Source organism: Myxococcus hansupus (assembly GCF_000280925.3).
GTDB classification, from domain to species: domain Bacteria; phylum Myxococcota; class Myxococcia; order Myxococcales; family Myxococcaceae; genus Myxococcus; species Myxococcus hansupus.
Genome location: NZ_CP012109.1, coordinates 6,092,390 through 6,150,060 on the forward strand (window position 1 = coordinate 6,092,390; position 57,671 = coordinate 6,150,060).

The window sequence follows — 57,671 nt, forward strand, 5'->3', positions numbered from 1 at the left end:
GGTGACGATGACGACGTCCGCCAGCGGCGTCTCCGCGGTGGCCTCCCGCTCGCGGTTGACCACCGCCACCCGCAGGGGCCGCCGGCCCACGATTTCCTCCGCGATGGGCCGGATGGCGAGCGTCTTGCCAGTGCCCGTGCCCGCGACGATGCCGAACCCCTGCCCGCTCCGGGCCAGCTCGCGGAGGCGCTCGCCGTGGTGTTCTTCCAGGTAGGTGCGCAGCTCCAGCCCCACCGCCAGCTCGATGGTTTCACACGCGGCGCGCGTGGGCGCGATGACCACCACCCGCCCCCGAGGAGGCGTGACGGAGGAGGAATCGCCGGGGCGCGGCGGCAGGTATCGGTCGGTGGGCGTACGCACGGAGGCCAGTGATACGCACGGACGGTGTCCAGGGGAAGCGATTCGCCCGCGCGAGCCCCGCCGTGGGGAGCCAGGCCTCCGTACGAGGCCTGGCCCGGGAGGTGGCTTCCGGTTGAACCGCTGTCCTGCCCCCTGCGCGCCGTGGCGCACGGTCCATGTCATTCCCGGAGGTTGAGCACCCCCGCGCCCCTGACTTCGCGCAGGTCCACCCGAGCCACCTCGCCGGTGTCGACGTTGTATGCCAGGAACAACTGGCCGGCGCGCACGAGGAGCGTGCCCCCATCCTCGCTGATGTCGAGCACATCGCTGACGGCTTCGATCTCGAGTTCGCGAACCTCGTCGCTGTCGAGTGAGTACTCGTACATGCGAGCGGTGCCGGCGACGGTGTTTCCCTCGATGAAATACAGCGTGCGTCGCTTCGAGTTCAACCCCTCGAACTCGCCCGTGCTGCACCAGGTGTCATGCGTCCGCCAGACGCGCTCCTCACCGGTGCGGAGATTGAGGCGACGATACGTTCCGGGCTTCGACTCATCGCACGCGCGGTTCTCGTCGAAGAAGCCCTCACGGTAGTAGTACACCGTGTCGCCGACCAGGAACGGCACCAGCATGCCCTTGCGCGGCACGTTCTTCAGCGGTGGGCCAATCTTCCAAGGCTTGGTGCCCGTGGGCTCCAGCGTGGCGATGCGCACGCTCCCGTTCTTCTGACGCAGCACCGCGCGTGATTCCCCCTTCACCGGAAAGACGCCCGCGGAGTCCTGGAGGTTGCGGTCGAGCACGCGGATGCCTTGGGACCGCGGGCCGAAGCTCCAGCTCCACCATTCGAGATAGCTGTGGTCACCGGTATGGACGAGCACGCGAGCGCCGTCCTGGGTGAACTGCTGGGGGCTCTGGGTGCGGAAGATGCCGTTGTCGGTCCACGCTTCCGGCCTTCCCGTGGTGACGCCGATGATGCCGTCGAGGTCCCCCATGATGATGAAGTCGCCGCTCTTGTTCACCCCTCCCGGCGTGATTCTGGGTGTGGGAATGTCCCGGCCCGACAACCTCACGTGGGTCATCTTGTTCCCGAACTGACTGCTACTGATGTGAGCCGTCATCGCCCAACGCCCCGTGGAGGGATGAACCACGAGGTTCCACAGCGTACAGGGCTTGGCCTCCCGCTTGAGGACGCCCTTCTCGGGGCCACCGAGCATGCGGAACTCGCGGAACTGCTCGCACTCCACGATGGCGCGAGCACCTTCCGGGTCGACGTACATGAGCTTCCCCTCGGACAGCGCCAAGAGGGGGACAGGGGAAACAACGGGGTCGGTTGACGGAACGGGGTCGGCCCACGCCGTCGCGGACGCGGCCAGCAGCGCGGTCAGCGCCGCGCGCCTCAAGGTGTCGTGCATGCACGTGAAGACGGAGACCTGGTTTTTGTATTCACACTCCGTGCGTCCGGGTGAACTCCATCACCCAATTCGTCTCCCAGGTCTCGCCATCCAGAGAAAAGGCCTGCTCCCACCGTGCGCGGTCCGTCCCTTGCCGCGTCCACCGGAACTGGACCTGAACCGGGCGGCCGTCGTCGGTGTCCTCCCCGTAGAAGACGCCCTGGTCTCCCGTGAAGCCTCCGTGTACGGGAGGCTGCAAGGTGGCCCCGCGACTGTCGACCCAGTAGATGGACCAGCGGCGCTGCTGCAAGTCGAACAGCCGCAGCGCCACGCCGGAGAAGCCGCGCTCGAACTCAGCTTCTTCGACATTGGCCACGCCGCCCAGAAGCCGCCGGCAATTCGCCTTCGAGGAAAAGCGGTCCCACTCGTCACTGCCAGCCAGGCGCTTCTTGAGACGTCGGTTGTGGCAGGTCCATTCGCCCAGGAAGAAGTCGAAGTCGTGCACATCGCCAGTGGGCGCCGGAGGAAGAGGCTTCATGGGGAAGAGTCCTTTCAGGTGATGGCTCAGCGGAGCTGCGAGCGGAGGGTGGGAACCAGCGTCAAATGTTCGAGCGGAGCGCACAACGCGGGGGCGAGCCCGGGCAGCACTTGCTCCGTCCAGGCGGTCGACCGGGCCCGTTGCTCGCGGTGCGACTGGTGGCGTTCCGCGGAGGGGAACACGGTGAGCCACGCCAGGACGTGCTCCCCCGTTCGCACGGGCAGGGCCGGGAAGGTGTTCTCCGCGGGCTCGGTCTGGAACAGACCTTGAGGCGCTGCGCCCAGGTCCCTGAGGACAGGCCGCAGACGCTGTTCAAAGAACCCGTGGAGACGAGCATCGGCGGGGGCCTTCAGGAAAGCGAGCGTCACCTCCACCCGTGAGGTGGGAAGGATGGCCGCGTCTCCATGTGGCCTGGGCGAGCCCGGATGTTCGAGCCCTGTGTCCGCACGCACCGGGCGCAACAGCAGGACATTGTCGGAGTCCTGCATCGTCGCGTTCGCCGCCTCACGGTGCGCCTTCCACACGGGCCCTCCGTAAAAGGCGCCCAGCGCCGCACGCCGGGATGACATGTCCGGGAACCCGCGCAGCCACACGAACCTGTCTGTCCGGTCCTCATCGCGGAACTGCCCGACGATGTGCATCCCCGCCGCTTCCTGAGACTCCACGAAGTGCTGGTCGAAGAGCGCGATGAGGGCGTCTCGCTGGCCAGGCCGCAGGGTGTACTGGCGAAGCTCGAGGACCGAACAACATGGGGTCGGCACGGATGACATGGGGGGCTTCCGGGGTTCGGGGCGGAAGCCATCCTTGCCAGCAAACTGGTAGGGTCATGAAGACCACTTCGGTTCGAATGGGCCCTACCAGTTGAAGACTTCTTCCGGCGTCGTCACCTCGCTGCTGCTCCGGCTGGACCCGCGAATCTCCACGCCGCTCCACGAGCAGATTTTCGAGGGCGTCCGCCTGCGCATCCTCCGCGGAGAGCTGGCGCCCGGATGGCGACTCCCCTCGTCTCGCCAGCTCGCCACGGAGCTGGATGTGGCCCGAAGCACCGTCCTCCAGGCGCTGGATGCGCTCGCCGCCGAGGGCTACATCGTGACCCGAGCCGGCGCCTCGACCCGCGTCGCGCCCGAGCTGCCCATCGCGCCCGAGGACCGGCCTCGGAGTCACGCTGCACACAAGTCCCGAGGCCCCCGGCTTGCCCGTTCGGCTCGGGCCCGGAAGGCCGCGCCAGTGGGTGCGCCCCGGTTGGGCGCGGCGCCCCGTGCCTTTCGCCCGGGCGTCCCCGCGCTCGATTTGTTTCCGGCCGCGTTGTGGGGTCGCACGGTGATGCGCGTCCACACGCGCGCGAGTACCGGGCTGCTGGATGGGGGCGACCCACTGGGACATGCGCCCTTGCGCGAAGCCATCGCCAACCACGTGTCCGCGTCGCGTGGGGTCCGGTGTACCGCCGAGCAGGTCTTCGTGACCTCGGGGACGCAGCAGGCGTTCGACGAAATCCTCGGGCTCTCGCTCGACCCGGGAGACGCGGTCTGGGTGGAAGACCCGGGCTACCCCGGGGTCCGTCGCGCGGTGCTTGCCGCGGGGGGCCTTCCGGTGCCCGTGCCCGTGGATGCGGACGGGCTCGACGTGGGCGCGGGCGTCGCTCGGGCACCCCGTGCACGCGGAGCGGTGGTCGCACCCTCGCATCAGTATCCGCTGGGTGCCACGTTGAGCCTGGCCCGGCGAATGGCGCTGCTGAAGTGGGCGGAGCGCACGCGGTCGGTCATCATTGAAGACGACTACGACAGCGAGTTCCGTCACCGGGGTCGTCCCCTCACCGCGTTGCAGGGGCTGGATGAAACGGGCTGCGTCGTCTACGTCGGCACGTTCAGCAAGTCGATGTTCCCTGGCCTGCGGCTGGGCTTCTTCGTCGCGCCTCCGCCCCTGGTGGATGCCTTCGCCGCGGCCCGAGCGGCCTTTCCCGCACCTGCCTCCGCCCTGGAGCAGGCGGCATTGGCGGTGTTCATCGAGGAGGGCCACTTCGCGCGGCACTTGCGCAGGATGCGGGTGGCCTACAGGGAGCGCGGCGAAGCCTTGCTCGAAGCCCTTCGAGCGGATTGCGCTGGAGCGCTGACGCCCCGCGCCTGTGACACCGGCATGCAGCTCACCGCGTCACTCGCAGCGCCCCTGTCCGACCAGCGGGTCCGCGACGAAGCAGCCCGCCGAGGGGTCGAGGTGGCCGCGCTGTCCGACTACGCCTCCGGCCGACACCGTGAGGGAGGCCTTGTCTTTGGATTCGGGTGCGTGCGGCCAGAGGCGCTCCGTGAAGGGACGCGGACACTGGCCCGCGCGCTGGAGGCGGCACGAGAATTCGGCACGATACGCCCCATGGCAAGACGCCCTTAAGCCTAACGCGGTCCACGCTGTTTTCTGGTGTTCCGTCCCCCAACACGCTTCGGTGCACCTCCCTCCGTGAAACGGCGCCCCAGTGGTCTCGTGCGTCAGAAGACCCGCACGCCATGCACTGGTGGTCGTGCCTGGACGTCGCCCACCTTGCACGCTGCCTGTCTCGCCGCGTTTGCATCCATGCCGCAGCGGCCGGGTTCTGGAGAAGGACCGGAGCGGTCCTTTGCCTCGCACACGCGGCCGACAGTCGCGACGGACACAGAGGGGGACGCCATGAGTCATCATGACGATGGCGAAGGGAGAAGCACCGAAGCGCTCAACCAAGCTTCCCTGGAAGGCGATGAGGAAGATGAGCGCGCCTGGGACGCAATCTGGGCGCTGCGTCGCCGGGGGACTCGCGACGTGCTGAACGCCGCAATCCATCTGCTTGGTAGTTCGTCCGCGAAGGAGCGATGAGTGAATTCTGAGACCGGTGGGCGGCCCAAGCCGATTCACGGAGAAGCTGTCCGTCGCGCACGCGGCGGCGAAATCAGGGCGATAGCAATAACCCCACGAAGGACGCGCTGACACCCGTTGTCACACTGCCCCCACGTTCATTCGTCGTGCCCCTGCGTGCCCCGTTTTCATCTCCCTGCGAGTCGGCCAGGCGCCCGCCGTGGTGTTTCACGGCGAATTCGCAGCCACCGTCTGAATTCATACACGCCGCACGGCCGTGGACTCCCGACGCAACAACAAGTGTGCGATACACTGGAAAGGAGTCCCGATGTCGACGGTCGGAATCTACATGCTGCCCGAATACGGCGGCCTCAACGCGACCTTCTCTCTGGCGGGGGCGATGGTGCGCCGGGGCCATCGTGTCCGCTACTTCGTGCCGGAGTCCTTCGCGGAACATGTGTCGCGGCAGGGCTTCGAGTTCAGCCGATACACGCAATCCCTCCGTGTCACCGCGAGCTGGGCAACTCGCGTGCCGGGTGTTCGTTTCCTGCACCTGCGCGCGCGATACCACGAGCACCTCGCGGCGGCATTCAACGCCTGGGTGGACACGGATGGGATCGATGGCGTCCTCGTCGATCCCGTGGTGTGGGACATCGCCGCGGGAGCGCACGAGCGCGGGCTGCCATACCTCAGCCTCAACCCAACCTACGCGGCCCCATTCTCGCTTGATTATCCCTCCGTCCACTCGTCGGCCATCCCCAGTTCCAGTGGCCCACTCGCCCGCGCACGCAACCTCGTGACGTGGTCGCTCCATGCGAAAATCCCCGTGCGCCGGGGACTGTACGACCACGGAATCCGTTGGGCGGGGCACTCCGCGTTCCGAAGCATGCGGCGCGCAGGACGCCGTGTGCGATGGGGAGACTTCGGTTATCGGCCCGACGTGGAGGAGCTGGTGATTGGCCCCAGCGCGCTGGACTTCGAGCCGCTGCGAGCACTTCCCGGCAGGCACTACCTGGGCACCTGTGTGGAGCCCGCACGCGACGACGGCGCATTCGATTGGACCGGCCATGACGCCTCGAAGCCGCTGGCGTACTGCTCGCTGGGGACGTTCGCTGAGTTCCTGCCGGACTCACACCGCTTCTACACCGCTGTCATCGAGTCCTTCCGACGACGTCAGGGATGGCAGCTCATCGTGAGCTGCGGCCCGTTGGCTCAGCAACTCCGTGGCGAGGCGCTACCCCCGACCATTCGCGTGGAGGCCTCGGTGCCTCAACTGGAGGTCCTCTCCCGGGCGAGCCTGTTCCTGAATCACGCCGGCATCGGCTCTGTCCGGGAGGCGCTGTACTTCGGCGTCCCGCTGCTCCTGTTCCCCGATGAATCAGACCAGCCCGGGCTGACGGCGAGGCTGGTGCACCACAAGCTTGGCCTCCGTGGCGACATCCGCACGAAGGATGCCCGCGTCATCACCGAGCGGGTGGATGCACTGCTGGGACGCGCCGACATCCGCGCCTCCGTGGAGGCGATGAGACACGCATGCCGTGGCTCGAACGAGCTGGAACAGGGCGTGGATGTCATCGAACGGGCTCTTGGGTGAGTAACTCACCGCTCGTGGCGAATGGCGCGGCCTTTGGGGTCCCCACGCTGGAACCCGCCCGCCAAGAAATACCCTGAAATTCACGAACCGAAGACTTTTCTGGGTGACCGTTCAACTGGGCGCGGAATGACCTCGCCTCACGTGCCTCGCATTCCGCGCAGTGTCGCGAGAGCTGGCTCATGGAGAGTCACCTCGATGTGCTTTCAGCAAGGGAATGAGACATGCGGAGCGGAATGAAGTGGCTCGCGATGGGAAGCCTTGGAGTGGCGCTGTTCACGGGGTGCGCTGGAGCAGAGACGGAGTCAGCCGGCCCTGGTGAATCGGAGACGCCCGTCAACACGACGACCGAGGCCAGCGCCCTGCTGCGCATCGAACTCGAGCCGGGACACACCGTCACGTTCTACGAGCCCGCGCCGGGCGCATTGTACCTGGCCGAGCACAAGCGGCCGGACCAGTCGTTCGTGCTCGGCGACAAGGAGGCCTCGGATGCGCTGCTCGCGTTCAACCGGCTGCGCCCCGGCGCCCCGGTCCCCGCGGAGCTCCAGGCCGCGTATGACCGCGCGCTGAGCCTTCCGAACGACGTGAGTGCGCAAGAGTTTCACGTGGGCGGGGGCCAGAGGGAGGACGCGTCCGCGCGGGCGCCGCGCCCTGGCGTCAGCGAGCAGGGACTGACGTCCTCGAGCAACGCGGCCACGTTCGTCAACAACGGCGGCTGCAACTGGGGACCGCGGTGGAGCACCTGCACGGTGAACTGGGCCAACGGCTTCTATGCCTATACGACCTCGACGTCCGGCCTGTGTGGCGTGGACCACTACTCTGGCAACGGCGTGATCATCCAAATCACCGTCGGGAGCACCATCACGTCGGTGTTCCAGGGTGCGGGAACGCACGCCCAGTACAGCCTGGGCTCCGCTGGCGTTTCGACCACGCGCCGGCTCGACATCACGAACGCCTCCGGTGACAGCTTCCACGTGGGCTGCCGCTGGGGCATCTGAGGTCATGAGCAGGTAACCGGGGACGTGCCGGAGGCCCTACTCCATGAGCCCTGCCGGTCGTCCCCACCTCTCGTCACGCGCTCCGTCTCCGCCGTCCATAGGCGGAGTGCGCGACCTGGTCCGTCGTCAAGGACTCCACCCACCTTCGTGGCCAAGCCATCTCCGGCCCCGCTCGCGCTAGACTCCCGCGAATGTCCCTCGCGAGAACCTCCTGGCTCTGGGCCCTCCTGCTGGCCCTTTCCGCCTGCACCTCCGACTCGCCCCCTTCTTCGACGCCCGACTCCGGAACACCGGCACAGCGCGGCCGAGTGACGGGACAGGCCCTCCTCGAAGGGGTCGCCTCCGAAGGCATCCTCCTCACGCTCCAGGGCACCGAGCACCGCGCCCTCACCAACACGGAGGGCCGCTTCACGATGGAAGACGTCCCCGTGGGGACACACACGCTGGTGGCGCAGCAACTGGGCTACCGCGATGCCACGCAGAGCGTGCAGGTCCAGGCCGGCGAGACGGCCACCGTCACGCTCCACCTCACGGCGGAGCTCGGGGCGTTGCAAGGACTCGTCATCCGCGAGGACGAAGCCCCTGTGCCCGATGCCCGCGTGACGCTGGTCGAGACAGGCACCACCCGGACCACCGACGAACTCGGCCACGTCAACCTGGGCTCACTCGTCCCGGGCACCTACACCGTGGTGGCCGAAAAGGCAGGCCACGTCCGCGCCCAGCAGACGGTCCGCGTCACGAACGTCGAATTCTCCCTGGTCACCCTCATCCTCCGGAGAGAGCGAGGCAGCCTGAACGGCACCGCGCTGCTCGAAGGGGCCACCGCGCATGACGGCATCACCCTCACCTTGCTGGAGAGCGGCGCCACCACGACCACGGATGCGCAGGGCCACTTCACCTTCGCCAGCGTCCCCACGGGCACGTACACGGTGCAGGCCCGGAAGGGCCTCTACGCCGACGCCCGTCAGCCCGTGGAGATCCGCGCGAACCTGCCGAGCCAGGTCAGCCTGACGCTGAATCGACTCCAGGCCCCGGAGCTCACGGCGCCCGCGCTGGCCGTCCAACGCGGCCACCTGCGGCTGACAGGCGCCCACTTCGGCGCGGAGCAAGGAAGCCACGGCATCACCCTGGGCGGCGTGGAGGTCGACGAATACCTCGCCTGGTCCGATGCGGAAGTGGTGGTTCGCGTGCCCGAGAGCCTCGCGCCCGGCGTGCACGAGCTGGTCATGACATCCGGCGTGAGCTGGCGGCCCGATGCGACCGCCTCGCTGCGCGTGCTCCGGCAACGGACCCTGTCGTACGCGGCCAACTGGGGCATGGGCGTGCTGCCCGACAACACCGTCACCATCTGGGGCTCGGCCGATGCGTCGACCGGCCTCACGCCGGTTCCCTCCGCGCTCTCCGATGTCGTGAGCGTGGCCTCCGGAATGTCCTTCGCGGTGGCATTGCAGGCCGATGGCAGCGTCATCAAATGGGGAGGGCCCGATCCCCTCCCGGTGCCCGACGGCCTGTCGGACGTGGTGGCCATCAGCGCGAGCGGCGCCCGTGCCCTCGCGCTCAAGCGGGATGGAAGCGTCGTCACCATCGCCACGAGCAACGCCGAGGAGACGCCCGTCCCCGAGGGACTGCGGAACGTGGTCGCGGTCTCCGCGGGGCCGTTCCACGGCATGGCGCTCAAGGCGGACGGCACTCTTTCCGTCTGGGGACAAGATGTCTTCGACCTCCAGGATGTCCCAGCGGACCTGCAGGACGTGGTGGTCATCGCCAGCACGAGCAACAGCGCACTGGCGCTGCGGTCGGATGGAACCGCGGCCGTCTGGGGCTTCGGCGCGGCGTACTACGACCTCGCGAGCACCCCGGACCTCAGCGATGTCGTGGAGGTCGCGGGCGGCGAACACCACTACATGGCGCTCCGCTCCAACGGCAGCCTCCTCGCATGGGGAAACAGCGCCTATGGGCAAACGACGCTCCCTTCGGGATTGACAGACGTCGCCGCCGTCGCGGGGCAGGCCTTCAACAAAAGCCTGGCACTGCGATGGAACGGAACTCTCGCGAATTGGGGGACTCGACGCCTTTGTACCTGCCACCTCCGGGCCTCGTCCTTCGCGTCCCTGCTCGGTAGCACAAGCACACACGAAGAAGGTGATGCACCAGGCGCTGCGGCTCCGGCCAGTGCATTCGTCCGCCTTGGACAGCCAGGATTGACCGTTCGTTGCGTATCTCCCCGGATAGGGCTTGTCGCCTTTTCCATGGGTGGGGGATTGAATGAACTGGCTGAAGTGGTCCGTCCTCGTTGGGTCGACGTGTGCGATGACGCTGGTGGGCTGTGGCTCGCCCGAGCAGGATGCGCAGGAGTTCCCGGAGAACCCCTCTCCGAACGGACCGAGTTCCGAGGCGCCTGGCCATTGCACCTCGATGGGCGAGCCGCTGGCGGAGGGATGCACCGATGCCGGGACACCCGGTGACGCGGGCATCCCGAGCGATGCGGTGCTGGTGACAAACACCACGCGCTTCTACACGTCGGTGGGAATCTCCGAGCGGGCGGAGGACATGGCGGCGCAGCCTCCCGAACTCTATGTGCCGCACGGCTCGACGTTCAGCCTGCTGCTCGGCTCCGCGGTGCCTGGCGGGTGGCAGTTCACGGGCGTCCCCTCGGGGCCGTACTACCTGCGCACGGGGACGAACTTCATCGTCTCGAACGCGCGCCACGTGGACGTGGGCATCAACAAGCTGGGACGTCCGGACACCGTCTACTCGGACTTCTACCTGACGCCGCTCCAATTGAACCTGGTGAACACGGCGCCGTGGACGAACTGGTCGAGTTCGTCCCTTCCTGGCTCCAGCCTCCAGCTCGCGTCCGCACAGGTGGACCTGTTTGGGGCCTTGAGCCTCCACGACCTCATCCCCGACGGTGAGACGCGCATCCTCACCCACAATGCCGAGCTGTGGTCGAGCACGGGCCCCATCCCCGTCTTCGAGGCGAGCAAGGGAGATCGGCTCTACGTCTCACAGCACAGCCAGTACCCCGCGGGGACGGCGCCGGATGGCACGGCGTTGGGGTACTCCGCTGTGGACCGCGCGGTGGAGGTGGGCGCGTTCGACTTCACCCCGGATGGCGCCACGCCCCTGCCGCTGGCGGGCGTGATGCAGTCGCCGCCCCGGACGGAGTTCCCGCTCGAGTGGCGTCTGCCGGCCTATACGGCCTGGACCACGGACGCGCACCCGCTCGCGACGCCGTCCATCCCCACCTTCTCCGCCATCCCCGCCGCGCACGGGACGAACAACGGGTGGATTGGCTACTCCGGGGAGCTGCTCACCCTGCAGATGCCGCGCGCCGCGTCGTTCCATTTCACGCAGCGGCTGCAGTTCGGAAATCCGTTCCCGTCGAACTGGGGCGTGGTGGGAATGGGCAGCTATTCGTTCCGTGTTCTGGAAACGCTTCCGGATGGCTCGGGCCGGCGCGTCAGCCTGACGGGCAGCATCTCGACGTGGGATGAGTTCAACAGCTTCATCGCGAGCCCCGTCCAGCCGAGCGTGTCGCCGCCGCGGGCGCTGGCCATTGACGGCGTGCTCGCCAGCTCGCAGCGCGAGGTGGGCTCGGCCAGCCCGGTCATCTCCTGGCTGCCTCCGACCCAGGGCTCCGTCAACGCCTACCGGCTGGCGCTCCTCCGGTATCTCCCGGAGATGAACTCCTTGGTCCCCGATGGCGCCATCCACCTGTCTGGCTCGGCCACCCAGGTGCGGCTGCCTCCCGGAATGCTCAAGCCGGACAGCATCTACTACCTGCGCCTGTCCGCCTACGACAGCGCCGGCTACGACATCGAGCGCGACCCGTTCCACACCCGCGAGGCGCTGCCCATGGCCCGCGCGGACGCGTTCAGCTCGCTCTTCACCACGCCGTGAGGGTGTCTCCGAGGTCGTGACGCAGCGCCTGTTGATTCGAATGACCGGTTCCAACACCGCGGCGCTGGGAAGCTGTCACCTGAAGTCCGCGCGTCCCCGACCTCGTGCGTTCGCATACGCGGATGCCCTATCAAGCCTCACCCGGCATCCTTCCGCGTCGGGAGGGTCAAGCGCATGAGCCTTGACCCTCTCTGGACATGTCAATCGACTGGTGGAGTGCCTGCGCTCGGCCGCTGTGTCGCACGGATGCCGGCCTGGCTCACGGGTGGTACGGCCGGTTCCTCAGGTGCACGCCGCTTCGGCGGGTGCAACCTTCAAGGAGGTCGGCACAGTCTCCGCGCCAGGACGGAAGACGCTTTCATTCCGTCCTTGCCACATACCCCCCGGGGGTATAAGCCCCACTGCGGCAGGATACCCCCACCCAGTATGACGTCTCCGCCATGCCCCACTCGCCGGAAGAGAAGAAGAAGGCGCTGCTCCGCGTCCGCCGCATCCGCGGACAAACCGAAGCCTTGGAGCGTGCGTTGGAGTCCGGCGCTGAATGCGGCACGGTCCTCCAGCAGCTCGCTGCCATCCGAGGGGCCATCAACGGCCTGATGTCCGAGGTGCTGGAGTCACACATCCGGGAGGAGTTCGGCCCGGCGTCCGACGAGGACCCGCGCCACGCCCAGCGAGTGCGGGACATGACGGCGCTGGTCCGCACGTACCTCAAGTGAGTGGGAGTCCCTGCCTTCATCCCCTAGCCCAGGAGCATCCTCATGAAGTCTCGTGCCGCTGTCGCCTTTGAAGCCGGAAAGCCCTTGAGCATCGTCGAGCTCGACGTCGCGCCTCCGCAGAAGGGCGAGGTCCTGGTTCGCATCACCCACACGGGCGTCTGCCACACCGACGCGTTCACCCTCTCCGGAGATGATCCGGAAGGTCTCTTCCCCGTGGTGCTCGGCCACGAGGGCGCCGGCGTGGTGGAGGCGGTGGGCGAGGGCGTGACGTCCGTCAAGCCCGGCGACCATGTCATCCCGCTCTACACCGCGGAGTGTGGCCAATGTCTGTTCTGTAAGTCTGGCAAGACCAACCTGTGTGTGGCGGTGCGTGCCACCCAGGGCAAGGGCGTGATGCCCGACGGCACCACGCGCTTCTCGTACAACGGCAAGCCCGTCTACCACTACATGGGGTGCTCCACCTTCAGCGAGTACACCGTGGTGGCGGAGGTGTCGCTGGCCCGCATCAACCCGAACGCCAACCCCGAGCAGGTCTGCCTGCTGGGCTGCGGCGTGACGACGGGCCTGGGCGCGGTGAAGAACACGGCCCGCGTGCAGGAAGGGGATTCGGTCGCGGTGTTTGGTCTGGGCGGCATTGGCCTGGCGGTGATTCAGGGCGCCCAGATGGCGAAGGCTGGCCGCATCATCGCCATCGATACGAACCCCGCCAAGTTCGAGCTGGCGAAGACCTTCGGCGCCACTGACTTCGTCAACCCCAAGGACCACGACCGCCCCATCCAGCAGGTCATCGTGGAGATGACGGGCTGGGGCGTGGACCACTCCTTCGAGTGCATCGGCAACGTGGGCGTGATGCGCGCCGCGCTGGAGTGCGCGCACCGTGGCTGGGGTCAGTCCATCATCATCGGCGTGGCCGGCGCGGGACAGGAGATCTCCACCCGTCCGTTCCAGCTCGTCACGGGCCGGACGTGGAAGGGCACCGCTTTTGGTGGCGTGAAGGGCCGCTCGGAGCTCCCCGGCATGGTGGAGGACGCGATGTCCGGCAAGATTCAGCTCGCGCCGTTCGTGACGCACACGCGGCCGCTGACCGACATCAACGAAGCCTTCGACCTGATGCACGAGGGCAAGTCCATCCGCACCGTCGTCCGCTACTAAGTCCACCGCCAACCCCATCTCCGAGGAGCAGGACATGGAACGCATCGAACACCACGCGAGTTTTGGCGGCCGACAGGAGGTGTGGAAGCACACCTCCTCCGCGCTGGGCGGCGAGACGCGATTCGGCGTCTACCTGCCAGAGGCCGCGCTGCGCGGCGAGCGCTGCCCGGTGCTGTACTGGCTCTCCGGCCTGACCTGCACCGAGCAGAACTTCATCACCAAGGCGGGCGCGCAGGAGCACGCGGCGCGCCACGGCCTCATCGTCGTCGCGCCTGACACGAGTCCTCGCGGCGACGCGGTGGCCAACGACGCGGCCTACGACCTGGGCCAGGGGGCGGGCTTCTATCTCGACGCCACGCAGGCCCCCTGGGCGCCGCACTTCCGCATGCAGGACTACGTGGCCCGGGAGCTCCCCTCGCTGGTGGAGCAGCACTTCCCGGCCACGGATGCGCGAGGCATCTTCGGCCACTCCATGGGCGGTCACGGCGCGCTCGTCACCGCCCTGCGCCACCCGGGCCGCTACCGCAGCGTGTCCGCATTCTCTCCCATCGTCGCTCCCTCCCAAGTGCCGTGGGGCCAGAAGGCCTTCACCGCCTACCTGGGCGACAACCGTGAGGCGTGGGCGGCCTGGGACGCCGTCGCGTTGGTGAAGACGGCCCAGGAGCGACTGGCCCTCCTGGTCGACCAGGGCGAGGCCGACGAGTTCCTCGCCACCCAGCTTCGCCCGGAGCTGCTGGCCGCCGCCTGCGAGGCCACGGGCCACCCGCTCACGCTGCGGCGGCACGCGGGGTACGACCACAGCTACTACTTCATCGCCACGTTCCTCGCGGACCACTTCGCGCACCACGCGAAGGCCCTCGGTGGTTCCAAGAACGCGCGTTCGTAGTCGCGACAGTCATTCCTTCCGGCCAGCCCCGACGTGACAAGTGTCGGGGCTGGCCGTGTCTCAGCCGGATGATGCCGCTCTTCACGCAGGAAGTGCTGGCGGGGGTCCGCGGCCCCAACGAAGGAACTCCTTCACGGATTCAGAGGGGAGGCGCTCGAAGTGGAAGGAACGCCGAGTGCTCGTGCGGGGCACCGTGTTCGCCCATCTGAAACGACACTCCGGGTAGTCGTAACTCCCGGCGCCCTGTGCGACCCAAGCCGTCATGTAACGAATGAGCAACACGTCCCGCGAGACGGTGCGCATCGCGGTCCCTGCGGCATGCTCGACGCTGCATGGTTCTACGTCCGTTTCATGGTTCCTGGCTGTTCCTCCTGCTCTTGCTCTCTGGATGCGCCACGCTGAACCCTCGCGCCGAGTGCGCGGCGCATGGCGGCGATACGTGGCATGAAGCGCGGAGCGAGCACTTCCGCGTGTGGACGGACCTGGACGCGGACGAGGCGCGCGGCGCCACCGTGGCCCTGGAGCGGACTCGCGCGATGATGCGGTTGTGGTGGGGCGATGGGACGGACTTCGATCCGCCGGGCACCGTCGATGTCGTCCTCCTCCGTCGGCAGGGCGCGCTCAGCGAGTTCGCCGACAACCGGGTTGGCGGCTACGTGAGCTGGCAAGACACCAACGTGCGCATGTTGGTGGTCATGGCCCATGAGAAACGGCGAGGTATTCCGAAGCTCGTCCGGCACGAACTCGCTCACTACCTGAGCCGATTCGTGCTGCTGCGGCAACCTCGTTGGTTCGCCGAAGGGTTGGCCATGTACCTCGAGGTCGCCGAGGAGCGGCGGGATGGCATGGTGGAGCTGGGGCAGGACAACAAGACGGCGCTCGACACCGTGCTTCGGATGGGCGCGTTGCCGCTGGCATCCCTCTGGGCCTGGGACACGTCGGAGCCGCCCGTACGCGACCGGTTCCACTACTACGCGTCGAGTTGGGCGTGGGTCCACTTCCTCCTCAACTCGCAGGCCGAGCGCTTCGCGGACTACCAGCAACGTCTGGCACGGGCGGAGCCGCCTCGTCTGGCGTGGGATGCCGCCTTCGAGGGAATGTCAGACGAGGCGTTGGAGCAGGAATTCGCGAAGGCGCTGCGGCACGGCACTGAATACACCATCGTCACCCGAAAGCTGCCTCCCGCCTCGACTGACGTCACGCTGGGGGCCATGAGTGCGGCGGATGTGCACGTGACGCGGGCGCGGCTTCACCGCTCCGCTTTTGGCGGGACGTTGACGCCTGCGCAGCGTCAGGTACAGGCGCAGGCTGACGTGGCCGAGGCCTTGAGACTGGAGCCAGGTCACGTTCACGCAGCGGTCCTCGGCGCGGTCATGGAGGAGGACGGTGCGAAACGGCTCGCGCGTGCACGGGCGTTGACGGCTGCGCATCCAGCGAGCGCGGAAGCCTGGGACCTGCTGGGTGATTCACTGGGGGAGGAGACCTCCGCCCGAGTCGAGCGGGAGCAGGCGCGGCGCAACGCACTGCGATTGACGCCCGAAGAGCCAGCGCGCCTGGCGGCGCTCGCTCGCGAGTACACCGCGAACGGGCGGCACGCCAACGCGCTTGCCCATGCGGTGAAGGCAGCGAAGCTGGCGCCCTGGAGCCAGGACGTGCAGGCCACGCTTGCGGTGGCGGCCGCGGCCCAGGGGCGTTGCGCGGAGGCCCAGGTGGCGCAGGCGCGCGCCGTGGACTTGCAGCATGAGTCCGTCTCCTCCGAGCAACGTGCTGCCTTCCACGAGTGGCTCGCTTCGCGCATCAGGGTGCACTGTGCCGCTGCACCAGAGGCGCCTCCCTCCGCGCCGGAAGCCCCCGCGACGCGGTGAGGCCCGCCGTGGTGGTGAGGCGGGCGCAGGCCCCAGCATCAGGCGACCCGTGAGAACCACTCCCCCGTGGAGAACTGGGCCTCCAGCGCCGCTGCCAGGTGCGTGTCCTCCAGCAGCACGCCCACTTCGATGTTCCGTGTCTGTCCTCGGTTCGTGAAGTTCGCGGACGTCACGAAGACCCACCGTGCGTCCACCACGACGCATTTCGCATGCAGGCTGGCGAAGACCCCCTTCCTGGGTGAGAAGCCGTGGCACTCCGGAAAGGGCGGACCGAAGGGCCAGTGCTCCCGCAGGAATGCCGAGGCCACCGGCGCGCTCGCATAGAGCCTGCCACTCACGCCTCGTCGGAGGGCTTCGTGCAGCGGCCCCAACACGTCCGCCGCGTGGTCGAACGTGAACCCGGCCACCAGCACCGTGCTCGTGGCCTTGTGGAACAGGTCCGCCAGCACCACCGCCGTGTCGCGAGCGCCGCTCCAGCGGGTCTCCGGCCCCGTCCAGACCAGCTCTGGCCGCCGGGCCCCCGCGCGCCGCTCCACGAGCACCGCGTCCAGCAACACCAACGTTCCCTCTCGTCCCAGCGCGTTCAACGCCGCGACCTCCCCCGTCAGCCGCTCCAGCCCCTCTCCCTGGAGCGCCAGACGGGACAACGGAAACCCGAGCCGCCGCGTGCCCACCACGGCCTTCAGCCGCTCCAGGTCCAGCGTCGCCACGCCGCTCAGGTCCACGGCGTCTTCAGGAAGGCAACGGCCTCGTGGCCCAGCGTGGGCACGACGAGCGCGCGATCGAGGTACTGGTTGAAGCGCTCGCAGGAGCACTCGGGGAGGAAGAGGCACCCGTGGCACGCGGCGCCCTCCAGGTCGCGGTCGTCACGGCCCGTGGGTTCGTGATGCGCGCAGACGGGGTCGTTGGAGCAGAGGCGCGCGTCCTCCAGCGCCCGGACAAGGTGCTGTCCCAGTCGCCGGCCCTCCTCTACCAGGCCGCCCAGCGTGCCTTCCGCGCCCGTGGTGCCCGTCATCAACAGGATGCCCGCCATGGGGACGGCGTCGCTGTGCGGCGCGCAGTAGAGCCGCTCGCGGATGGAGCTCGCGGGATAGCCACACTCCAGCGCCACCTCCGTCATCAACAGGTGCGCCAGCGAATGGAGCAGGTAGAGCCGCACGCCCGGAAAGGGGAGCTTCGAACCGGAGACCTGCTTCCAGCGCTCATATCCAGCCCGGAGCACCTCCTCGCGCCGCAGCACGGGCTCGGACATCTCCCAGGCATGCACCTGCGCCTCATCGAGCATCAGCAGCATGCCCTCGCCCTGCATCTCCGTGACGGGCACCCAGTCCCGGTGGAGCGACATCGGCGCGAGCGCCACGTCCAGGTCGTAGCGTCCCTGGAGGTCCTTCGACAGGGGCTCCAGCCGCGTGAAGCCCACCTGGGCCTGGACCTCCCGCAACCGTCGCGCCAGCACCACGCGTTCGACCAGTGAGGGCAGTCCCTGGGGCCGAGCGATGCGCCGGGCCCAGAAGACCTCGGAGCGGTCCCGGGGCATCTCGCCAGGCTTCTCCTGTGGCTGCGCGAGGAACTGGAGCCACTCCGCGGTGCGGATCTCCGGGACGGCCTCGGGCAGGTGCTCGCGCTCCGCCGTGATGGCCGCCAGCACCTCCGCGTTGGAGGCGGAGCCGAGCGCCGCCTGCACCTGGGAAATGGTCCGGAAGGCAGGCAGGGTCTCCGCGGTGGCGGACTGGAGGATGCTCCACGCGGACTGCACCTTGCGTCGGAGCGACTCCGGTTCAGGGATGGTGATGGCGCTGGTGGTCTGCGCGAAATAGCCGTTGCTGGCGGTCCGGACCAGCAGCCGCTGCCTCTCGGCGCAGCGCTCCCGCGCCTCCAACCCCAGCCAGGGCCGCTCCCCGGCGCAGGGGTCCTGCTGCTCCTTGTGTGTCATGTCGATGAGGCGCCTGCGTTTGCCGCACGTCGAGCACGCGACCTCGATGTCACTGAAGTCACCGCTCACGCCCTCCTCGAGCTTGAGCTGTGGGGCATCGCATGGCTTGCGCTCGTGCATCCACCAGCTCCAGTCGATGTCCGACAGGTGCCCCCTCGGACAGGCCGCGACGAAGCGCACCGGCACGCAGCGCTCGGGCTTCGCCTCCACGCCCGCGCAGCGGTGGCGGTACTCTTGATTCACACGCTCCAAGCTGTTGGCCCGCACCAGCGTGCGGCAATGGGGGTTCTGGCAGACAAACCAGCGCGGAAACTCATACACCTGGATGCCGCAGGACTCTGTCGGCTCTCGCTCATCCCCAGCGGGAGGCTTGCGGAAGGGGGCCTCCTTGCTGAGCGGCCACTTGTTGCGGTGGTAGAGCGGTTCGACGATCTCCAGCAGCCGTGGCTCGTTGACCACCTCGCCCTGCCCCTTGAGACGCCAGAAGTCCAGGCCGCCCACGAGGACTGCGTCGTTCAGCAAATCCAGCATGCTGCCCGGACCGAAGGTGGAGACCACCTGGCTCTGGCGCACGCGCCCATCCGGCGGCCGCGTCGAGCGGGCCCGGTTCCACTTCCTACGGTTCATCATGCGCTGCCTCCTCCGTCGCGGCCTTCGGGGCGCGGTAGCCGCCCAGGGGTTGACGTGAAATCCACAAGTGCACCGAGGACTCCACGTCACGCATGGACGTGGGCGCCTCGAACTTGAGCTCGTCCTGGGTGAGGTTTTCGGTGGGGTCCAGGAAACCGCGCAGCAGGGGCTTGAGCCCCTTTCCCTCCGGGTCGTAGGGCGAGTACGCGCGCTGGGCGGCGTCCTTCTTCGCCTGCTCGATGATGTTGCGCCACGAGTCGAGCAGGCTTCGTGCGCGCTGCATCACGATGCCGCTGGCCCGCTCCGACTCATCCTTGGGAAGCCCTCGGCCCGCGCGCTTCGCCAGGATTTCGAGCGCCTGCTCCAGCGCATCCCGGTGCGCCTGCAGGGACTTCCAATCCAGGGGCGCGGTCATGGCGGTGTCCAGCAGCCGGCCCAGCGCCACCACCACGCCCGCGAGCCCCCGGTCGAGCGCCGGTGCTGAGAAGGGTGTCACCGAGGTGGCTTCGACGAAGCGATAGAACGACTCGTGGTACGTCCCGAAGCGCTCGTAGTGGCTGCGGTCGCGGGGCTTGGCCGCGTTGAGGCACGTCACCACGAGGCCGGGCTTGTTCAGCTTGCGGCCCACGCGGCTGGACGCCTGGATGTACTCGCTGGTCGTCTTGGGCTGTCCCGCCACGACCATGAGTCCCAACCGGTCGATGTCCACGCCGACGGAGATCATGTTGCTGGCGAGCACGACGTCGATGCTCTGGGGCTGGCCGTGCGTGAGCTCCAGGCGGTTCTTCGATGCCTTGATGTCAGCGGTCTTCTCCCGGCTGGTCAGCTCGATGGGCTCGCCGCGGATGGTCCTGCCCCGGTACCAGGGATGCTCGGCCTCTTTGCCGAAGTCCTCGGGACGACGGCGGACTCGGTCCATCACGAGTCGGCGCACCTCGTCCTCGACCAGCCGGCGCATGCCGCCCAGTTCACGCAGGCTGTTGAAATAGCCGACGAGCGTCAGGTACGGGTCCGCGCTCACGGCGCCGTGAAGTTGTTCGCCGCGCGCGGCGGCGGCGAGCAGGCTGACATAGACGCGCAGCAGGATGGCCTTCATGGGCCGCCCAGGTGCCGCCACGCCCACGTATTGGCGCGCGCCCTTCTTGCCCACTGAGGCGAAGAACGTCTCGGAGGCATCCACGCCTGGCGGAGGGAAGAGTGCGACGTCCCGTCCATAGAGGCGACTCACCTGTTGCCGGGAGCGGCGGACGGTGGCGGTGGAGGCCACCAACTTCGCCCGGGGCGCGAGCGTCAGGACGGCACCTTCGTAGAGGCCCACCATGGAGCCCAGCGGACCGGAGATGAGGTGCAGTTCGTCCTGCACGATGAGTTCCGGGGGAGGCAGCCCCCTCGGGAGCGTCACGAGCGCAGCCTTCACGTCCGCGGCATCGTTGCACGGGCCGACGAAGCGCTTCCCGGTGCGCCCCAGGATGCGACCGAAGAGCAATCCCGTCTCTCCACGCCACGGCAGCATGGCGAACTTGTCCACGGTGGCGACGAGGAAACACGGAAGCTCGCGGTAGATCTGCTCGTCGACGAAGAGGACGGGGAGCCCTTCCGGGTTGCGGCCCAGGTTGAAGGCACACGCGATGTTCGCGCAGCCGACGAGCACTTCCTCGGGTTTGGACTTGGAGGGCCGGAGGATGAAGCACTCCCGTTCGAACGGCGTCGCGCACCAGGGACAGGTGGCCAGCGGGAAGGGAGATTGCGCGCGGGCGCTGTTGTCGTTCTTGTACTCGGTGATCTGCGTGGAGGCCTGCTCCAGCGTGTTGGCGGTCGCGGAGCGGCCGACCCACAGTCCGATGGAGAAGCGCACGGCGCCCAGGCGTTTCGGCTCTTGCTTGCGGAGCATTTCGAGCGCGCAGATGAGTGTCGCGGCGCGACCCAGTTGGTCGAGGGTGAGCAGCCGCAGCGTGTAGCGCAGCAGCACGGCCACGCCCAGGCCACCGTGGAGGTGAGCCTGACCTCGGAGGCGGCGCAGGAGAAGCGTGAAGGCAATGAGTCCCAGGTAGGCCTGCGTCTTTCCGCCACCGGTGGGGAAGAAGATGAGCTCCACGAGTTCGCGGTCCGCGTGGCCTTCGTCCTCGACGGAGGGGAGATTGAGCAAGATGAAGGCGAGCTGGAAGAGACGCCATTGAGGCGCTTCTTCCTGCCGCACCTTGCGTTCCGACTGGGCCATGACGCTGTTCATCCAGCGGAAGGCGTCGAAGGCGAGAGGTTCCCGTGTCAGGAGGTTGATGCCATCTTCGATGCGGTCCGCCGCGCGTCGAGCCCTGCGGATGAGCTCATCCCGTGTCTCCTCGCGGCGTTCGCTGCCCACAGCAATAGTGGCCTGCATGTCCACCCATTCGCGGTAGGCCCGAACCAGGGGGAGCAGAGCCGCGACGGTCTCCGAGGGTGTCGTGAACGCGGCGAGCTGCTCCATGCCCACCGTGACTTCGTCAATCCGTCGCGCTTCGACTGGGAGCACCTCGACGCGTGGCAGCCAGTCCGTTTCCACGCGGGTGACGGGGACGGAGGTGGATGAGACGCGCACGGAGATGCCATGGCCCACAGCCCACCGCTGGCGGTCGCGAAACTGGAGGTCGTTGACACGGTCGTCGTCGTCCTCGCTCCCGGCATCGCTGGAATCCTGTCGGCTGACGAAGCCCTGCTCGCATTCCAGGGCGAGATGGGTCTGGAAGGCATAGGCTTCGTCCCGGTCGACGGCGGTGCTGGTGGGCGGGCGCGCGTTGACGAGGAAGATGGCGACCGCGAGCTCGCCTTCGCGCGTCTTCTCCACGTGGCCTTCCAGGCGCAGGCCCTGGCTGTCCTGGAGGTACAGGCCTTCTCGCAGAGCCGCGTCGTTCAGGGACAGGGTGACAGTGCGTTGGTGGAAGGTGCGGCGCCACGGCTTGCGCCCCTCTGCTTCGAGGCGCTGGTAGTCCGCCCAGCAGACATGGGCGGTGAGCTGGGTCGTGCCAGCGGGGACGAAGACGGACAGGCCCATGGACGCGGGCAGGCGGCGCACCTTCTTGGCGGTTGGGTCGGGTCGAGAGGATTCCTCGTTGTCCTCGTCATTGCCTGCGGCCAGGTCGTCTTCCTCGTCGTCGGGGTCGTCCTCGATGACGCCCTGGTCGAGCGGGACGAGGAAGCCGGTCAGGTACCAGCGGGACGGCGGATTGCGGAGCACTTCCGGGGCATCCGAGACAGGAGCACCTGGAGGCTTGTGGAACGGACCGACGAGGTCCGCTTCGAGCGCATCAATGAGGTGGGAGCGGACCGCGCCCGTGTCAGGGACATTCATGGGAGGACTCAGGCGGTCTGGGTGCGGGACTTCGAGGGACGGCGTACGGTGGGGTGGGCTTCCTCGTGAGCACGCTGCGCGTTCAGGTCGAAGAGGCGGTCGAGAACTTCGTCTTCGAACGCTTCGAGCTGCTTGGCAGTGGCGCCGCAGTACAGAGGGGCGTGGATGTCATTCCAGCCGTAGGCATCCAGGACAGCCTGGTCCACGGCCACGTGCAGGTCCCGCAGGCGCTGGGTCGCAGTGTCGATGACGGACTTGTCCTTAAGCCGATTGTACGTCGTCGTCAGGCCGATGTTGTTGGCTTGCATGTACTGGCTGCGTTCGAAGTGGAATCGCTTACCTAATGCATCGAGCCCTGATGCTTTGCCGAGAACAGGGAAAGGAAAGGTCTCGAAGCAGTCGCTGGGGGTGTAACGAAGTCGGTCTTCGAGTGATGACGACAGCAGTCGCGCCCAGACCTCGTGCACACGTGATTGCAGCAGTGTGAGCCAGCGCTCCTGACTAAGGGCGAAGACGCCAGCTGAATGTGAAAAGACGACGTCCGTTGGCCGCCATTCGAAAGTGAGATGCTTGGAGACAAGGCTGATTGCGAGGCAGCGTTCCGATTTACGAAGTGTTTCCTGGAGTTCACTGCGCTTCTCAGCAAACTGCCACCACCACTTGCGGTAACCTCCCCTATTGTTTTTGTCTCGTTCAGGCTTCACCAATTCCCGTACGATGCGGATGAGGTCGGGCCACCGCTCAGCTTCGGCTAAATCCATTTGCCCAAAGTTGATGACGTGCCTTTCGAGGCTCGACCTAGGGTCAGAGTTGATTTCCTCTCCGCCCACATAGCGAAAGATGCGTTCCGCGTTCCTCGGAGACTTCGCGACGAGCGCTACTCGCTGCTCGGGGCTGAGCACGAACCCCATTCCAAGGACGATGCATCCCTGGAAGCTCTTCCCTGTGTTAGCGGTGAGGACCAAGGGGTCGGCTCGATCGGGCTTCCCTCTCAGTCGAGAGTTGAGGTGCTTTACAGGCAGATGGTCCAGCCGCGGCTCCAACTTCAAGTCTGAGACGTGCCCCTTCGCCAGATGCACCACGGACACTGAGACGTTGGCGCCAGCTAACGGCCACTTCATGGAGCGTACGGCGTCGTAGAGGTGGCCGCCGTGGTCCACCAGGTACTTCAGTCCAGTGACCCTCGTGTCCCCCTGCGCAATGGTGTTGGTGGCGATAAATCCGAAGCTGCCGTGTTCACCCAGTAGATGGAACGCACGGCGGAAGAAGTGCGCGGAGAGATCCGCGTTGCCGTGCGCACCCTCATGAACCGTCTGGAGCCAAGGGAGGTAGTTCTCTCCGCCCGTCTCGATGATGGTGTTCTTTCCCGCAAACGGCGGGTTCCCTACGAACCCATCGATCCAGGCCGTCTTGTTGGGCTGCTCGTTGTCGAGCGGATCTGGCCGGCTCCCGTGGAAAACCTCAGGGAACTCCAGTGGCCAGTGGAACGTCCCTGACGGTGCGGAGAACGCCGCGATGTCCGCCGGCAGGGGAGGCAGAACCCCATTCTTCGCCGTGGACAGCCAGGTTCCAATCAGGTTCGACCGGCGGAAACGCTCCTTCTCCCGCTCCTTGTCCGAGCCACGGGCGAAGAACGCCCCGACGCACGCATTGGCGATCCGTTTGATGTCTTCCAACGCCGCGTCCGCGTCACGGAGAAGCCCCTCCTTTACCCGGCCGGGATCCAGGTCCAGTTGCAGCGGCTTGCGCTCCGGCCCTTCCAGGTCGAGCGCAAGTTGGAGGATTTCCTCACGCTTCTCCAGGGAGCGCGTCAGTGCCTTCTTGATGAACGCCCAGGACAGTTCCGACTGCTTCTTGCTAGTCGGGTCCCAGTGGAACGCTTGAAGCTGATCCAGGTCGAGTCCGACCAACGAATCCCCGCACTTGAGCGCATGGTCCAGGAATGTGAAGGGCTCCGTCTTCGCCAACGTCACGAGCCACAGCGACAGCTTCGCGAGCTTCACGGCCCATGGATTCTTGTCCACGCCGTACAGGCATCGCTGAGCCACCAGCCGGCGTGCCCGCATCACCTCGTCCTCATGCTTGTCACGCTTCAGCACGCCCTCGCGTGTCCAGGCGGCGACAACCTGGTCCGCGAGAAAGCGGCAGGACTCCACCAGGAACGCACCGGACCCCATGGCAGGGTCGCAGATCTTGAGGTTGAGAAGCCTTTCTGAGGACGGCTGCGGCCCCATCGTCTTGAGCAAAGGCTCCAAGGCCCGGCGAACAATGGGCGCGGAGATGCTTCGAGGCGTGTAGTGGCTGCTGGTTTGTCGTCGCTCGGCGCCGGGTTGTAGCACCAACTGGGATGGTCGCCGTGTCTCGGTCCCCTTCACGCGGTACGGCTCAAGCGCGGTCAGGATCATCTGCTGCGTGGACGCCTGCTCCAGCGCCTTCGACAGAGCTTTCACCGCCTTCGCGTCGAGGCCCGCCACCGCTTCCAGCCATGCAGCACGCCGCTTCGCGGGCTGGACCAGCACCTCGTTCACGGAGACCCATACCTTCGAGGGCTTGAGGCAGATTCCAGCACCCGTCAGCCGCTTCACGTGGATGCCCATCAGGCCCTCGTACACGGAGCCGATCTGCTCTACGTCGAGCGACTTGAAGCTCAGTCGCTGCCCCTTGAGGAAAATGAGCCGCTCAAGGACCTGGAGGACCGTCTCGTCATCAACGGGAGGCACCCGCGCATCCGTGCTCGCATCGGTGGAACTCGTGCCTCCCAGAAAGGGGAACGTGTCAGGGTCGAAGAGCTGTCCGCGCCGTGCCGGCATTCGCAGTTTGTCGTGCGAGGCCCCCAGGTAGATGCACCGGAAGAGCGCCAGCAATCGTGGCCACGCACCGAAGCGCCGGTTCATCGAATCGGGGTATTGGCTGGAGTCCTCGACGAGTTGCGCGTGAAGTGCCTTCACCGACAGGTCATCGCGGTAGGGCTCCTGGTCCACGGGGAGCAGGCCCCTGTCTTCCGCGTAGAGGATGAAGACGAGCCGCAAGAGCGTGGAGAGGAGCCCGCCGTAGACGTGGTCCTCATCTCGAGAGAGCGCCTCGTCCAGGGCCCGGGAGCCATCCCGTTCAGCGGCCGTCTCGAAACCCGTGAGAAGGATGCCTAGCGCTTCCAGTACCTGGTCGGACAATTCGTCAGTGACATCCGCCTGCCGGCGGCGTGACTGCTCCAGGAGCGCGGGAAGTTGATGCTCGGGCAGCACGCCGAAGAAGCGGCGCGCGTGCAGGAGCATCACCATCGCGTCAAACAGCGGACGACCGCTGGCGGTGACGATGTCCTTGAACCGGAAAGTGATGTGCCCTGACGTCTCTCCGTGGGGCGCATAGACCAGGCGCACGGAGTCCCCGTTGAACAGCAGCCCGATGGGAACACGGGCCGCGCGCAGCAGGCGGTCAAACTTGGCGGTGGGCTCGTAGAACCACGTGCCCGTGGTGTCTTCCTTCTTGTCCAGGTCCAACCCGGCCGGCAGTTCCCAGGTCAGGAGCGCGAAGCCTTCCGCGGCGCGACTGATGGGCGTGGAGTCATCCGGCAACCCTTCCGGTTTCGCGGGAGGAGGCCCTCGTCGCAACAGCCCCCGCGTGGGCTTGATCGTCTGTTGACCCTCCGCGATGTCGAGTTGGAGGTCCTCCGGAAACACCGAGGTGAAATCATCCTCGGCGTAGCCCAGCACCTCCCGGAGGAAGCGCGGGACATCCGTCACGCGAGATGACTCCCGGCCCGCCAGCAGGACGAACCGCGACTGCGCGGACACCGGCAGGCGCTGCATACACTGCGCGTCCTCGAGGACCGGGATGGAGACCACCAGCCCTTCGAAGGGCTGCGCCATCCCCATCCAGGTCTGGTGATAGCGACGCTCGACGTCCCCGCCAAGATTCTGGCCGCTCATCAACGCGCCCCCGGCCACAGGTAGACCATGCCCACTGGCACCAGGCGGGCGACCCGCACCGCATAGGTGGCCCTCAAGGATTCGGGTTGTTCGACGAGCTCCCTTCCGAGCGCTGCCAATCGCTGCTCAAGATGAACCTTGTCCCTCCTCCACTGGTCCTGCTCCGCCCGGGCGTCGAGCTTGAGTTCGAGCTGCGCGCTCAATGCCTCCTGGATGGCCTCCCGCTGCGTCAGGAGAATCTGTGTCAGCGCCTTGGCTTCGGACGCCCCACGGGCCGCTAACTTCTTGCGAGCCCCCTGCTCTCTCACCGAGGCCTGCTCCTCGATGGCGGGCCAGAGCTTCGAGAAGTCGGACTCGACACTGGCCAGCAGACGTTTCTGGACAGCCTTTGGTATCGAGGAGAGCGCGGGCGCTTCCGCCAGCGTGGTCTCCAGTTGATCGATCGCCTTGCGGTCCGCATCGTCCGCGAAGGGCTTCAGGTGCCCGCGACCGCCACCGTCCAGCCACCTTGCTGAAACAGAGACCACCTCGTCATGGAGCCGCGCGGCGCCCTCGCCAAAGAGCGACAACCGGCCGAAGACGATGACGCGTGCCACTGCGTCGCGCTGGGTCTGAACCACCGAGACACGGCTCAGGTCGTTCGCGGAGAACCCCTGCGCCAGGAACCGCTGAAGCACCCGCTGGACGAGCGGATGGGACAGGTGCAGGTGGACGAGCTTGCTCGAAACGCCCGGAGGTGCCTCGAAGACGACGGGAGACAGAGGGCGCTTACGCCATTCCCATGCTGCCTCGTCGCGCTCCCGGCGCGGACGAATGGCATCCAGGGTCGTGTTCCACGAAGCAGGCAGGGCGGGGACCTTCCAGGCTTCCAGCGTCCGGCCCTGTTCCGTGATGGACTCCCGCTCCAACCGGCCCGCACCGGCCAGCTCGAACCCCACGTCCAGCGCATCGCGCAGCAGGACGGGATTGAAGTCCATCACCTTCCCACTGCGCTCACGGAGTTCTCCAATCGCATCCAGTTCCTTGCGCAGGGATTGGAGCGTCCGTTGGGACTCCAGTTCCCGCTTCGTCACCTCCGTCCGAGTCGAGGTCGCGGCGCGGGAGAGGCGCTCCAGCGTGCCCTTCGTGATGCCCGAGGCGAGGGCATCGTGCATCTGGTCCATCAGCACGCAGCCCAGGCTGCCCAGCTCGCGCGTGATGGTCTCGACCTTGCGCGCGAGGGTGTCGAGCACCGCGTCCTCGGAGCGCTGGCCGTAGACGAAGTAGCCACAGCGCACGGTGGATGCAGGTTGCAAGGCGCGGTCGATGCGACCGTTGCGCTGCTCCATGCGTGAGGGATTCCACGGCACGTCGATGTGGAAGAGGTCCGCGCAGTGGCCTTGTAGATTGATGCCTTCGCGCGCGGCGTCGGTCGCGAGGAGGACCCGCACGGGGAACTCCTCCATCGAACCGTTGAAGGCGGCCTGCACCTCCGCGCGCTTTACGTCATCGATGCCACCCGTCAGCGTGAGGATGCGCTCATCACCCCGTTGGGTCCCCTCGAAGGCGGCGGCGAGCTGCTCCTTGAGGTAGCGGAGCGTGTCGCCATACTCGGTAAAAAGGATGACCCGGCGGGGCTTCCACGCGGCGCCTCGGGTGAGCGGGCATTGGTGCTCTCGAATCCAGTGGAGCAGGGCTCGCAGCTTCGCGTCCCGGGCAGTGCGGTGCCGGGCGCTCAGCTTGAGCATGTCATCCAGGAGCTTGCGCGCCTGGACGCTGGCGGACAGCTCCTGACTGTGCTCGCGGATGGTCTCCGCGAACGACAGCTCGAGTGCATCGTCCGGCTCGCCATGCTCCTCGGACTCAGGAGCCGTATCGCCGGTGAGCGCTCCGCCGTCGGGAGCCAGCGCCCCCGCGCCGAAGGCAGCCGCGTGGACGGAGAGGGTGCGATGGAACGCCTCGATGCTGGAGAGGAGGCGCTTTTGGAGGTTAATGAAGACCAGGCGCCCCTGCTTAGTGCCAGGCGCCATGAGTTCCGTGTAGCGCGCGAGCTTCTGGGACAGTTCCAGTTCCGGGGCGGGGGCTTCGCCCAGGTCGACACGCTGCTCGACGGCCTTTCCGTCCGGGGCGAGCCACTCAGCGTGCCAGCGTCCCGAGTCATGCGTCAGCCGCACACCCACTACGTGCCGCTCGGGGTAGCGCTGTGAACTGCCCAGGGCGCGCAGGTCGCCCTTGAGCCGGCGAACCATGACGGGAGCCAACTGTGATTCGCGGACGCGGGTGCCCCGCGTGAAGCGCTGTGGGTCCAACATCTCCAACAGCGCGGAGAAGCTGTTGGAGTGGCCGTTGTGGGGCGTCGCGGAGAGGAAGAGCCGGTGCTCGAAGCGCTCCGCCAGTGAGCGGATGCTGCGAGTGGTCTCCGTGTCGATGGCGTACCGGCTGGCCGATGCGGGCGCGACGACGTGCGCCTCGTCGAGCACCAACAAGGACTTGTGGTGCCCCTTCTCCTCCAGGAGGGTCTTCAGCGGCTCGAAGTACTCGCTGCGCCGCAGCGTCTGGTACGACACGATGAAGCGTGAGTGCGTGGCCCAGACGGGGACCTGGAAGCCGCGCTCCTGACGGCGGCGGGAGACGAACTCGCTGTTGAAGATTTCGAAGCGCAGGCCGAAGCGCCTCTCCATCTCATCGCGCCACTGGAGCGTCACCGACGCCGGGCAGACGATGAGGACGCGGTCCACGCGCTGGCGGAGGATGAGTTCCTGCAACACCAGCCCGGCCTCGATGGTCTTTCCGAGACCTACGTCATCGGCGATGAAGAGATTCACCCGAGGCAGCTCAAGCGCCTTCTTGAGAGGCGTGAGCTGGTGATTCATCAAGTGGATGCCCGCGCGGAACGGCGCCTGAAAGAGCCGAGCGTCGGTGGCGGTGACGGAGCTCCACTTGAGCGCGTGCAGATACGCGGCGAAGTGACGCGGCTCGTCGAAACGCGCAGGCGTTCCCAAGCCACCCTGTTCGGGTCGGACGACCCGAGCGGCGAGCTCACGCTCCCACAAGACCGACAGGGAGCGTCCCTGTGCGTCATCATCGAGACAAGTAAGACGAACGAGGGTGTGTTGCTCCCGGACATCCGAAGGAGCAATGACTTCATTGACCAGATACTGACGGTGTCGGACCTGCGCGATATCACCCGCGCACGGCATGGGAGCGATGGGCACGGGAGCAAAATCCCGCAGCATAGGCATGTAGGCGCCATACCTCCCGAGTGGTAAACTCCCCGGAGGTAGTACTACCCCAGAGGTATGCAACAGCCGCATCAAGCCAAATAGGCTGAGGGCGCCGATACGTCTATCCGCTCAGCGCATAAGCCTTCGTAGCCACCGGCGAAGGTGGAAGCGAAGAAGTAGCGGTCGCCGCGAGTGGATTGGGCCGGGCCGCGGCAGCATCAAGGCGGACTCAACTCGCCGCCCCCCCCCTCACACAGCTCGTCGCAAAACCAAGCACCACGAACGCGACGCGCTTTCTCACGCGCCCCATCCCCCCTTGCTTGCCCGGGCCGAACTGAGCCGCCACGCGGTCGATGAGGTCGAGTTCGCGCAGGTCCCCAGCGTCAGGAGTGCCTTGATGTCCCCTTCTTTGAGACACCAGGTTCTCAATGTCATCGGCGAGCGCACGGAGAGCTGGGCTCCCAACCGTATCGACATATTCACCTTCCAGCGCGCCGTCCACCAGCCCTTCTCGTCCGCCCTCCAGGTGGGTTCCTGCCGCTTCCCCACCCATCCAGCGCCCGCCTACCCTCCGGGCCGTTTGGGAATCACGCTCCGTCGTTCAGGCTTGCCAGTGTGCGCTCGCGGGGTGTGCCCATTTCAGCTCCCACAGGCGCCCCGTGGGCAGGCGAAACATGCGGAACATCGACGGCACGACGTTCTTTCACTGAGAAGAAAGTCTCAAAGCGAATCTAAACCAACCATCTCAACTCTCGCACGGAGTCAGGAGACGCGATTGAGGTCAGAGCAGAGATGGACAAACAGAGCGCTGTGCATTCCGCAAGTTGCGGGTAGATATGCACCCGCACCATGACCCAGGCCATGGTGCGGGTGCGGTGATTTCGAGTGACGCTGCCTCGAAGGCGCGGGTCGGCCGCTACTGGCTCAAGATGGAGAACGCCATCATGTACGTCCCGGAGCTGCCGTTGGTTCCACGGCTACCGCCCGAATCCACGTCCCACCATCCGACGCAACTGTACCCAGGCAAGCAAGGCGGCGCCGAGGAATTGGACGCAACGAGTTCCGCTCGCACGATGCAGCGATTGTTGCTGACTGCGCCACTCGCCGTGTAGAGCCCCATCATGTAGCTTCCCCACACGCCATTTCCGCCGAGGCCGCCGGCATCGTCGACATCCCAGTAACCCCGCCCTGTGAAGTTGGGAGACATCTCCCACGGCAGCCAGCTATCGTTGGAGGACACCATGGCCACCTTCTCGATACAGGTGGTGACAGTATCGGTACTTTCATACCGTGCATACATGGCCATCATATAGGTCCCCGTACTCCCATTGGTCCCCACACTGCCGGCGTTGTCGACGTCCCAGTAACCCACGAGGGAATAGCCCGCAGGGCCAGGGGGTGCGGTGTTCCCATTGGATGCACGGAGCTGGATGTCCGTTAGCACTGAGATACCGGAGGCCGTCACCATGCCGTCTGACTCGTGAAATCCCTCTGGCGTCTCCGCACTCTCCTCCACAGGCGCTCCGCACGCTGAAGCAAGGAGGGATGCAGTGACCAAAGCAAATGAACGGGCAAAATATGACTTTTTCATACTCATGAATCTCCGAGCTTTGTTGAGATGGCGCATGTCTATCCAGGCGCCATGGAGCGACCCTTCAAATCCCTGAACCTCTCGGGGTAGACGCTCCAAATGACGCAACACGGAGAGTGTAATACACTTGACTCGCTGTCGATATGTCAAATTTGCCCCGGGTCAAAGCAACCGTAGAGCCATACTCCCACGAAAGACATTCAATCTTTATCGCCTCCTTCTCATCGACACAGCTACGCTCGTCCACCGCTCCCTGAATGCCCATGAGTTGCGGCCTACCCATGGGTCCAGCCCATCTTTACCGTCCTGTCGAGGCTTGATTATGCCGAGTTCGCGGGCGGGCGGGCGGCGTCATGCGCGTGACCCATTCGGAGAAACCGCTCACATTCAGGAAAGGTGACTCCTCCCCTCGACCTCCTAAAGCCTAGCCCCTCAGTGATTGCCGGGAGCATCCAGCGACTCAGCGTTTCCCAACTCAAATGCCACAAGCCCGCCCGGCCCCGACCTGCTTATTGAGCAGCCCCTGAATGGTGAACCGCCACTGACGGCAGGCGACATCCCCTTCACCGGCCGCATTGACCTCGTAGACGCTCGGCGGATCTCCTCTGACGGCGTCCTTCGCATCACCGACCACAAGTTCACCAGCAACGTCGCAGCGAATGCCGCGAGCGCTGAGCAGCTCACCGACACCGAACCCGGCTTGCAGATGGTCGGCGATGGCGAGTGGGCACTCAGCCAGGTTGAGCGTTCCCCGGGGCTGCGCGCACTGGAGCTGCTCCGCCGGCTGGCCAGCCTGATGCCTCCTCCAAGGGAAAACCTGACGAGGTTCCACGGAGTCATTTCCCCAGGCGCGAAAGTGTGGCCATTTCCGCTCCCTCAAGCGGGGGCGGAGCCGGTGTTGGAGGAGGAAGGCCCAGCCTTTGCCGCGACGGTGGAGAAGCCGAGAAAGGAGCGCACACCCCGTTTCGACTGGGCCGGAGTCCTGCGCAGGACGTTCGCTCTGGATGTGTTCGCGTGCTTGAGGTGTGGAGGCGGGCAGCAGGTCTTGGCGTACGTGAAGGGAGCAGAAGGGGTGAGAGTGATTCTGGAGCACCTGGGGTTGCCCGCGGCGAGTGCGCACCTGGCCCCTTCGCGAGGGCCGCCTCAGAGCGCCTGGTGTTGAAGCTCAAGCCGCCACGGCCAGCCAAGAGAGCCAGACCCCAGCCGCGCCCCGCCTGGGAAGGCGGCTAGGCAGGCGTGTGTCTGCTGGAGATGAATGGCTTCTGCGCCGACCCAGAGTGAGGCGCATGGGCAACCCGTTAGCGTCCCTCACCTCCCGCCCGCTACGTGCGATTAGGCTCCTGTCTTTCCTATGCTCAATATCCGTCCCCGCCAGCACAGTGCTACCCTCCCTCGCCGCAAGGTGGCGAATGGGACGGGAGTGACCGGTGACAGTGCTCTGGTACCAGTTGGCGATCGTGGTCACGTTGATCTTGGTTCGCCTCATCTCACCGAGGCACTTGCAAGGGGCCGCGCTGGTCTGGACGGCGTTGACGGTCATCAACCTGTTCTGGCCGCCGCTCATCGCCGTCCAACTGCTTGTCATCTGGGGCACGTACAGCGCTCTTAAGCGCCTCGCCCCTCCGCCAGCGCCGCCCAAACCAGCCGTCAAGCGCGAGCGCCAGATTATCGACCTCGGTGCCTACGCCCCCCGCGTCCCCGGTGAGTCGCCCCAGCGTCACGCCCAAGGACAGCTCGACAAGAGCCTTCGGATGCCAATCCCCACCGCCGCCCCCATACCCGCTCCGGCTCCGCCGCCAGTTACAACAGCAGCGGGGCCTGCGTCCTCATCGGGTAAGCAGCAGCCGCCGCAGGCACCAATCGAGGGAGCGCAGACTGGCACAAGATGGTCGGTTCAGCAGAATGCCATTTTCGATTTCTTTGCCACGGGGAACGGCAACGCGGTCGTTCGCGCGAGGGCGGGTACGGGCAAGACCACCACCATCCTGGAGGGCATCAGCCACGCGCGCGAGAGGGCCATCGTGCTTGCGGCGTTCAATAAGCGCATTGCGGACGAGTTGGTGACGAAGCTGAAGAACCCCGCCGCCACTGCGAAGACCCTGCATGGGCTCGGCTTCGCTGCGGTGAAGACGTACTGGAAGGATACTGCGCTCGATAAGGACCGGGGGCTGGCTCTCGCCCGCCGGGCAGCCGTGGACCAGCGCCCAGACCCGATGATGGTCAAGCTCATCCAAAAGCTCGCTGCGTATGGCAAAAACATCGCACCGTTCGGCTCCGTCGCCGATTTGGTCGAGTTGGCGATTCAGTTCGACGTCGAACCCGATGCGCAATGGAGCAAGCGCGGTTGGGACACCGAAAAGATCGCCCAATGTGCCCATGAGGCCATGCGGCTTGCCACGCAGCGCGATGGAACCGTGGACTTCGACGACATGATTTTCGTCCCCGTGGCGATGAAGATGGTCCACCCGAAGTACGACCTCGTGGTGATCGACGAGGCGCAGGACATGAACTTGACCCAGCTCCTGCTTGCCCAAAAGCTGGTCCGCAAGGGTGGACGCACGGTGGTGGTGGGCGATGACCGCCAGGCCATCTACGGTTTTCGTGGTGCCGACTCGAGGAGCCTTGACCGGCTCAAGAACGAGTTGAACGCGGTCGAGTTTCCCCTAACGACGACCTACCGCTGTCCGAAGAACGTCGTGGCCCTCGCCCAGCAGCTTGTGCCCGATTACAGGGCCGCAGACACCGCCCCCGAGGGCATCGTTCGCGACATGTCGGAATCGAAGCTGGTGGAGGAGGCCACCCCCGGATGCTTCATCCTCAGCCGCAAGAACGCGCCGCTCGTCTCGACGTGCATCAAGCTCCTCAAGCGGGGCAAGCGGGCGAAGGTGGAGGGGAAGGACGTCGGGCGTAGCCTCCTGACCATCGTCAAGAAGCTCGGTGGGACGACCATCGAGACCTTCCTCTCCAAGCTCGCCGCCTGGGAAGACCGTGAGTCGCAACGCGCTCGCTTGACGGCGAAAGAACCAGAGCCGGTCATCGAGCGCATCGCAGACCAGGCCGGAATGCTCGTGGCCCTGTGCGAGGACCTCCTCACGACGAAGGAGCTGGAGGCCCGCATCGAGAACCTGTTCGACGATGCCGCCGAAGGCGCCCAGCCTTTCATTGTTTGCAGTTCCGTTCACAAGGCCAAGGGGTTGGAGCGCGAGAGGGTGTTCCTCCTCAAGGACACGTTCAGCCGGTCCGGAACGGAAGAATGCAACATCGAATATGTTGCGATTACGCGCGCAAAGCAGGAGTTGATCTGGGTGGTCAACGAGGCCGCGAACCGTTCACAGGCGGGGCACCGGAACCGATAGATGCCAGCCTCCACAGAGCGCCTGCCCTGACATGCATCCTGACGGGCGGCTCCAGAGTCCGGCCGCCTTCCCCCTGGACTTCCTCCCGTCGCGTTCTGTCTAGCTTCGCCGACGCCCTTGCGGTGACACACCGAAGGGGCAAATACGGGGCACATGTTCCAAGCGCTTGGGGCCCCTAGAACGGCTCCGGAGCGCCCTGCGCGGAGGCGGAGCAGGGGCTGAAGGAGGAGAGCCCAGTCTTTGAACTCAAGCCTCCACAGCCAGCCAAGAGAGCTAGAGACGCCAAGGGGGCACACCGCGGGCACATGAGGCCACGCGGGCAAACAAAAAGCCCAGCAACCTCGCGGCTGCTGGGCTTCTCACTCAGTGGAGGCGGCGGGAATCGAACCCGCGTCCGAAAGCCGTCCGTCCTTCGACCCTACGTGCGTAGTCCGCGATTTGCTACGTCCCTGAGGCTCCCACGGACGGGATACTCAGAGCCGGTCCTGGAAAGGTCTCGCCACCTCGGGTCCAGGCGCCCTCGGAAGCCAGCCTGCATTATGACGGTCCATCCCAACCCCACAGGCAGAGGGCGAGGGGACCGCGCACTATGGGCTGTTTTTAGGCAGCCAGCGCGAGCTCAACGTTGTCGTTGGCTTTTGTGTCTTTGCCGGGTTGGATTTACGAGCTACCAGACAAGCTCGGCACGCGTCTCGAACTTCATTGCCCCCGTCGAAACCAGGTCGCCCCCGGTGGGTTCACTGTACGTCACACGGCCCCTGACGGCGCCGCGTCTTCCTCACATTAACCGCTGACGGGGGCGCGTCAATCCTCCTGAATGTCTCCGGGCCCACCTGGGCGCAGGAACGTGGACACTCGGCCCACAAGCCCCTCCCCCACCGAGCCAGCCATCGTAGGGTCGCCTCCCCGCCGGGTCCCCTTCCGCCCGGCCACGAGGCACCTGAATGAGACGACTGCTCCCCCTCCTTCTGCTCCTGTGGGGCTCCGCCCTCCCGGCCGCCGCCGCGTCGATTCCGGCGTCGGACGCCTTCCCGTACGCCCTCACCACGGACACCCTGCCCAACGGCCTCACCGTGGTCCGCGTGCCCTACCCGTCCAGCGGCATCATCGCCTACGTCACTGTGGTCCGCGTCGGCTCGCGCAACGAGGTGGAGCCCGGCAAGACGGGCTTCGCCCACTTCTTCGAGCACATGATGTTCAAGGGCACGAAGACGCACCCGGAAGGCGAGCGCGAGCGCATCCTCGGCAGCTTCGGCTTCGACGACAACGCCTTCACCACCGACGACATCACCCTCTACTACTCCTACGGCCCCACCGCCGGCCTGCCCCAGCTCATCGAAATCGAGGCCGACCGGTTCCAGAACCTGGAGTACAGCGAGCCGGCCTTCCAGACGGAGGCGCTCGCCGTGCTCGGCGAGTACCACAAGAACGCCGCCGCCCCCTTCCTCAAGATGGAGGAGGAGCTCAACGCCGCGGCCTTCACCCGCCACACGTACCAACACACCACCATGGGCTTCTACAAGGACATCCAGGCGATGCCCCAGGCCTATGAATACAGCCGCACCTTCTTCGAGCGCTGGTACACGCCCGACAACACCCTGCTCTTCATCATCGGCGACTTCGATGACGCCAAGACGATGGAGCTCGTACGCAAGAACTACGGCCCCTGGAACCGCAAGGCCGCCCAGGTCTCCGTCCCCGCCGAGCCGCCCCAGAAGGGCCCTCGCACCGCGCACATCGACTGGCCCCAGCCCACGCAGCCCCGGCAGGTGATTGCCTGGCGCACGCCCAGCGCCGGCACCAGCCCCGCCGACGCCGCCATCCAGACGCTCCTCGTGGACTACCTCGCCGGCTCCACCAGCCCCGCGTACAAGACGCTGGTCCTGGACAAGCAGCTCGTCGAGTCCATTGGCAGCGACTACTCCGAGCACCGCGACCCGCACCTCTTCTCCCTCACCGCCACCCTCAAGGACGAGCGCCACCGCGACACCGTCCGCAAGACGCTGCTCCAGGAGGTCAGCCGGCTCGCCGCCGGTCGCGTGGACGCCGCGCGCCTCAAGGCCATCCAGGACCACGCCCGCTACGGCGCGCTCATGGCCCTGGAGACGCCGCGCGACGTGGGCATCCAGCTCGGCTGGTACGCCGGCGTCACCGGCTCGCCCGACGGCTTCCAGCGCCACCTGCAGAGCCTGCCCAAGGTGACGCCCGCGCAGCTCTCCGACTTCGCCAAGCGCTACCTCACCGCCAACAAGTTCATCCTGCTCAGCCTCACCCCGAAGACGGCCACTCCCGGAGGGACGAAGTGATGAAGACCCGCGCACTCATGTCTCTCACCGCCCTGCTGGGGCTCGCCGGCTGCGCCACCACGCCCACGGCCCCGCCTCCGGACGAGAACGCTCCGCCCCCCGCGGTGCCCGCCCAGGCCGCGCCGCCGCAAAAGGCCGCGCTTCCCGAGCGCCCCGAGTCCGTGCCCGCCAAGCCCCTGGGCCAGCCCAAACCCCTGCAGACCGTGGTCCTCGCCCGGCCGGACACGCCCATCGTCTCCTTCCGACTCGTCTTCCACACCGGCTCCGTGGATGACCCGAAGGGCAAGGAGGGCCTCACCGCCCTCACCGCGCAGCTCATGGCGGAGGGCGGCACGCAGAAGCTCTCAGCGGCGCAGCTCCTGGAGGCCCTCTACCCCATGGCCGCCGAGCTGGACGTCTTCGTGGACAAGGAGTTCACGACGTTCTCCGGCCGCGTCCACAAGGACTTCCTGTCGCGCTTCCAGGACCTCTTCACCGACGTCCTCCTGGCCCCGCGCCTGGACTCGGCCGAGCTGGAGCGCCTGCGCGCCAACGCCATCAGCGATGTGGAAAACGGCCTGCGCAGCGCCAACGACGAGGCGCTCGGCAAGGCCGCGCTGGAGGCCCTCATCTACGAAGGCCATCCCTACGCGCACTTCACCGGCGGCACCGTGCAGGGCTTGAAGGCCATCACGCTGGACGACGTGAAGGGCCACGCCCAGCGCGTCTTCACCCAGGACCGGCTCGTGGTGGGGCTCGCGGGCGCGGTGGACGACACGCTCACGCAGTCGCTCACCTCGCGACTGACGGCGCTGCCCTCCACGGGCTCGCCCCGGGTGCAACTGCCCGCCGTGCCGACGACGGCCGGCCGCACCGTCATCATCCAGAAGCCCACGCTCTCCACCGCCGTCAGCATGGGCTTCGTCAATCCCATCCGCCGTGGCGACCCGGACTTCTTCCCGGTGGCCCTGGCCATGGCGAACCTGGGCGAGCACCGGCAGTTCATCGGCGTGCTCTTCAACGAGCTGCGCGAGAAGCGCGGCCTCAACTACGGCGACTACGCCTACGCCGAGCACTTCATCGAGTCGCCTGGCTCCACGTACAACCGCACCAACATCGCGCGCACCCAGCAGGATTTGACGCTGTGGCTGCGCCCCGTGGTGCCCGCCAACGGCGTGTTCGCCACGCGCGGCGCCGTGTTCTTCCTGAACCAAATGGTGACGGAGGGCCTCTCCCAGGAGCGGCTCGACCTGATGCGCGGCTACCTGCAGGGCTACACGCGTCTGTGGGAGCAGACCGACCAGCGGCGACTGGGCTACGCCATTGATGGCCTCTTCTACGACACGCCCAACTTCCTGGAGCAGTACCGCGAGGCGATGACGAAGATGACGCCGCAGTCCGTGCAGGACGCGCTGCGCCGCCACGTGCAGCCGGGCGCGCTCAACTACGCCTTCGTCACCGAGGACGCGGAGGGGCTCGCCAACACGCTGCGCTCCGGTGAACCGACGCCCATCACCTACGCGTCCCCCAAGTCGGCGGAGCTTCTGGAACAGGACAAAGCCATCTCCAGCTCCAAGCTCCCGCTGCGTCCGGAGGCCATCCAAATCCTCCCCGCGCAGCAGTTCATGGAGAAATAACACACGGCTGTAATCAGCAGTGCCGGGGGGTGGGTCATTTCCTTCCACCCCTCGGAGCCGGATGGTAAGAGCCTGAAACATGCGAGGCTTCAGCTTGCGCGGCGCTGCCACCCGACTCGCCATACTGGGCCTGCTTCTGGCCTCGGTGGCCGCACACGCCGACCACGACCCGTTCGCCCGCGGATTCGACGCCGTCCCAGTGAAGGCCACCGCCGCGCAGCACAGCGGCATCGCACTGGAAGGCACGAGCAACGCGCTGCCCGTCGGCAGCTTCCGCGCGGCACTCCTCTTCGACTTCAACTGGCGCATCCTCGCCCTCAAACTGGGCGACGAGAAGCTGGGCGACCTCCTGCCCTACCGGCTCGATGCGCACCTGCTGTTCGCGTATCAGCTCCATGAGCGCCTGGAACTGGCGGTGGACATCCCCGTCACGCTGCTCCAGGGCGACAACTTCCAACTGCTGCGCGATGCGCTCAACGCGCCCAACTTCCCGGGTGCCGCGGGCGTGGGCCGCACCACGATGGGCGACATCCGCCTGCTGCCGCGCGTCCACCTGCTGGACCGCGAGAAGTTCCCGGTGGGCGTGTCGCTCGTCGCCGAGGTCCGGCTGCCCACCGGCAGCGCCTCCAGCTTCACCGGCGAGCGCGGCGTGCTGTGGGCGCCTCGCGTCGCGCTGGAGCAGCGCTTCACCTCGCTGCCCGTGCCCATCCGCGTGCTCGGCAACGTGGGCGTGCGGCTGCGGCCGCATGCGCAGTACCTCAACCTGCTCGTGGATGACGAGCTGACGCTGGGCGCCGGCGCCATCGCGGAGCTGCCCAACATGGGCCGCTTCACGGACGTGGAGGCCGTGGCGGAAATGCACCTGGGCACCCCGCTGGTGCGCCCCTTCAACTTCGACCAGGCCGACTCGCTCAAGACGCCGTGGGAGGCCCTGGTGGGCGCCCGCGCGAAGGTCTGGGGCAACTGGGGCATGGAGCTGAATGTCGGCCGAGGCATCAACGTGTCCAGCGGCTATGGCCGCGAGGCGCTGCGGGTCATGTTCGCGGTGCGCTACGACGAGACGTTCATCGACTCGGACGGCGACGGCATCCCCGACGTCCGCGACCGCTGCCCCAACGAGCCCGAGGACATCGACGGCTTCCAGGACAGCGACGGCTGCCCCGACCCGGACAATGACGGCGACGGCATCCCCGACGGCGAGGACGGCTGCCCCAACGAGAAGGGCCCCAAGCACACCAAGGGCTGCCCGGACCCGAACTACGACACGGACGGTGACGGCGTCGTCGACGGCGAGGACGCGTGCGTCGACAAGCCGGGCCCCAAGTCCAACAAGGGCTGCCCGGAGGACGACAACGACACCGACGGCGACGGCATCCCCGACCGGCTCGACAAGTGCCCGGACAAGCCCGGCCCGAAGGATTACGACGGCTGCCCGGACACCGACGGTGACGAGGTGCCCGACAACGAGGACGACTGCCCCGAGCAGTTCGGTCCGCCGGAGAACAACGGCTGCCCGTACGACTCGCCGCCGTACGTCGTCGTCGAGTCCGACCGCATCCGCATCAAGGGCAACGTGCTCTTCGAGACGGGCTCCGCCGTCATCCAGAAGCAGTCGTATCCGCTGCTCGACGAGGTGGCGACGGTGCTGCGGAAGAACCCGACGCTGGGCCCGGTGCTCATCGAAGGCCACACCGACAACCGCGGCTCGCGCCCCCTGAACATGGGCCTGTCCGACCGCCGCGCGAAGTCCGTGCTCGAGTACCTGGTGGGCCGGGGCATCGACCGCAAGCGCCTCAGCTCCAAGGGCTTCGGCTTCGACAACCCCATCGCGACCAACGACACCGCGCTGGGCCGCGCGAAGAACCGGCGCGTCGACTTCCGACTCGTGCGCTCCGAGGTGGAGACGGAGAAGAAGGAGACCGTCGTCCCGGCGGGTCAGCAGCCTCCGTCCTCGGCCTCGCAGCCGGCGAAGAAGCCGTGAGCCTGTGAGCCAATGGGGCGGCGTGCCGTCATGGCGCCGCCCCGGACGACGAATGGCGGCACGGCGTTGCGGCACATACCGCGACGAACCGGCGCCACGTCACCAGAGCGGAGACGCGGGCGTTGTGCCGCCCCGCTCAGCTCACTGCGCCTTCAGTGCCCGGTCGATGCGCCTGCGGATGGCGTCCTCGGACAGCGAGCCCCGCTGCGCATCAATCACCTTGCCGTCCCGGTCCAGGAAGTAGAGCGTCGGCAAGGCGCTGACCTGGAAGGCCCGCGCCACGTTGTCATCCGCGTAGACGACGTACGGCGCCAGGTCCGGCAGGTGGTTGCGCATGAACGCGTCCACCAGCTTGGGCGCGCGGTCGCCGTCATCCCGGCTGGCCGCCACGAAGACGAGCCCCTGGGGCTCGTACTCCTTCGCGAGCTTCACCAACGCCGGCATCTCCTCACGGCACGGCGGGCACCAGGTCGCCCAGAAGTCCAGCATCACCACCTGGCCCTTCAGGTCCTCCAGCTTCAGCGTCCCGCCGCCGTGACGCGCCATCTCCATGGACGGCGCGGACGTCCCATCCGGAACCAGCTTGGCTCGCTGAGCCTCCAGCACGCCCAGATACACCACGCCGCCCAGGCCCAACGCCGCCAGCGCGCCCAGTACCACCTTCATGCCACCGCCGCCCGGCTTCGGGGCCGGAGGCGGAGCCCCGATGCTTTCCGTCACGCGAATCCACTCCTCGTCAGGCGGCCATGCACCCGCCGCAACACCCACCGCACACCCTCGCGAGCCACCGGACGCCTCGACACCCAGGCCGCCACATCCGGTCCCCAACGATAGTAGCCACGGATGAACACGCGACCCGGCGCGCTCTTCCGCAGCACGTCGTCCCGGTACGCACGGAAGGCCACCAGCTCCGGCGCGCCGTCGCCAAAGGCCACCGTCGCCACGAAGCACGAGGACGCCGGGCTCACCCACATGAGCCGCTGGTTGGTGAGGTTCACCACCGCCTTCAGCTCGCGCGCCTCCGTGTACACGAAGGCCAACAGGTCGCGCCGCGCGGAGGGGAACTCCTGACCGCTGGCCTCCTCGAACTCGATGCGGGTGCTCCCCGTCGTGCCGACCTCGTCCACGGTGAAGAAGTACCGCTTGGAGCTGCGGCCCACCTCCACCTCGAGCCCGCGCAGCTCGCCGAAGTACGCCAGGAAGGGCGTGCGGCACGCCGGGCACAGGAAGCGGTTGTAGGCGTGGTTGGTGAGGAACGCGTAATCCCCCACCCGCTTGCAGCCCATGTTCGGGCACACCAGCTTCACGCTCGCCTGGGTCGCCGAGCGCGGGTCATACCGCGAGACGCGCGACTCCTTGTCGAACACCGGTGGCGGCCGCGGCGCCGACGTCACCAGGTGACGCGTCGGGTGCGCGGCGCGCTCCAGCTCCTGCGCGCGGCGCCAGGCCGTCTCGGCGGCCTCCAGCCGGCCATCCGCCGTATGGCAGAGCGCCTCGCCATGGGCCAGCAGCGCGGCCACCAGCTTCTCCAGCGGCGCCACCGCCGAGCCATCCCGCCCCGCGGCCAGCGCCTCCGCCAGCACCCGCTCGACTTCGGGGAGCAGGGCCTTGGCCGCCTTGCGAGAGGGGTCCTCCGCGCGCCGGTACACCGGGGGTTCGGGGATGCGGACGAAGAGCGCCGAGGCCGCCGCGCGCACCCGCTCCACCGCGGCGTCGCCACGCCCCACGTCCAACTGCGCCGCCCGCTCACGGGCCGCCTGAAAGAGTTCTTCGGGTTGCAAGCCCGCGGACATTAAAGGCCCCACCCCGCCCTGTCAGCGCAATGCACACACCTGCGTTCGGAAACTGGCCAAGCCCGCCTCGCCGGTGTACGAACAGGTAGGAGGCTGTGAGCGTGAACGCATTGAAGTTCATCGTCTGGACGTGCTGTGCGGTGGGGCTCGGCGTCTTCCTGGCTTCGGGGAAGGTGGATGGCCGTACGCCCCTGAACCACATGGAGCGGGCGTGGAACCGCTCGGTGAACCCGTCCACGGTTGATCGGCTGAAGGACGGGCTCGAGGACGCGTACGAGGGCGCCAAGGACGCCGTCGCCGGGAACAAGGATTCGTCGCCTCGTGAGCGCATCAGCGCCGAGGACCGTGCTGCGGTGAACCGCATCATCGCGCAGAAGAAGTAACCCGCCCGCGGGCCCGCTTCCCCTCAACACCCCTCCACCTTAGGTTGCCCGAAAGGTGACTGGTGGGTGGAGGCGGGGCCATGGGCTGGGCGCGAGGCACGAGGGTCATCCTGTTCGCCGCGCTGGTGTGCGCGCTGGTCCTGCCAGCGCAAGCCACCGGCCGCGACCAGGGACGGCTGTGGGTGGAGTCGCAGAACCGCTCCCTCCAGAAACAACGCTCCACTTTGAGTGACGTGGCCCGCAAGGCCATGCCCTCCGTGGTCTCCATCACCACGCAGCAGGCCTCCGACCTGCAGGCCGCGGCGGACGGTGAAGAAGCCCAGAAGGGCATCGGCTCCGGCTTCATCATCCACCCCGACGGCTACATCCTCACCAGCGCGCACGTGGTGGAGGGCGCGGTGGAGGTCGTCGTCTCCGTCCTGCACCCGCGGGGCTACGTGGAGGAGTACGAGGCCATCGTCGTTGGCGAGGACGCGCGCACGGACTGTGCGCTGCTGAAAATCGCCGCGCCTCGCAAGCTGCCGGTGCTGAAGCTGGCCTCCGCGTCGCACGTGCGGTCGGCGGATTGGATTGTCGTGATTGGCAACCCGTTCGGCCTGGCCCACTCGGTGACGGTGGGCGTGGTCAGCTACATGGGCCGCACGGACGTGACGCCCAACGGACGGGACGGCGACTTCGACTACATCCAGATGGACGCCTCCATCAACCCGGGCAACTCCGGGGGCCCGGTGCTCGACCTGCACGGCGACGTGGTGGCGGTGGCCAACGCCGTCAACGTCGCGGGCCAGGGCATCGGCTTCGCCATTCCCATCGACATCGCGAAGACGGTGATTCCACACCTCCAGAACCACGGCCGCGTGCGGCGCGGCTGGCTGGGCATGAGCGTGCAGGACTTCTCCCCCGAGGTGGCGGAGGCCTTCAACCTGCGCCGGGGCCGGGGCGTGGTGGTGACGGACATCGTCGTGGGCGGCCCCGCCGAGCGCGCTGGCCTCCAGGTGGGTGACGTCATCGTCGGACTGGACCAGCGCAGCGTCCGGCGCGCCCATGCGCTGCGTTGGCAGGTCGCCGCCCGGGGCGTGGGGCGCAACGTGAAGTTCCAGGTCCACCGGCTCGGTCGTCCCATGAAGATGACGCTGCGGCTGGAGGAGATGCCGTCCGAACAGGCCCCTCCGGCCTCCGTGGCCACCAGCGCCGCCGGACGGCCCGCGGGCGCGCCCCAGTCGGTGCTGGAGGAGCTGCTGTCCCCGGTGCCCCGCTCGAAGGGCCGCCAGGCGGCTCCGCCCGCCCGGGAAGCCGGGCCTGGCACGGGAGGTTCTGGGCAGGACACCCGCGTGCCCTGAAGTCCTGGATGGGCCCCGGTTTTCCGGCCTCCTTGCGTTCGGGTGTCATGGGCGCTAGACAGTGCGCCTTTTTCCATACCCTTGCGGCGGGTCCACCTCGGTGTGGCGCCGCGATTCGCACCGTTTCGCAGGAGAGTTTCGCAATGGCCGAGGCCCAGACGACCCAGAAGCGCACCAGTTGGCCGCGTTTCGCCAAGAGCAATGGCAAGAAGGCGTGCACCGTGGAGGGCTGCAAGCGCCCCTACCGCGCCAAGAACTACTGCTACTTCCACTACAAGCAGTGGCGCCAGGGCGAGCTGCCCCACAGCCGTTACCGCACCTGCTCCAAGCCGGAGTGCCGCGTGAAGACGTTCAAGGCCGGCCTGTGCGAGAAGCACCACGGCGAGGCGTACAAGAAGGACGCGGCGTAGACCGCGGTCCCCGGCGCCGGGGTGCCCTCCCCACTCAGGTGGAGGCGCCCCGCGTCACCGCGCGGTCCAGATGTTTGAAGGCGTTGAGCCAAAGCTCCGCCTCGCGCTGGGTCAACCGCGCTCGCATCAAGGTCTGCTCCAACTCGTTGAGCACGTGCTGCGGTGCCTGCGGGTTGAGGAAGTCCGCACGCAGCATCACCTCGCGCATCCGCTTCGCCAGCGCGCCCAACGTGCCCAGCTTCGCGCCCGGCGCTTCGTCCTCCGCCACCGGCGTGGGCGTGAGCGACTGACGGTGGCAGAGGTACAGCAGCACCGCGGACGACTGCGCCAGGTTCATGGACGGCTGCACCGCCGCCGTGGGAATCGCCAGCACGTCCGTGCAGCGCGCCAAGTCCTCGTCGGACATGCCTCGCTGCTCGCCGCCAAAGACGAGCGCCACGCGGCCGCGCGCGCTCTGCTCCGCGAGCCTGCGGATGGCCTCTTCCGGCATCAACGTCTCGCGCCCCTTGAGCTGGGTACGAGACGTCGTGCCCACGGCATACACGCAGTCCTTCAGCGCTTCGGAGAGGTCAGACGCCACCTCCATGCCCTTCAGGACGAAGTCGCTTTTGACCGCGAGCTTCTCCGCGCCCTCGATGGATTTGAGCACCGGCTCGGACAGAATCAGCCGTGAGAATCCGAAGTTGGCCATGATGCGGGCCACCGCTCCGAGGTTGTCGGTGGAACGCGTCTGATGAAGGACAACGGTGAGCTGCTCGCCGGGCCGCATGCGCCGAGTTTAGCTGGTTGATCTGGAAGCAGATCGGTATATTCCCGCCTGATGCGTCGCTGGCTCCCTGGGTTGCTCCTCTCTCTCGTAACGGTCCTCACCGCGTGTGGCGAGACCGGCACGCCCGCGCGTGCCACGATGAGTGCGCGGCAAGCCCTCACCAACCCGCCCGAGTTCCTCGAGTTCGAGTCTTCCTCGACGCGACTGGAGCTCTTCCGCGAGGTGGCGAAGCAGTCCGTCATCGAGTCCGGGCAGGCGGCCCAGGCCCTGGTGCTCTTCCCCGTCAGCCGGCAGGGCGAGCTGCTCGCCGCGCCGGGCTTCGACGCGAAGATGGACCTGTTCCAGGCCCCCGACGCGGGTGGCAACCTGGCGCTGGTGTTCGAATCCGGCGGCGAGCGTTGGCCGGAGGACCGCCGGGAGGGCCTGCAGGGCCTGTCCGAGCGTGAGGCGGCGGAGCTGGTGGCCCGCACGCTGCTCGCGCACTGGGACATCGAGCCGGACGGCACGGTGCAGGTGGACCGGGCCTCGGGCGCGCCGTACGCGGTCGCTTACGTGGACGGAATCCTGCGCATCAACCCAGCTTTCCTCTACCTGGCAGCGGCGTACGGTCCTTCTTCCCTGCCCGCTTCGCTCCAGTAGAGTCGCGCGCCTCAAGTCAGGCCCCGTTGCCTCTCGCCCTTCCCGCGAGAGAGGGGCCGCGAGGCGACAGTGAACACCTCCGCACTTCACGCGCAGCTTCCCCTCACCCTCCAGCAGACGGACCTTCCCGCGCTCGGCCAGCACTACCGCGGCAAGGTGCGTGAGACGTACCGGCAGGATGACCGGCTCATCCTCGTGACGACGGACCGGTTGTCCGCGTTCGACCACATCCTCACCACCATCCCCTTCAAGGGCGAGGTGCTCAACCGACTCGCGGCCTTCTGGTTCGAGCGCACGAAGCACATCGTCCCCAACCACGTGCTGGACGTGCCCGACGCGAACGTCACCGTGGCCCGCGCCTGCCAGCCCTTCTCCGTGGAGGTCGTCGTGCGCGGCTACCTCACGGGGAGCCTGTGGCGCGACTACCAGAAGGGCACGCACACGGCCTATGGGCTGCCCTTCCCGGATGGGCTGCGCAAGGACGAGGCCTTCCCCGCTCCCATCATCACCCCGTCCACCAAGGCCGAGTACGGCATGCACGACGAGCCCATCTCGGAGGAGGCGCTTCTGGCGCGGGGACTGGCCAGCCCTCGCGACTGGGCGCGCATCACCGAGGCCGCGCTGGGCCTCTTCGCCGAAGGGCAGAAGTGGGCGCGCTCGCGGGGCCTCATCCTGGTGGATACGAAGTACGAGTTCGGCAAGGTGGGCGACACGCTCTACGTCATCGACGAGATGCACACCCCGGACTCCAGCCGCTACTGGGTGGCGGACGAGTACGAGGCGCGCTTCGCGAAGGGCGAGGACCAGCGCATGCTCGACAAGGAGAACATCCGCCAGTGGCTCATCCGCGAGCGGAACTTCTCCGGCCAGGGCACGCCCCCGCCCATCCCCGATGACGTGCGCGTGGACCTGGCCACCAAGTACGTGGCCGCCTACGAGCACATCACCGGCACGACGTTGACGCTCGAAGCGGGCGACGTGAAGGCCCGCATCGAGCGCAACCTGCGAGAGCAGGGCTACCTGAAGTAGCCCCGCCCTGGGCGCCTAAGCGCTCCGGCCGAACACGCGCTGGAAGACGTCGTCCATGTGGCGCGTGTGGTAGCCCGGGGAGAAGCAGTCCGAAATCTCCTCGGGCGTCATCATCTTCCGCAGGTCCTCGTCCGCCAGCAGGGCCTGCTTGAAGTCGAGTCCCTCCTCGTACAGCTTCATCGCGTTGCGCTGGACGATGACGTACGCGGCCTGCCGGTCCATGCCCTTGCGCGCCAGCTCCAGCAGCAGCCGCTGCGAGTTCACCACGCCGCCGAGCAGGTCCAGGTTCTTCTTCATCTGCTCCGGGTAGACGCGCAGGTCCTCCATCAGCCGCGCGAAGCGGATGAGCATGAAGTCCGCGAGGATGGTGGCGTCCGGGCCGATGACGCGCTCCACGGAGGAGTGCGAGATGTCCCGCTCGTGCCACAGCGCCACGTCCTCCATGGCGCTCACCGCGTAGCCGCGCAGCAGGCGGGCCAGGCCGGTGAGGTTCTCCGACAGGATGGGGTTGCGCTTGTGCGGCATGGCGCTGGAACCCTTCTGTCCCGCGGTGAAGGGCTCCTCCGCCTCACGCACCTCGGTGCGCTGGAGGTGGCGAATCTCCACCGCGAACTTCTCGATGCTCGAGCCCAGCAGCGCCAGCGCGGTGAAGAACTCCGCGTGCCGGTCTCGCTGCACCACCTGGCTGGAGGCCGGCGCCGGCTTGAGGCCCAGCTTGCGGCAGACGTGCTCCTCCACCGCGGGAGGCAGGTGCGCGAAGGTGCCCACCGCGCCGGAAATCTTGCCCACGGCGATGACGTCTCGCGCGTGCTCCAGGCGAACACGAGCGCGGCGCAGCTCGTCGTACCAGATGGCCAGCTTGTGCCCGAAGGTGATGGGCTCCGCGTGGATGCCGTGGCTGCGGCCCATCTGCAGCGTGTGCTTGTGCTCGAAGGCGCGCTTCTCCACCGCGGCCATGACGCGGTCCACATCCTTCAGGATGAGGTCCAGCGCGTCGCGCAGGGTGAGCGCCAGCGACGTGTCCAGCACGTCCGACGACGTCATGCCCAGGTGCAACCAGCGCGCGCTGGGACCGACGCGCTCCTCCATGAAGGTGAGGAAGGCGATGACGTCGTGCTTGGTGGTGCGCTCAATCTCCTCGATTTTCGCCGCGTCCTGCGGCGTGAAGTCGCCGGCGCGCGCAAGGCAGTCCGCCAGCGCCTCGCGGGGCGCGAGCCCCGCCTCCACCATGCCCTCCAGGGCGGCGAGCTCCACGTCACGCCAACGGCTGTAACGGGCCTCGTCGGACCAGAGGGACGACATCTCCTGACGGCTGTATCGCGGAATCACTCGTAGACCTTCACGGCAAAGTCCCGCCGCGCCGCGAGCCGGAGCAGTTCCAGCACGGCGCCGGAGGACGGATCCAACTTCCTGGCGGCGGTGAGATTGAGGGACAAGTCCAGCCCCTCTGGCTGAACCACCGCCAGCGCTCCTGGATTCACCTTCTCGTGGATGATGCGGTTGGCCAGCCGCCCGGCTTGCTGGCCAATGGCCGTGGGACTGGGCGAGAGCGCGAGCGTTGCCCCCTCCTTCACCTGGCTGGGCGTCAGCGCGGCCAGCGGCAGCTTGTTCGCCGCCGCGAAGGAGATGAGCGCCTGCACCACCGCGGCGTTGCCCACCGTCTTGTCCGCCACCATCAACAGCGCGTCCACCTTCCCCACCGCCCCGTCGAGCACCTTCTCCGTCCGGCTCCCCGATTCCAGCTCCAGCGGGAGGATGGACATGCCCTTCGAGGACGCCGCGGCCCGCGCCTGCGTCACCGTTCCCGCCGAGAAGCGCGGGTCATGCAGGATGCCCACGCGCTTCACCTTCGGCGACACGGCCTTCAGCGCGTCCAACTCCGGCCCCAAGTCACTGGTGAGGGAGATGCCGGTGACGTTCGCCCCATCCAGGCCGTACTTCTCATAGTACGGCACCATGGCGAAGAGAACCGGCACGTCCTCGCCCAGCGAGCGGCGCGCGGCGTTGGCGGCCAGCGGCCCCAGGGCCAGAATCATCGCGGGCTTCTGCGCCGCCAGCTTCTTGAAGAGCCGCGCGGCGGCGCCCGCGCTTTCGTCCAGCATCACCTCCTGCACCTCGGCGCGCGCCTCCGCCGCGAAGCCGGCGATGACGGACGCATAGGGCGCCAGGTTGGCGGACTTCACCGCGACGACGCGGGGCCGGGCCTGCGTCTGCGCCAGGGCCACCACGGGCAGCACCGCGACGAGCAACGCGGCGATGCGGCCCCTCATTGCCGCACTCCCGCACAGCAGCGGAAGCCCACCGCGTTCGAGCGCTCCGTCGGGGCGCCGTTCGCCCGGGCCGAGCAGCGCGACGCCGCGTCCGGCTGGTCGAATGTGCCGCCCTTCAACGTGTAGCCCTGTCCCCCGAAGCGCGAGGCCGTCCACTCCGCCACGTTGCCCGCCAGGTCCACCACGGCGTAGCCGGACTTGCAGCGCGCGAAGCTTCCAGAGGCAGCCAGTCCGCCCGGCGTCGCCGAGGTGTTGCAGGCGCCCGACTCCTGCTCCGCGCCATACGGGAACCGCAGGTTGCCCGGGCCCTTGCATGCCTTCTCCCACTCCTGCTCGGTGCAGAGCCGCTTCCCTTCGCGCTCACACGTCGCGCGGGCCTCTTCCCAAGGCACCGCCACCGCAGGCCTCGCTCCGGCCCGGTTCGGGTACTCGTATTCATCCACGCAGAAGGAGGGCACCTGCACGTTCGCGACGGGGGGCTCGTCCGCGCCGCCCAACGCGTCGTCGTCCTCGCGCCCCATCTTGAAGGCACCGCCGCTCACCAGCCGCATTCCCGCCGGACAGCCGCCCTCGGTCGCGGCCACCGCGGCGCCCCCTGCCGCGCCGGGGACGGGCGCCGCGCCACGCGGTCCCTGCCCACCAGACTTCTGCAGCGCCTTGATGATGAGGAATCCCCCGCCCCCGCCCACCACCAACCCGCCGACCACGAGCAGCACCAGGCCCAGCATCGAGCGCTTGGGCTTCGCCGCGCGCGTCCCCTGCTTGGTGAGCACCGCGCCACGGGGCGCGGTGCGCGCACTCGACGACTCGGCGGGCTCACTCCGCTTCCCACCCGAGCGCGAGCCCGGGTCGGAGACCTCCGACGCGCGACGGCGGCTGCGAATCCCCGAGTCCTCGGAGGAGCGGCCCTTGCCGCGGCTGCCCGTGTCCTCGGCACCGTCGTCCGCCGCGCCCTCCCTGCCACGCGAACGAGACCGGCCCACCGCGGGCGCCGAATCCAGCGTGGGCGCGGCGGCGCGAACGGGCACCGCGGGCGCCTCATCGAGCGTCATCGCGCTCGAGCGGTTGTCCGTCACCGCGGGCGCGTCCACCTGCGTGGGCGCGGAGGAGCGACTCAGGGCAGCCTCGGACTCCTGCGCGGAGGGAGAAGAACGCTCGGAGGTGTCATCCGCCTCCTTCCGGGCGGGCGCGGAGCGCGCGGCCACGGGAGGCGCGGAGGCGGGCCGGGCGGGCGCGGGCGCCGCTTTCGGTGGAGCGGCCGGCGGCGCGATGAAGGGCAGCGCCTGCTCCGTGAGGTGCTGCTGCGCGGGCTTGCCGCGCCCCATGATGGCGGCCAGTGACGCCGCGTCCAGGGGCTGCGTGGCATCCGCCGGGGGCAGGTCCGGGACCGGCGAGGGAGGCTTCGGCGCCGCGACCCCCGGAGGCGGCGGCAGGTCCGCCTCCTGCACCGCGGGGAGCATGCCCGTGGGGACGGGCGGCGGTGGCCGGGCGGACTGCCTCGCGGCGTTCGCGGCGGAGCTGCCCGGCGCGGCCGGCAGGCTCCGCGTCTTCGTCAGCACGGCGGCCGGCGTGCGCGCCAGGATGCCGGTGAACTCGTTGAGGAACTCGCCCGCCGTCTTGGGCCGGACCAGCGGGTTGAAGTTGAGCGCGCGCCGGTACAGCGCCTCCAGGGAGGTCGGCAGGTCCGGGTGGTGCATCGTCAATCCGGGGATGACGCCCTCTTCGGGCACCAGGCCCGTGAGCATCTCCCCCACGATGACCGCGAGCGAGTACACGTCCATGCGCGTGTCCAGCTCACCCCCACCGAGGTACTCGGGCGCGATGTAAGCGTCCGCGCGCTGGCCCTTCTGCGCCTGGGCGAAGGGAAGGTGCGGCACCGCGAGCCCGAGGCCGTAGTCCGTCACCTTGAGCAGGTCCGGCAGGACGATGACGTTCTCCGGCTTGAAGTCGGAGTGCGGCCCGAAGCGGTGGGCCGCGTCCAGGGCCGCCGCCATCTGCGTCAGCAGCGGCTCCACTTCCTTCAACGAGAAGAGCTGCCCGCGCGCGGCGCGCTGCTCCAACATCCGGCGCAGCGTCATCCCCTCCAGGAGCTGCATGGTGACGAAGGGGCGGTCACCGTCCAGGCCCTCGTCGTACACGCGCAGGAGGTTCGGGTGATTGAGCTTCTTGGCCACCCGCATGGACAGCGAGAACTGCATGCGCTCCTCGGGCTGCTGCACCAGACGCGGGTGCACGGCCTTGAGCGCGACCTCGACGTCAATCTCCTCGTCCTGGGCCCGGAAGACGAAGCCCATGGGCCCGGAGCCCACCACCTCTTGGATGGCGTAGCGGCCGGCGACGACGTCTCCCGGCTTGTAGGGAGCGCCCTCCGCGCCACGGCGGCGGGCAGCGCCAGCGGGCGGACGCGCCGAGGCGTCGTGCTTCAGCCCGCAGGTGGGACAGGTGTCTTGGGAGGCAGGGACGAGGCTGCCGCAGCGGTAGCAGAGCAAAGCGGGCGTACTCCAGGAGGCAGTCGGGGGGCCACCTCGGGGGAAGGCCCAGCCTCATATTCTGCACGCTCCCCTGTCATCAAGGAACGCCAAGCACAGGGGGCCTTGACTAGCGCCCCGTGGAACCGAAGCCACCTTCGCCCCGGGGGGTCTCCTCCAGCACCTCCACCTCCACCAACGCCGCCTGCGGCGCCGCGGCCACCACCAACTGGGCCACCCGGTCTCCCCGCCGCAAGGTGAAGGGCTCGTTGGAGAGGTTGACGAGCACCACCTGCACCTCGCCCCGGTAGTCCGCGTCCACCGTACCTGGTGCGTTGAGCAGCGTGACGCCGTGCCGCAGCGCCAGTCCCGAGCGCGGGCGCACCTGCCCCTCGTAGCCGGGAGGAAGCGCGAGCGCGAGCCCGGTGGGAACCGCCATCCGCTCCAGCGGCCCCAGCACCCGCTCTCCCTCGATGTCCGCGCGCAGGTCCAGGCCCGCGGCCTGCGCCGTTTCGTAGCGGGGAAGTGGCAGGGGCTCCGCATGGGTGCGCACCCGGCGCACCTTCACCGTGAGGGGGGAAGACATGCGCCAGGACGTAGCACAGCCACCCCGACGCTCAACCCACTTCGTGCCACGGCTGCGTCACGGCGCGGCGTCCTTCGCCACCGAGCGCAGCGCGGTGCGGAACTTCAGCGGGTCCATGGGCCGCGCGGCCAGCTCCAACTGGTAGTGCAGATGCGGCCCCGTGGAGCGGCCCGTGTTGCCCGAGAGCGCGACGCGCTGCCCGCGAGACACACGCTCCCCCACCCTCACCAGCAGCTCCGAGTTGTGGCAGTACGCGGTCGTCACGCCGCGCCCGTGGTCCACCACGAGCACACGGCCATTCACCGCGTCCTCGCTGGCCCTGCGCACCACGCCGTCCGCCACGGCCGCGACGGACGTCCCAATGGGCACGCCCAGGTCCACACCGGTGTGCAACTTGCGCCGGCCCAGGACGGGGTGGAAGCGCTCACCGAACGGGCTCGTCACGCGCGCGCTCTCATGAACGGGCCACGCCAGACCGAAGGCGGTGGCCAGGGCCAGGGCCTGGGCGGCGCCCACGGAGGCACCCTCGAAGCCGGGCGGGAGCTGACTGGCGAGCCGCTCCAGCGAGGGTGTGCCCCCCTCCGCCTTCATCCGGTCCAGGGCGTAGCGCGCGGGCACGCGGCCCGCGAACAGCGCCGTCAGCCGGGCCTCTTCTCCTGGGAAGTCCTCCGTCAGGGCCGCATGCAGCCTGCGCGCGGCGGCGGGGCCCTCTTGCGAATCCAGCAGCGCCGCGGTGGAGACGCCCAGCTCCGAGGCCAGCGCCACCACCGGCGCTCGCGCACGGGCGTCCATCGACTTGAGCGCCAGGTGGGTGCCCCACGCCAACGCCTCCGCGTCCGTCAGTGTCCGCATCAGGGGCACATCGGGCGCCACCAGCGGCGCCGTCACCGCGGTGCCACTCACCCCGTCGTAGTACGCGAGCAGGGGCCGCGCGGTGCTCCGCGTCCCCGTGGCCCACGCCGTCGCCTTGCGCAGCAACGCCCCCGCGGGCGTGTGGTGGTACGCCGCCCACACGCACAGCGCGGCCATGCAGAAGTCGAGCAGTCCTTTCGCGCGGCGCGGGAACACGGGCACCTACCGGAAGAAGGACCACAGCGGCGTCGCGTCCACCGCCGCCGCCACGGCCAGCGGGACCACCACCAAACAGCCCAGGAGCCCCCGGCGCCAGGCGCGCCTGCCTCCACCCTCCTCGCAGACCGCGTCCGCGTGTTGCAGGTTGCGCAGCACCGCGCGCCAGCCCAGCGAAGCGAGCACCCCCACCAGCCCCGCCAGCGCCAGCACGCGCGCCGCGATGTCCGCCGCGGCATCTCCGAAGAGCTCACGCCAGGACAGATACACCGAGCCTTGGATGAGCTTCGCCACCGCGCACGCGCCCGCCAGCACCACCGCCGCCGTCGCCAGCGGCCGCAGCCAGCGCAGGGGCGTGGGCTTGCGCCAACACCGCGTCCACAGGGCCCGCCACGTCGGCTGCGCGGGCTGGGGCTCCATCATCGCGCGCCAGGCCTCCACGGGCGCCGGCGCGCTCGACTCGCGATAGCCCAAGGCGGGGAGCGCCAGCACGAGGTCCGCGCACAACTCCCACGCGAGCGCCAGGAAGCGCGCGATGCGCGTGCGCTGCTCCAGCGACACCCACTCCACCATGGGCGCCGTCAGCTCGAAGCGGCCCACGAAGCCGTCAAAGGCCGCGTCCACCCGGTCCACCACCGACAACAGCCGCTCATCCAGCGTGTCCGCCGCCGAGTGCACGCCCACCGCAATCAACGCCACCAGCCCCAGCGGCATGAACGCCCAGCGGAACGCCCCCAGGAACCGGGAGACGTCCGTCAGGAACGGCGTGGACGGCGGCGCGCTGGGTGGGCGAGGCGGCAAGCAGGCTCCAGTCCGGGCGGGACTCGCACCTCAACGCACGGCCCCCTGGGACGGTCTAAGCGAAGGCGGGCCGAAACGAAAACACCCCCTCCCGCGCCGAGGCAGAAGGGGGCGTCAGGCACACCGGGCTCCCGTGAGGGGAGCCCGGGGCTTCGCGAAGGACTAGGCCTTCGCGTCGGGCTGCGTGGGGGCCGGGGCCGCGGGCTGCGCGGCGGCCTCACCGGCGGCGGCACCCTGCTGCGCGGCGCGCTCGGCCATGGCCTCCTTGCGCGACAGACGAATCTTGCCCGTCTTGTCGATGCTGACGACCTTCACCAGCACCTCGTCGCCCTCGTTCAGCACGTCGGAGACGCTCTTGACGCGCTTGTCGGACAGCTCCGAGATGTGGATGAGGCCGTCGGTGCCCGGGAACAGCTCCACGAAGGCGCCGAACTCGGCGATCTTCCGCACCGTGCCCGTGTAGATCTTCCCGATTTCGGCCTCGCGGGTCAGCGCCTGAATCATCGCGATGGCGGCCTTCACGGCCTCGCCGTTCGCGCTGGCGATGTCCACGCGGCCCGAGTCCTCGATGTTAATCGCGGCACCCGTGCGAGCGATGATGTCCTTGATGACCTTGCCGCCCGGCCCGATGACGTTCTTGATGAACTCGGGACGAATCTGGATGGTGGTGATGCGCGGCGCGTACTGGCTGATTTCCTTGCGGGACTCGGCCAGCGTCTTGAGCATCTCGCCCAGGATGTGCAGACGGCCCTGACGCGCCTGCTCCAGCGCGCGGCTCATGATCTCCGTGGTGAGGCCGGTGATCTTGATGTCCATCTGGATGGACGTGATGCCCTTCGAGGTGCCGCACACCTTGAAGTCCATGTCGCCCAGGTGGTCCTCGTCACCGAGGATGTCGGAGAGGATGGCGATCTTGTCGCCTTCCTTCACCAGACCCATGGCGATACCCGCCACCGGAGCCTTGAGCGGAACACCCGCGTCCATCAGCGCCAGCGTGCCGCCGCAGACGGAGGCCATGGAGGAGGAGCCGTTGGACTCCAGGATGTCCGACACCAGGCGCACCGTGTACGGGAAGGACTCGCTCTTGGGCACCATGTTGCGCAGCGCGCGCTCCGCCAGCGCACCGTGACCGACTTCACGGCGGCCCGGGCCACGCAGCGGCTTGGTCTCGTTCACGCTGAACGGCGGGAAGTTGTAGTGCAGCATGAAGCGCTTGAACGCCATGCCGCCCAGCATCTCCAGGCGCTGCTCGTCGTCGCTGGTGCCCAGCGTGGTGACGACGAGCGCCTGCGTCTCGCCGCGCGTGAAGACGGCGCTGCCGTGGGTGCGCGGGAGCACGCCCACTTCGCACGTGATTTGACGGACCACGTCGTGGCCACGGTCACCGATGCGGCCGCCGTTGACCGTCATCTCGCGCATGTGCTCGTACTTCAGGTCCTCGACCACCGACTTGGCGTGCTTCTCCACCAGTGGGGTGTAGCCGTCGCCGAGCTGCTCCTTGAGCTTGGCGAGCGTCTCCTTCTTCGTCTTGCCGAGCGACTCGTAGCGGGGGCCCTTCTCCTTGATGCCGTAGCCCGCCTTGATGCCGTCCATGGCCAGCTCGCGCACCTTGGCGCGCAGGCCCTCGTCCACGGCGGCCGGCTTGTCGAAGGCGCGGACCTGCTTGTTCAGCTCGCGCCGCAGCTCGTCCTGGAGGTCCAGCGCGGGCTGCGCCGTCTTGAAGCCGAAGTCGAGCGCCGCGACCATGTCGGCCTCGGAGACCTCCTCCGCGCCACCTTCCACCATGACGATGGCCTTGCGGCTCACGGCCATGACCAGGTCCAGGTCGCTCTGCTCACGCTGCTTCGCGGTAGGGTTGGCCACCAGCTCGCCGCCGACGCGGCCCACGCGGATGCCGGCGATGGGGCCGTCGAACGGGATGTCCGACACCCACAGCGCCGCGGAGGCGCCGGTGATGCCGTGGATGTCACCCTCGTTCTCCGGGTCCGAGGAGATGACGCTGGCGATGACCTGCGTCTCGTACGCGTAGCCTTCCGGGAACAGCGGGCGGCAGGAGCGGTCCACCAGGCGGCTGGCCAGCGTCTCCTTCTCCGTGAGGCGGCCCTCGCGCTTGAAGTAGCTGCCGGGGATGCGGCCGGCCGAATACAGCTTCTCCTGGTACTCCACCGTCAGGGGGAGGAAGTCGATGTCCTTCTTCTCCCGGGCGCTCACGGCCGTCACCAGCAGCATGGTGTCGCCGTAGCGAACCACCACGGAACCGTCGGCCTGCTTCGCCAGACGGCCCACTTCGATGCTCAGCTCGCTCTCGCCAATCTTGACGCTCTTCTTCAACATGTCCGTGCCTCTGGATTCTTCAGGGCGAAGACCCCACCGCGCGCACCCGGCCTGGGAAATAGGCCCGGCACCCCGGGAGGGCCCTCGGGGTGTTTGAGCGGTCACCCGCGCCTCAAGACAGGCGCCAATTGAGGCAACCGCCAGCATGTACTGCGGAGGGCGCTTGCGGAGCGCCGGAGGGATGTCTCGGAACTTTTGATCCCTGGTCGCACGGGCCGACCGCGGTCAGCCCTTCCGAACGGAAACCAAAACCTCCGCAGCCACCACTCCCTTGCCCGCCACCACCCGCCGCGCTTCCACTTCCGGTACCACTTACGTCTTAAACGCGCGGGGCGCTGGTTTCTGCCAGCGCCCCGGTCCTGCTCAACTGCCTACTTGCGGATGCCGAGGCCGTCGATGAGCTTCTTGTACCGCGCGACGTCCTTGGACTTCAGGTAGTCCAGCAGGCGGCGGCGCTGACCGACCAGCTTCAGCAGACCGCGGCGGGAGTGGTGGTCCTTCTTGTGCGTCTTGAAGTGCTCGGTGAGCATGGTGATGCGCTCGGACAGCAGCGCCACCTGCACCTCGGGCGAACCCGTGTCCGTCTCGTGGGTCTTGAACTTCGACACCAGCTCCGACTTGCGCTCCTGATGCAGCGACATGTGACTCTTCCTTGCCCGCTCCGGTGGAGTTGCTGCTCGCGTCGCCGCGGTCCGCGGAGGGGTACAGACCGGGTTCGTCCTACTAACGAGCGGGGGGGCTTATAAGCTTCACCCCCCGTGGGGTCAACCAAGGACGCCCGCCCGCCAGCCCCGGAAGGTCCGGGAGCGTGCGGAGACTTACAACCGCAACCCCGCGAAAAGTCCCGGATTCAAACGAGCACGCGCAGATAGCGCAGGCGGCCCTCGACGATTTCGGCCACCGCCAGCAGCGCGTCCTCCGGGCCCATGACGCGCACCCGGCCGGACCGCCCCGCGGGGACTTCCACCGGGACGCCGTGGGAGACGCGCTTGGCCTCGGCGGGCCCCACGCGGACCTCCGGCATGTCCACCAACGCAGCGGACATGGACACCAGCCGGCCGGCCAGCGCGCCGTCCTTCACCAGGCCGGGCAGGTCCGCCAGCGGCAGCGCCTGCGCCAGGGAGAACGGCCCGCTGGCGGTGCGCCGCAGCGCCTCCAGGTGGGCGCCGCAGCCCAGCGCGCGGCCCACGTCCTGCGCCAGGGTGCGCACGAAGAAGCCCTTGGAGCAGCGCACCGACACCTGCAGGCGGTCCGCGGAGAAGTCGCGCAGCACGAGCTCGTAGACCGTCACCTGACGGGCGGCCCGCTCCACTTCCTCGCCCGCGCGGGCCAGTTCGTAGAGCCGCTTGCCGCCCACCTTCACCGCCGAATACATGGGCGGAATCTGGTCGTAGGTGCCGCGGTAGCGCGCCAGCGCGGCTTCGATGAGCGCGGGCGTCAGGGCGGGCACCGGCGCATGGGCCGTCACCTGCCCCTCCGCGTCCAGTGTGTCCGTCTCCGAGCCCAGGCGCACCGTGGCGTCGTAGGCCTTGTCACCTTCGGTGATGAAGCCCGCGACCTTGGTGGCCTCGCCCAGGCAGAGCGGCAGCACCCCGGTGGCCAGCGGGTCCAGGGTGCCGGTGTGGCCCACCTTCTTGATGCGAAGCAGCGAACGCACCTGCCGGACCACGTCGAACGACGTGGGGCCAGAGGGCTTGTCAATGACGAGGACGCCGTCCATG

The 57,671-nt window shown here is 67.8% G+C and carries 42 protein-coding genes and 1 other RNA gene (1 of these 43 cut by a window edge); 19 read left to right on the plus strand and 24 right to left on the minus strand.

From position 1 onward, the window contains the following. The 4 genes from A176_RS23590 to A176_RS23605 form a co-directional block, all read right to left on the minus strand. A protein-coding gene (locus A176_RS23590) for a DEAD/DEAH box helicase (RefSeq protein ID WP_044890729.1) crosses the window boundary here: on the minus strand, positions 1–360 show its start. It extends 2,310 nt beyond the left edge of the window; 360 of the gene's 2,670 nt are visible here — the first part of the coding sequence; the start codon lies at positions 358–360; the stop codon falls past the left edge of the window. 158 nt (positions 361–518) lie between these two features. Further along, a complete protein-coding gene (locus A176_RS23595; RefSeq protein WP_002636394.1) occupies positions 519–1,748 on the minus strand; it encodes a hypothetical protein in 1,230 nt (409 codons plus the stop codon). Positions 1,749–1,779: 31 nt separating this feature from the next. After that, the gene (locus A176_RS23600) at positions 1,780–2,265 is read right to left on the minus strand and encodes a hypothetical protein (protein WP_002636395.1); all 486 of its coding nucleotides are present in this window, start codon (positions 2,263–2,265) and stop codon (positions 1,780–1,782) included. A 26-nt stretch (positions 2,266–2,291) separates the two neighbouring features. Further along, positions 2,292–3,035 (minus strand): NIPSNAP family protein, encoded by a 744-nt coding sequence (locus tag A176_RS23605; protein WP_021781503.1) that lies wholly within the window; start codon positions 3,033–3,035, stop codon positions 2,292–2,294. A 91-nt stretch (positions 3,036–3,126) separates the two neighbouring features. On the opposite strand from A176_RS23605, the gene pdxR reads away from it, so the two are divergent. From pdxR to A176_RS23650, 10 genes are all read left to right on the plus strand, one after another. Then, entirely contained in the window at positions 3,127–4,647 is a 1,521-nt protein-coding gene (pdxR, locus tag A176_RS23610; protein WP_002636397.1) for a MocR-like pyridoxine biosynthesis transcription factor PdxR, read from the plus strand. A 273-nt stretch (positions 4,648–4,920) separates the two neighbouring features. Continuing rightward, positions 4,921–5,103, plus strand: a complete 183-nt coding sequence (locus A176_RS38780; protein WP_144429591.1) for a hypothetical protein — start codon at positions 4,921–4,923, stop codon at positions 5,101–5,103. Positions 5,104–5,410: 307 nt separating this feature from the next. Then, the gene (locus A176_RS23615) at positions 5,411–6,676 is read left to right on the plus strand and encodes a glycosyltransferase (protein WP_002636398.1); all 1,266 of its coding nucleotides are present in this window, start codon (positions 5,411–5,413) and stop codon (positions 6,674–6,676) included. Between the two features lie 248 nt (positions 6,677–6,924). Further along, positions 6,925–7,671: a hypothetical protein gene (locus A176_RS23620; protein ID WP_144429592.1), complete on the plus strand. Its 747-nt coding sequence runs from the start codon at positions 6,925–6,927 to the stop codon at positions 7,669–7,671. 191 nt (positions 7,672–7,862) lie between these two features. Next, the gene (locus A176_RS23625; RefSeq protein ID WP_226993967.1) at positions 7,863–10,136 is read left to right on the plus strand and encodes a carboxypeptidase regulatory-like domain-containing protein; all 2,274 of its coding nucleotides are present in this window, start codon (positions 7,863–7,865) and stop codon (positions 10,134–10,136) included. After that, positions 10,087–11,574 carry a fibronectin type III domain-containing protein gene (locus A176_RS23630; RefSeq protein WP_226993968.1) on the plus strand — a complete coding sequence of 496 codons (1,488 nt, stop codon included), beginning with the start codon at positions 10,087–10,089 and terminating at the stop codon, positions 11,572–11,574. Before A176_RS23625 ends, A176_RS23630 begins: the two co-directional genes overlap by 50 nt. Positions 11,575–12,014: 440 nt before the next feature. Further along, on the plus strand, positions 12,015–12,290 hold the full coding sequence (gene frmR / locus A176_RS23635; RefSeq protein WP_002636402.1) for a formaldehyde-responsive transcriptional repressor FrmR: 276 nt from the start codon (positions 12,015–12,017) through the stop codon (positions 12,288–12,290). Between the two features lie 42 nt (positions 12,291–12,332). Then, positions 12,333–13,442, plus strand: coding sequence for an S-(hydroxymethyl)glutathione dehydrogenase/class III alcohol dehydrogenase (locus A176_RS23640; RefSeq protein ID WP_002636403.1), 1,110 nt, complete (start codon positions 12,333–12,335; stop codon positions 13,440–13,442). A gap of 34 nt (positions 13,443–13,476) precedes the next feature. Continuing rightward, positions 13,477–14,328 carry an S-formylglutathione hydrolase gene (gene fghA / locus A176_RS23645; protein WP_002636404.1) on the plus strand — a complete coding sequence of 284 codons (852 nt, stop codon included), beginning with the start codon at positions 13,477–13,479 and terminating at the stop codon, positions 14,326–14,328. Between the two features lie 332 nt (positions 14,329–14,660). Then, on the plus strand, positions 14,661–16,193 hold the full coding sequence (locus A176_RS23650) for a DUF1570 domain-containing protein (RefSeq protein ID WP_002636405.1): 1,533 nt from the start codon (positions 14,661–14,663) through the stop codon (positions 16,191–16,193). 38 nt (positions 16,194–16,231) lie between these two features. On the opposite strand, the gene drmC is transcribed toward A176_RS23650, so the two are convergent. From drmC to A176_RS39360, 7 genes are all read right to left on the minus strand, one after another. After that, positions 16,232–16,918: a DISARM system phospholipase D-like protein DrmC gene (drmC, locus tag A176_RS23655; RefSeq protein WP_002636406.1), complete on the minus strand. Its 687-nt coding sequence runs from the start codon at positions 16,916–16,918 to the stop codon at positions 16,232–16,234. Next, positions 16,909–18,756 (minus strand): DUF1998 domain-containing protein, encoded by a 1,848-nt coding sequence (gene drmB, locus A176_RS23660; protein ID WP_044890726.1) that lies wholly within the window; start codon positions 18,754–18,756, stop codon positions 16,909–16,911. The genes drmC and drmB overlap by 10 nt, the downstream gene beginning before the upstream one ends. Then, the gene (gene drmA / locus A176_RS23665; protein WP_002636408.1) at positions 18,743–22,081 is read right to left on the minus strand and encodes a DISARM system helicase DrmA; all 3,339 of its coding nucleotides are present in this window, start codon (positions 22,079–22,081) and stop codon (positions 18,743–18,745) included. The genes drmB and drmA overlap by 14 nt, the downstream gene beginning before the upstream one ends. Positions 22,082–22,089: 8 nt before the next feature. Beyond that, positions 22,090–26,007 carry a DNA methyltransferase gene (locus tag A176_RS23670; RefSeq protein ID WP_044890754.1) on the minus strand — a complete coding sequence of 1,306 codons (3,918 nt, stop codon included), beginning with the start codon at positions 26,005–26,007 and terminating at the stop codon, positions 22,090–22,092. After that, positions 26,007–29,228, minus strand: a complete 3,222-nt coding sequence (gene drmD, locus A176_RS23675; RefSeq protein ID WP_420811416.1) for a DISARM system SNF2-like helicase DrmD — start codon at positions 29,226–29,228, stop codon at positions 26,007–26,009. Before drmD ends, A176_RS23670 begins: the two co-directional genes overlap by 1 nt. Positions 29,229–30,126: 898 nt before the next feature. After that, positions 30,127–30,519, minus strand: a complete 393-nt coding sequence (locus A176_RS23685) for a hypothetical protein (protein ID WP_144429594.1) — start codon at positions 30,517–30,519, stop codon at positions 30,127–30,129. A gap of 757 nt (positions 30,520–31,276) precedes the next feature. Beyond that, entirely contained in the window at positions 31,277–31,633 is a 357-nt protein-coding gene (locus tag A176_RS39360; protein WP_049872368.1) for a hypothetical protein, read from the minus strand. Between the two features lie 595 nt (positions 31,634–32,228). On the opposite strand from A176_RS39360, the gene A176_RS23695 reads away from it, so the two are divergent. Continuing rightward, on the plus strand, positions 32,229–34,157 hold the full coding sequence (locus tag A176_RS23695) for a UvrD-helicase domain-containing protein (protein WP_049872369.1): 1,929 nt from the start codon (positions 32,229–32,231) through the stop codon (positions 34,155–34,157). A 364-nt stretch (positions 34,158–34,521) separates the two neighbouring features. Here A176_RS23695 and ssrA read toward each other — a convergent pair. Then, positions 34,522–34,887: a transfer-messenger RNA gene (ssrA, locus tag A176_RS37620) on the minus strand. 214 nt (positions 34,888–35,101) lie between these two features. Between ssrA and A176_RS23700 the strand changes: the two genes are divergently transcribed. The 3 genes from A176_RS23700 (at position 35,102) to A176_RS23710 (ending at position 40,060) form a co-directional block, all read left to right on the plus strand. After that, on the plus strand, positions 35,102–36,463 hold the full coding sequence (locus A176_RS23700; RefSeq protein ID WP_002636413.1) for a M16 family metallopeptidase: 1,362 nt from the start codon (positions 35,102–35,104) through the stop codon (positions 36,461–36,463). Continuing rightward, positions 36,463–38,079, plus strand: coding sequence for a M16 family metallopeptidase (locus A176_RS23705; protein WP_044890723.1), 1,617 nt, complete (start codon positions 36,463–36,465; stop codon positions 38,077–38,079). The genes A176_RS23700 and A176_RS23705 overlap by 1 nt, the downstream gene beginning before the upstream one ends. A 79-nt stretch (positions 38,080–38,158) precedes the next feature. Further along, positions 38,159–40,060: an OmpA family protein gene (locus tag A176_RS23710; RefSeq protein WP_044890722.1), complete on the plus strand. Its 1,902-nt coding sequence runs from the start codon at positions 38,159–38,161 to the stop codon at positions 40,058–40,060. A gap of 141 nt (positions 40,061–40,201) precedes the next feature. Here A176_RS23710 and A176_RS23715 read toward each other — a convergent pair whose 3' ends face one another. Both A176_RS23715 and A176_RS23720 read right to left on the minus strand, forming a co-directional pair. Further along, positions 40,202–40,780, minus strand: coding sequence for a TlpA family protein disulfide reductase (locus tag A176_RS23715; RefSeq protein ID WP_002636417.1), 579 nt, complete (start codon positions 40,778–40,780; stop codon positions 40,202–40,204). Further along, positions 40,777–41,853: a CFI-box-CTERM domain-containing protein gene (locus tag A176_RS23720; protein WP_002636418.1), complete on the minus strand. Its 1,077-nt coding sequence runs from the start codon at positions 41,851–41,853 to the stop codon at positions 40,777–40,779. The genes A176_RS23715 and A176_RS23720 overlap by 4 nt, the downstream gene beginning before the upstream one ends. Positions 41,854–41,948: 95 nt before the next feature. Between A176_RS23720 and A176_RS23725 the strand changes: the two genes are divergently transcribed. The 3 genes from A176_RS23725 (at position 41,949) to A176_RS23735 (ending at position 43,986) form a co-directional block, all read left to right on the plus strand. Beyond that, positions 41,949–42,236: a hypothetical protein gene (locus tag A176_RS23725; protein ID WP_044890721.1), complete on the plus strand. Its 288-nt coding sequence runs from the start codon at positions 41,949–41,951 to the stop codon at positions 42,234–42,236. Positions 42,237–42,316: 80 nt separating this feature from the next. Continuing rightward, positions 42,317–43,576: a S1C family serine protease gene (locus A176_RS23730; protein ID WP_002636420.1), complete on the plus strand. Its 1,260-nt coding sequence runs from the start codon at positions 42,317–42,319 to the stop codon at positions 43,574–43,576. Positions 43,577–43,719: 143 nt separating this feature from the next. Continuing rightward, positions 43,720–43,986 (plus strand): hypothetical protein, encoded by a 267-nt coding sequence (locus tag A176_RS23735; RefSeq protein WP_002636421.1) that lies wholly within the window; start codon positions 43,720–43,722, stop codon positions 43,984–43,986. Positions 43,987–44,020: 34 nt separating this feature from the next. Here the strand turns inward: A176_RS23735 and A176_RS23740 are convergent, their stop codons facing one another. After that, entirely contained in the window at positions 44,021–44,755 is a 735-nt protein-coding gene (locus A176_RS23740; RefSeq protein ID WP_002636422.1) for an RNA methyltransferase, read from the minus strand. A gap of 51 nt (positions 44,756–44,806) precedes the next feature. On the opposite strand from A176_RS23740, the gene A176_RS23745 reads away from it, so the two are divergent. Together A176_RS23745 and A176_RS23750 are read left to right on the plus strand one after the other, a co-directional pair. Further along, the gene (locus A176_RS23745) at positions 44,807–45,394 is read left to right on the plus strand and encodes a hypothetical protein (protein WP_044890720.1); all 588 of its coding nucleotides are present in this window, start codon (positions 44,807–44,809) and stop codon (positions 45,392–45,394) included. Between the two features lie 69 nt (positions 45,395–45,463). Next, positions 45,464–46,423 carry a phosphoribosylaminoimidazolesuccinocarboxamide synthase gene (locus A176_RS23750; RefSeq protein ID WP_002636425.1) on the plus strand — a complete coding sequence of 320 codons (960 nt, stop codon included), beginning with the start codon at positions 45,464–45,466 and terminating at the stop codon, positions 46,421–46,423. Positions 46,424–46,438: 15 nt separating this feature from the next. Here A176_RS23750 and purB read toward each other — a convergent pair whose 3' ends face one another. The 9 genes from purB to truB form a co-directional block, all read right to left on the minus strand. Continuing rightward, on the minus strand, positions 46,439–47,752 hold the full coding sequence (gene purB, locus A176_RS23755) for an adenylosuccinate lyase (RefSeq protein ID WP_002636426.1): 1,314 nt from the start codon (positions 47,750–47,752) through the stop codon (positions 46,439–46,441). Next, positions 47,749–48,693, minus strand: coding sequence for an ABC transporter substrate-binding protein (locus A176_RS23760; RefSeq protein WP_002636427.1), 945 nt, complete (start codon positions 48,691–48,693; stop codon positions 47,749–47,751). The genes purB and A176_RS23760 overlap by 4 nt, the downstream gene beginning before the upstream one ends. Beyond that, positions 48,690–51,182 (minus strand): bifunctional serine/threonine-protein kinase/formylglycine-generating enzyme family protein, encoded by a 2,493-nt coding sequence (locus A176_RS23765; protein WP_002636428.1) that lies wholly within the window; start codon positions 51,180–51,182, stop codon positions 48,690–48,692. Before A176_RS23765 ends, A176_RS23760 begins: the two co-directional genes overlap by 4 nt. Positions 51,183–51,291: 109 nt before the next feature. Continuing rightward, complete coding sequence (gene dut, locus A176_RS23770; protein ID WP_002636429.1) at positions 51,292–51,747, minus strand: dUTP diphosphatase; 456 nt, start codon at positions 51,745–51,747, stop codon at positions 51,292–51,294. Between the two features lie 57 nt (positions 51,748–51,804). Next, positions 51,805–52,815, minus strand: a complete 1,011-nt coding sequence (locus tag A176_RS23775) for a M23 family metallopeptidase (protein ID WP_002636430.1) — start codon at positions 52,813–52,815, stop codon at positions 51,805–51,807. Positions 52,816–52,821: 6 nt separating this feature from the next. Continuing rightward, on the minus strand, positions 52,822–53,616 hold the full coding sequence (locus A176_RS23780) for a hypothetical protein (RefSeq protein ID WP_002636431.1): 795 nt from the start codon (positions 53,614–53,616) through the stop codon (positions 52,822–52,824). A 162-nt stretch (positions 53,617–53,778) separates the two neighbouring features. Further along, positions 53,779–55,950, minus strand: a complete 2,172-nt coding sequence (gene pnp / locus A176_RS23785) for a polyribonucleotide nucleotidyltransferase (RefSeq protein WP_002636432.1) — start codon at positions 55,948–55,950, stop codon at positions 53,779–53,781. 371 nt (positions 55,951–56,321) lie between these two features. Next, positions 56,322–56,591 (minus strand): 30S ribosomal protein S15, encoded by a 270-nt coding sequence (gene rpsO / locus A176_RS23790; protein ID WP_002636433.1) that lies wholly within the window; start codon positions 56,589–56,591, stop codon positions 56,322–56,324. A 209-nt stretch (positions 56,592–56,800) separates the two neighbouring features. After that, positions 56,801–57,670, minus strand: coding sequence for a tRNA pseudouridine(55) synthase TruB (truB, locus tag A176_RS23795; RefSeq protein WP_002636434.1), 870 nt, complete (start codon positions 57,668–57,670; stop codon positions 56,801–56,803). Between the last annotated feature and the right edge of the window lies 1 nt (position 57,671).

Bases quoted from the DNA above. Each gene is read 5' to 3' on its own strand.
- A176_RS23595 (WP_002636394.1), bottom strand. From the start codon at position 1,748: ATGCACGACACCTTGAGGCGCGCGGCGCTGACCGCGCTGCTGGCCGCG.
- A176_RS23600 (WP_002636395.1), bottom strand. From the start codon at position 2,265: ATGAAGCCTCTTCCTCCGGCGCCCACTGGCGATGTGCACGACTTCGAC.
- A176_RS23605 (WP_021781503.1), bottom strand. From the start codon at position 3,035: ATGTCATCCGTGCCGACCCCATGTTGTTCGGTCCTCGAGCTTCGCCAG.
- A176_RS38780 (WP_144429591.1), top strand. From the start codon at position 4,921: ATGAGTCATCATGACGATGGCGAAGGGAGAAGCACCGAAGCGCTCAAC.
- A176_RS23615 (WP_002636398.1), top strand. From the start codon at position 5,411: ATGTCGACGGTCGGAATCTACATGCTGCCCGAATACGGCGGCCTCAAC.
- A176_RS23620 (WP_144429592.1), top strand. From the start codon at position 6,925: ATGGGAAGCCTTGGAGTGGCGCTGTTCACGGGGTGCGCTGGAGCAGAG.
- A176_RS23625 (WP_226993967.1), top strand. From the start codon at position 7,863: ATGTCCCTCGCGAGAACCTCCTGGCTCTGGGCCCTCCTGCTGGCCCTT.
- A176_RS23630 (WP_226993968.1), top strand. From the start codon at position 10,087: ATGGGCGAGCCGCTGGCGGAGGGATGCACCGATGCCGGGACACCCGGT.
- frmR (WP_002636402.1), top strand. From the start codon at position 12,015: ATGCCCCACTCGCCGGAAGAGAAGAAGAAGGCGCTGCTCCGCGTCCGC.
- A176_RS23640 (WP_002636403.1), top strand. From the start codon at position 12,333: ATGAAGTCTCGTGCCGCTGTCGCCTTTGAAGCCGGAAAGCCCTTGAGC.
- fghA (WP_002636404.1), top strand. From the start codon at position 13,477: ATGGAACGCATCGAACACCACGCGAGTTTTGGCGGCCGACAGGAGGTG.
- A176_RS23650 (WP_002636405.1), top strand. From the start codon at position 14,661: ATGGTTCTACGTCCGTTTCATGGTTCCTGGCTGTTCCTCCTGCTCTTG.
- drmB (WP_044890726.1), bottom strand. From the start codon at position 18,756: ATGATGAACCGTAGGAAGTGGAACCGGGCCCGCTCGACGCGGCCGCCG.
- drmA (WP_002636408.1), bottom strand. From the start codon at position 22,081: ATGAATGTCCCTGACACGGGCGCGGTCCGCTCCCACCTCATTGATGCG.
- A176_RS23670 (WP_044890754.1), bottom strand. From the start codon at position 26,007: ATGAGCGGCCAGAATCTTGGCGGGGACGTCGAGCGTCGCTATCACCAG.
- drmD (WP_420811416.1), bottom strand. From the start codon at position 29,228: ATGCCTATGCTGCGGGATTTTGCTCCCGTGCCCATCGCTCCCATGCCG.
- A176_RS23685 (WP_144429594.1), bottom strand. From the start codon at position 30,519: ATGATGGCCATGTATGCACGGTATGAAAGTACCGATACTGTCACCACC.
- A176_RS23700 (WP_002636413.1), top strand. From the start codon at position 35,102: ATGAGACGACTGCTCCCCCTCCTTCTGCTCCTGTGGGGCTCCGCCCTC.
- A176_RS23705 (WP_044890723.1), top strand. From the start codon at position 36,463: ATGAAGACCCGCGCACTCATGTCTCTCACCGCCCTGCTGGGGCTCGCC.
- A176_RS23710 (WP_044890722.1), top strand. From the start codon at position 38,159: ATGCGAGGCTTCAGCTTGCGCGGCGCTGCCACCCGACTCGCCATACTG.
- A176_RS23720 (WP_002636418.1), bottom strand. From the start codon at position 41,853: ATGTCCGCGGGCTTGCAACCCGAAGAACTCTTTCAGGCGGCCCGTGAG.
- A176_RS23730 (WP_002636420.1), top strand. From the start codon at position 42,317: ATGGGCTGGGCGCGAGGCACGAGGGTCATCCTGTTCGCCGCGCTGGTG.
- A176_RS23735 (WP_002636421.1), top strand. From the start codon at position 43,720: ATGGCCGAGGCCCAGACGACCCAGAAGCGCACCAGTTGGCCGCGTTTC.
- A176_RS23740 (WP_002636422.1), bottom strand. From the start codon at position 44,755: ATGCGGCCCGGCGAGCAGCTCACCGTTGTCCTTCATCAGACGCGTTCC.
- A176_RS23745 (WP_044890720.1), top strand. From the start codon at position 44,807: ATGCGTCGCTGGCTCCCTGGGTTGCTCCTCTCTCTCGTAACGGTCCTC.
- A176_RS23760 (WP_002636427.1), bottom strand. From the start codon at position 48,693: ATGAGGGGCCGCATCGCCGCGTTGCTCGTCGCGGTGCTGCCCGTGGTG.
- dut (WP_002636429.1), bottom strand. From the start codon at position 51,747: ATGTCTTCCCCCCTCACGGTGAAGGTGCGCCGGGTGCGCACCCATGCG.
- pnp (WP_002636432.1), bottom strand. From the start codon at position 55,950: ATGTTGAAGAAGAGCGTCAAGATTGGCGAGAGCGAGCTGAGCATCGAA.
- rpsO (WP_002636433.1), bottom strand. From the start codon at position 56,591: ATGTCGCTGCATCAGGAGCGCAAGTCGGAGCTGGTGTCGAAGTTCAAG.
- truB (WP_002636434.1), bottom strand. From the start codon at position 57,670: ATGGACGGCGTCCTCGTCATTGACAAGCCCTCTGGCCCCACGTCGTTC.